This is a genomic window from Mesorhizobium sp. Root695, from assembly GCF_001428185.1.
Classification (GTDB): domain Bacteria; phylum Pseudomonadota; class Alphaproteobacteria; order Rhizobiales; family Rhizobiaceae; genus Mesorhizobium.
The window spans coordinates 278,690-331,192 of record NZ_LMHO01000023.1 but is presented as its reverse complement, the minus strand read 5'-3'; the positions used below and the strand labels follow the sequence as shown (position 1 = coordinate 331,192).

Genomic DNA, 52,503 nt, shown 5'->3' with positions numbered 1-52,503 from the left:
TCCTCATCCACATGGTGCCACTGACGGCGGCCCTTGGGCTCGGCACGGCCGGTCTCTTCGTTTCGACCCTGTTCGGACCGGCGCAGGTTGCCAGCCGGCTGATCAACATGCTGTTTGGTGGGAGGCTTCAGCAAACGCATCTCGCCGTCATTGCAGCTTTGCTGCTCACAGCCGGGCTGTGTGCGCTGCTGCTGACCACGCCCTGGCTGCCCGGCGCCTTCCTGTTCGTGTTCCTGTTCGGCCTCGGTTCCGGCCTCACCAGCATCGTCGGCGGCACCTTGCCGCTCGAACTCTTCGGTCGCGAAGGCTATGGCGCGCGGCTGGGATGGGCGAGCGCTGCCCGCCAGTTCACCTCGGCCTTCGCGCCGTTCGCGCTCGCCTTCATGATGGCGCGGACATCCGTCGCCAATTCGCTGTGGATGCTGGTGGTCGTCGCCGCGAGTGGTGTGATCGCCTTCCTCGCCATCGCGCTGCTGAGGCGACGCGGCGGCCGGGTGGCGTTCGCGATTGGCGGCAATCCGGAAGAGGCGACCTGACCGCCGGGGTCAGTGCCGCAGAATCTTGCTCAGGAAAGCGCGGCTGCGGTCGGTCTTGGGGTGTGAGAAAAATTCGTCGGGTGTGCCGCTTTCGACGATGGCGCCGGCGTCCATGAACACCACGCGCTGGGCGACCTTGCGGGCAAACCCCATCTCATGCGTCACCACCATCATGGTCATGCCTTCCTCGGCGACCGCCACCATGACGTCGAGCACTTCGGAAATCATCTCGGGATCGAGTGCCGAGGTCGGCTCGTCGAACAGCATGATCTTGGGCCGCATGCCGAGGCAACGCGCGATCGCCACGCGCTGCTGCTGGCCGCCGGAGAGCTGCGCGGGATAGGCATTGACCTTGTCGGCAAGCCCGACCTTGGCCAGCAATTCGCGCCCGGCCTTTTCGGCTTCGGCGCGCGGGATCTTGCGGACATGGATGGGGGCCAGCGTGACGTTCTCGAGCGCGGTCTTGTGCGGGTAGAGGTTGAACGCCTGGAAGACGAAGCCGATCTCGGTGCGCAGCTGCGTCATGTTGGTGGCGGGGTCGCCGAGGCGCTGGCCGTCGACGACAAGATCGCCATCCTTGATCGTCTCCAGGCCGTTGACGCAGCGGATCAGCGTGCTCTTGCCCGAGCCGCTCGGGCCGCAGACGACAACCACTTCGCGCGGTTCGACGCTGAGCGTGATGTCCTTCAGCACGTTGAGCGAGCCGAACCATTTGTTGACGCCGCGAAAGTCGATCATGCCGGTTTTGGTGAGGCCCGTTTTGGTCATGTTTTCTGGACCTTTGGGGTTTGATGTCACAACTGCACCTCGCCATGCGCCGCGCCCATGCGGCGTTCGAGCCGGCGGGCCAGCATGATCAGGGGATAGCAGACGATGAAGTAACCGACGCCGACGAGGAAGAAGACCAGGAGGCCGTTGGGCACGCGCTGTACAACCAGCCAGCCGACGCGGGTGAGGTCGGTGAGGCCGATGGCCGAAACGACCGAGGAATCCTTGATCAGCAGCACATATTGCCCGACCAGCGGCGGTAGCACGATACGCATCGCCTGCGGCAGCACCACCTGGCGCATGCGCTGCCAGCGCGACAGGCCGGATGCGAGTGCCGCCTCGACCTGGCCTGTCGGCACCGAGCGGATGCCGGCGACGACGATCTCGCAGATGAAGCAGGCGGCCAGATTGGTCAGCGCGATGATGCCGGCGGTGAAGGCGTCGAGTTCGATGCCGAACTCCGGCAGGATGAAGAAGATCAGGAAGATCTGCACCAGGAACGGCGTACCGCGGATCAGATCGACCCAGGCCCCGATCAAGCCCGAGATCAGCCGGTTGCCGCCGGTGCGCAGGATGCCGAGGCCAAAGCCGAGCAGGGTGCCGAGCACCAGGCTGATCAGCGACAGCACCACAGTCATGCCGAGGCCGCGCAGGGCCAGCGGATAGGAGCCGGCGAGGCTTTGCAGCTGTTGCCAGATCATGTCCGCGCCCCCGCTGTGCCGAGCCAACGGCTGGAGAGGCCAGCCAAGCCTTTGAGGCAGTAATAGAGCAGCAGGTAGAAAGCGGCGATGGTGAGGAAACCTTCCGCCGGCATGAAGCGGTCGGAGGCGAGCAGTTGGCCGGCGCGCGTCAGTTCGGAAACCGAGATCAGTGACAGAAGGGCTGAATCCTTGACCAGCACGATCGCCTGGCCGAGCAGCGGAGGGATCGTCACCTTGAAGGCCTGCGGCAGGACGACCAGGCGCATGCGCTGGACATAGGTCATGCCCGAGGCGACGCTGGCTTCGACCTGGCCACGCGGGATCGACAGGATGCCGGCGCGAATGATTTCAGCGACATAGGCGCCGCTGTTGAGCGACAGCGCGAGGATGCCGACGACCAGCTCGGGCAGGACGAAGCCGAGCCGGGGCAGGCCGAAATAGAGGAAATAGAGCTGCGCCAGCAGGGGCGTGGCGCGCACGGCATCGATATAGGCCTTGGCCGGGGCGCGAAACAGCCAGCCGCGCTGCAGGTTCATGGCGCACAGCACGATGCCGACGATGAGCGCGCCGACAAAGGACAGCGCCGATAGCCAGACGGTCGTGATCAGGCCTTGCCCGAACAGCGGCAGGTATTCGACGATGGTGCGGAAGCTGAAATTTTCGAGCATCGTTGGGTGAAATCCCCAGAGTGCAGGAAACGACGGATGAAGCGAAATTCCGGGCGGTATCGCGGCGCTTGAGACGCGCGCGAAACCGCCCGGGTTCTATCGCTGCTTAGTGGTCCTTCTTCCAGGCGTCGGAATTGACCCAGTAGTCGAGGTTCTTCTGCAGGCGGCCGTCGATGCTGACCTGGTTGAGGAACAGGTTCATCCAGATCAACAGGTCCGGCTCGTCATAGCGGGTGGCGAAGGCAAGCGGCTCCTTCGACAAGAGGTCCGGCATGATAGTGAAGGTGCCGGCCGGATAGGCGGTCGACTGGCCCTTGACCGCCGAGACGTCGTTGACGCCGCAATCGGCCTGGCCGTTGTTGACGGCGTCGAGCAGCAGCGGACCGCCGCCCTTGTAGCTCTTGATGTCGGCATCCGGGAAGGCGGTCTTGGCTTCCTTTTCGCCGGTGGCGCCCAGCAGCACGGCAATCTTCGTGCCCTTGGCCTTGCAGTCCTCGGTGGTCTTGAACTTGCTGTCGGCCTTGGTGAAGACGGTGCTGCCCGTGTACATGTAAGGCGTGGTGAACGCGACCTTCATGCCGCGCGCCAGCGTCGGTGTCATGTCGGCAACCAAAAGGTCGGCCTTGCCTGACAGCAGCGCCGGGATCAGGCCATCCCAGTCGAAGTCGAGGAAGGTGACCTTGACGCCCATTTCCTTGGCCATCAGTTCGGCGAGTTCCACCGAACTGCCGGTGCGTTCGCCATTGGCGCCAACCAGCGAGAAGGGCGGTCCTTGAGTCTGCACGGCGACGCGCAGTTCTCCGCGCTTGGTGATGTCGTCGAGCGTTCCGGCGCTGGCAGCGGCGGTGAGGCCGGCAAGCGCAAGTCCGGCGATGAAAAGTCTGGCAATCTTCATTTCGGTATTCCTCCCTGTGGTCGTTGATATCTGCCCGCGGTTCTCCTTGGGCTCTTTTTGAGCGGCAGCGCCGTTGCCGGCGGCGTCCACCGTTCGAAAATCCTGTCTCCTTAGTCCCGTGCCACCGTCTCGGAAACCGTGATGCCACGTCTGGCCAGTTCGTCGAAGAACCTGATGTCGGGCACATGCAGCAGCGGGTTAAGCAGGCCGGGTTTGGTGATCTCGCCGCGTGCCAGCATCTGCGCCACGATGCTGGCGGGGTAGCCGACACCTAGGCTCATGCCGAACAGGCCGGAAGCCAGGTCGCGTTCGATGATCAGGTCCGACGTCACCGTCTTGGCGCGGCCGCCTTCAAGACCTGAAAAGACATTGCGCATCACGCACAGGTCCTTTTCGCCGGGGCCATATTGCAATTGGGGCCCGAGCAGCCGGCCGAGGAATTCGCGCGGGCTGTTGGAGGTGCCGGGCACCTTGTCTTCGGAGAGGAAGCCGAGCTCCTTCAACGGCGCCCAGAAGGCCGACCATCCCGGCCAGCGCAGTGTGTAGCGGCCGGAGCGGCGCAGCCCCTTGGCGACGTCCAGCATCTCGACATAGTGCAGCGCGTCGCCATTGGGGAAGGCTTCCAGTTTGCCGAGGCCCGCGACCTCTATCTCATGGATGAACCGATTGTCGTGCTGCTGGCCGGCCGGCACCGCGACGCGTTTTCCGTCCTCGATCATCACGCTGTCGCGGTTCTGGCTGACCAGGACCATGTCGAAATTCCAGCTCACCTTGTAGCAAAGCGGCTTGGCCATCGCCTTCGGCTCGGGGATGCCGCCGCAATAGGAATCGATCGAAGAAATCGAAGAGAACTGCCTGGCGGCGCGCGCGTAGAGCACGAGGTCTATGCCGGGGTCGAGCCCGCATTCGGTCATGATCGAAACGCCCGCCTGTTCGGCGGCCGGCGCCAGATCGGCGATCGACTTGGCGTAATTGGTGGTGACCAGCGGCGTGCGGGTGGCGATCGAGGCCTGCACCGCCTCGCGCATCAATGGCTGCGGCAGCAGGTCGATGACGGCGTCGACATCGTTAAGCACGGTGGCCAGCGCCGGGCCGATCGCGCCCTCGGGCACCACGAAGCGCACGCGGGCAAGGTCGGTTAGGCCGGCAAGCCGGGCAGGGCCGTCCGGCGCGGTATCGACGCAGACCACTTGCTCGACGCCGTCGCTGGCGACGAGATCGGCGATTGCTGCCCGGCCTTGCAGGCCGAGGCCGCCCAGTACCGCGATCTTCATGCCGGCTCCTTGCGGTCGTCCGACCAGCAGCCTTCCGGCAGGCTGACCCATTTGTTGCAGGACGCCATGACGACGAAGGTCTCGCTGCGCACGACTTCGCCCGGCTCGCCTGCGCCGGGGATCAGTTCGCTGGTGACGCGGTAGAGATCGGCGACGTCACCGGCCACCGTCACGTCGACGATGATGTCGAAGCGCCCGGTGACCACCGAAGCCGAGTTGACGAAGGGCAGTTCGGAAATGCGTTGCGCCAGTTCGCGAGCCCGGCCGCGCCCCTGGGCATTGATGCCGACAATGGCCGAGATCAGCTCGGGCCTCTCGGTCAGGTTCAGCAGGCCGACGATCTTGAGCAGGTTGCGGTCGAGCAGGTTGCGCAGGCGCGTGCGCACCGTCGGCACCGAAATCGCCAATATCTCGGCGATGCGATTGATGCCCGGCTGTGCATCCTGCGACAGCTGTTTGACCAGCCGCCGATCGGTCAGATCGAGATGTTCCCGCAAAGCCCCTGTCTTTCACAAAAGGAAAAAACGTCGGCAATTTTTTTGCCAATGTGCAAACAAGCTACGTCACGGATATTTGAAAAGCAAGGCCATGATTCTGCGCTGATGGGGATACCGGCGCTGGCCGGCTCGGCCTTGCGGTCGCTGGTCCGGCTTCAGACGAGTGCTGACGCCAGCAGTTTTGCCTGCGGCGTCAAATCGTCGAAGCGGCGGGCGCAGAGGTTGAGCTGGCGCGTCGCCCAGTCGTTGGTCAGCCGCAGTGTGCGCAGCGTCCGCGCCGAGCGGCGGGCGGCACTTTCCGGCACGATGGCGATGCCGGCGCCCTGCGCGACAAGCCGGCAGACATTGTCGAGGCCAGGCACGCGGATGCGAAAATGCAGATGGCCGCCAAGGCGGGCTGCCTGGCGGGTGACGTGCTCCTGCAGGGCATGGCCGGTGCTGAGGCCAACGAAGGGGTCACCGAGGATGTCGGTCAGGCTGGCGGTTCGACCTTCGAGGCCCGGCCAATTGCGCGGGGCGATCACCACCAGCCGGTCGATGAAGAACGGTTTCTGCTCGAGATGCGACAGGCCGGCCCAGGTCGCGGCGATGCCGAGATCGGCCGCACCGCTGGCCACGGCCTCGACGATCTCATGGCTGGGCCGCTCGTCGAGATCGATGTCGATCCGGGGATGCGCGACCAGGAAAGCCGGCAGGATCTTGGGCAGCATCTCGCTGGTGGCGGCGGTGTTGGCCATGAGCCGCACGCGGGCGCGCAGGCCCGTGGCATAGGCGGCGAGATCGCCGGCCATCGCCTCGATCTGGTTCTGCACGGCGCGCGCATGATGCAGCAGCGCCTGTCCGGCGGCCGTCGGCACCACGCCACGGCGGCGGCGCTCCAGCAGCGGCGCGCCGAGCCGCTCCTCCATGCCCTTGATGCGGGCACTGGCCGAGGCCAGGGCCAGCCCGGCAAGCTCGGCGCCATGGGTGATGCTGCCGCGCTCGGCCACCAGCAGGAACAGGCGGAGGTCGACCAGATCGAAGCGCATTCTTTGCTCCTGTGAACATGCGGCGCCTGGGGAGGCGGTCTGCTCTCCTGCCTTCGTCGTGGCCGAAGGCTGGCAGCGCAACTTCCACATTGTGACCGGGTTCCATCTGCGTCAAACAGTTTCGAAGGAGATTGTGATGAGCGAACGAGTATCAGGCCGGCTCGGCATCCTCGAAAGCACAGCGATCGTGTTGGCCATTGCCGTGGCTGGCCTTGCCATGACGCGAGCGGGGCCAGGCCCGCGGGGATGCGCGGCAACGGTCGCATCCGCCAGCCGCGACGCGGCGCCGGCAAAACCCACACCCGAGGCCGCCAGCCCGGATGCCGATGCAACCGACATGCTGCTGCATGACTGATCCCGCCCTGGAGATGCGATCATGCTGAGCGCAGGGGTCCTCGCCTGGATAGGCGCCGTCTTCCTCGCCGCCGGCTTCGTCAAGGGCGTCGTCGGCATGGGGCTGCCGACCGTGGCGATGGGCCTGCTGGCGGTGATGATGCCGCCGGCGCAAGCTGCCGCTTTGCTGTTGATTCCGTCGCTGGTCACCAATCTCTGGCAATTGCTGACCGGGCCATCCTTCGGCGGCCTATGCAAGCGACTGTGGACGATGATGGCCGCAATCGTGCTCGGCACCGTAACCGGTGCCGGCCTGCTGACCAGTGCACATACGGGCGCGGCGTCGGCGGGGCTGGGCCTGGCGCTGGTGCTTTATGCCATCCTCGGCCTCGCCAAGGCCGGCTTCACCACGCCGGCGCGCCACGAGGCCTTGATGTCACCGCTGGTCGGCGTGGCGACAGGGCTGGTCACCGGCGCCGCCGGCGTCTTCGTCATCCCGGCGGTGCCCTATCTGCAATCGTTGCGGCTCGACAAGGAAGACCTGATCCAGGCGCTCGGCCTGTCCTTCACCGTGTCGACGGCAGCGCTCGCCATCGGGCTGTTCAGGACCGGCGCCCTGGCATCGCCGACGGAGCAACTGGCGGGGTCGGTCGTCGCCCTTGCGCCGGCACTGGCCGGCATGTTCGCCGGCCAGGCGCTGCGCCAGAAGATGAGCGTCGAGACCTTCCGCACAGTGTTCTTCGCCGGGCTGCTGGCGCTGGGGGGCTATCTCGCGGTAGAAGTGGTTCTCCAGCCGTGCTTTGCGGCAGACTTAACGCACCACCAGAACCGGAATCTCGGTGTAGGACAGGACTTCCGCCGTCTGGCTTCCCAAAAGCAGCTTACCCAGTCCGCGACGACCATGCGAGGCCATGACGATCAGGTCGCAGCCTCCCGTCCGCGACAGCTCCAGGATCGCCTCGGCGGGCCTTTTGTCCTCGATATGCACGACCTGAGCGGAGACGCCGGCGACATCCGCCGATGCCTTGCACTTGTCGAGAACCTCCTTGGCGTATTTGCGCGCTTCTTCCTGATACGCGGCGAACTCATCGCCGGCGGCATAGCCAGCCATGGCGCCGCTCCAGGCGAAGATCGGGAATTGTTCGGAGACTGTGATGAAAGTAACGGAGGCGCAGAGGTCCTTGGCCAGCGTCAGGCCGTGGGCAACGCCCTTGTCGGCCAGTTCCGATCCGTCCGTGGCAATAAGCAAATGTTTGTACATGATGACATGACCTGTTGTGCAAGGGCCAATGCCCTTGAGGGCGGGGAGCCTTGTGGAGGCTGACCTTGATATAGTCGCGGCATCGGGCTGATCACAGGGCCAGCCTGATGCGGATCAGGGCCAGGCGGCCACGCAGTTTCGTACTAGGCGGATTCCCCTTTGCCGCATCGTCGCTTAAGGTGCCGGCGACATTGAAAGGCATTCCATGAGCAGCGCCTATCCCCAAATCCATCTGGTCCGGCATGGCGAGACGGCGTGGAGTCTTTCGGGGCAGCACACCGGCCGCACCGACATGCCGTTGACGCCGGCCGGCGAGGCCGCCGCGCAGGGTGTCGCGGATCGCCTGAAAGGCCTGTCTTTTTCGGCCGTATGGTCGAGCCCTTCGCAGCGCGCCTACAACACCGGCGTGCTGGCTGGCTTCGGCTCGCAAAGCGTCAAGAAGGACGATCTGCAGGAGTGGGATTACGGCGCCTATGAGGGGCTGACGACGAAGCAGATCCTGGCCGAACGACCCGGCTGGAACGTGTTTCGCGATGGTTGCCCGAAGGGCGAGATGGCGGCCGATGTCGGCGCGCGGGCGGATGCGATTATCGGACAGGTTCGTGACGCTGGCGGCTCGATCCTGGTGTTTTCCAGCGCACATTTTCTGCGCGTGCTGGCGGCTCGCTGGATCGGGCTACCGCCCGAAGGCGGCGCGCTGTTCGTGCTCGATACGGCCAGCATCAGCATGCTCGGCTACGAGCACGACCTGAGCGAGCCTGTCATTCGGAAATGGAACCAGAGATAGGGCGGCTGCGGCCAGCAGCGCCGCTTCCACTCTATTTATCGAACTTCCTGATCGCCTCGGCGGTCACCGGCGTGAAGAAATTCACCAGATTGCCGTCGGGGTCGCGAAACAGCAGCGAGCGATTGCCCCAGGGCATGGTGGTCGGCTTCTGCACCGTAACATCCCTGAGGAGGTCCGAGAGCCTGGCGAATTCCGCATCGACGTCGCCGACGCGGAATTCGATGATGGCCGTGTGGTTGTCGGCGGGGCGGGCGACGTCGCCGCCGAACAGCATCAAGGTGCGCGTGCTGCCGATCGCCAGCGTGCAGGCCGGCGTCGCCAGTTCAGCGAAGTCTTCCGTGTACACCGTCACGGGCATGCCGGTGATCTCGCCATAGAAGCGCACGAGGCGCTGGACGTCTGACGTGATGATGCGGACAGAGACGAAATTCATCGCGTTGGCTCCTTGGATTGCTGGAGCCGCTGCCGGCCCATGACCGACCTATAGGCCAGGCCTCCTGACAGCTTCCTGTCAGGAGATGATGCGATGATCATTTGTTCGGTTTGGGCCAGACAGGCGGCAGGCCGAAGTCGGCGAACAGCTCGGCCCCGAGCGGGCCGACATAGACGATCCCATGCATCACCTCACTTTTCCGACCTGGAGGGTTCCAGCGCCTGTAGGTGAAGACGGTGGGGCTGGGTGGCGGGACGGATTTTTCTGCGGCGTTCTCAAGAACCCACCGACGAGTTCCGTGGCGCCTTTGAGCTCTCACTCACCCCGCCAGCAGCGCCAGTTCCTCCGGCGTCAAATGCCGTGCCGTGCCCTTGGCGAGGTCGCCGAGCGCCAGGTGGCCGATGGCGATGCGGATGAGGCGTTTGACCTCGATGCCGTGCGCGGCGAGCAGGCGGCGGATGTGGCGGTTGCGGCCTTCGCCGAGCACGATCTCCAGCCAGGCGGTGCGGCCGCCGCTGCGCAACAGTTCGACCGAGCTGGCGGTCAGGGTCTCGCCGTCGACGGTCACGCCTGCGCGGAACTTGTCCAGCATCGTCTCATCCGGGACGGTGCCGATCTGCACGTGGTAGGTCTTGGGCAAATGCGAGGCCGGGTCCATCAGCCGGTTGGCAAAGCGGGTGTCGTTGGTCATCAGCAGCAGGCCCTCGCTCGCCTTGTCGAGGCGGCCGACAGGCGAGACGAAGGGCAGGTCGAGCCCTTCCAGGCAGGCATAGACGGTGTCGCGCTGTTGCGGGTCATCGCGGGTGGTGACCAGCCCGCGCGGCTTGTTGAGGATGAGATAGACCTTGCGCTCGGCAACCACCGGTCTGTCGTCGACGACGATGCGGTCGCGATCGAGGTCGACGCGCAGGGCGGTATTGCGCACCACCTTGCCGCCGACACGGACGCGCCCTTCCGCGATCAGCACCTCGGCCTGCGTGCGCGAGCACAGGCCAAGCTTCGACAGCGCCCGGTTCAGGCTGACGCCCAATGGCTTGCTGGTGGCTCGTGGCTGGCGTGGTGTCATGTCCTGTGCTTTGTCATTCCGGACGATGGTCCGGCTGGGGTACGCGCCGGCGGGCCTGCCGCCGACACGGTCGTTTGGTGCGTGGTCGAGCTTGCCGCCGCGCCTTGGCTATCACGCGCATCCGGTCTTGCTCAAGCCGCTGGCAGAGCCGACTATCTGGTCGCAGCGGCGACGAGCATTTTCGCACGGCCCCTCGAACTGTCCGTCATGCTCGAACTGGCCAAGCGCGGTCTCGATCTCCGCCCAGGCGTCGTCCTGCTCGCTGGGCGACAGGCCGGCCAGCATCTGGTGCAGGGCGCCGAAAGACTCCTGCTCGAACCGGAGGCATTCGAGCGCCGATTGCAGCCGCACCGGCGCGCTGACCTTTTCGATGCGCACGTCATGGAAACCGGCACCGGTTAGGCGCCTGGCAAGCACCGCCGGGTCGCCCAGGCTGAACGGTCCGGGCTGGCCGGGTAGAGGCGCGGGCAGGGCGGCGCGGCGGCGGATGATGCCGACCGGGATCGAGAAGAACAGGTTCTTGTCGGCGGTGGAATAGACGATGGCGCCAACCTTGCCGCCCGGCTTGAGATGATCGCGCATCCGCCCAGCGCCCGGTTCTGGTCGGGAAAATAGATCAGGCCAACGCGCGAGATCACAGCGTCGAACGGTTGGGCTGATATGGCATCCAGCATTTCGCCGTCGGCAACGACGGTGTCGACATTGGCATGGCCGGCCAGCTTGGCGTTGCTGGCGGCAAAGTCGAGAATGCCCGGCGAGATGTCGGTGGCCAGCACATAGCCTGTCGGCCCCACACGCCGCGCGGCGGTCAGCGTCTCTTCTCCGGCACCGGCGGCGACATCGAGGACCCGGCTGCCCTTGCCGATATCGGTCATATCGAGCATCAGTTCGGTGGCAGGCCCCAGCCAGCGGGTCAAAAGCGGACCCCAGCGGTTCCAGGCTTCGGCGGCGCTGTCCCATTGCTTGCGGGTGGTGTCCTTGAACTTGACCGGATCGAAAATCGGTTGCTGCATGGTCATGGCTTGCTCCTAAAAGGCACTATTGCCTTGCCGGAAACCGTATTGATCGCGTAGTTCTGGTACCATTCTCGAAATCTTGACGCCCATTTTGCAAAATTGCACGGATCGGGGTCCAGAATGCATTGGGACGACTTGCGGATCTTCCTGGCCGTCGCGCGCGACGGCTCGATCAGCGGCGCCGCAAAACGCATGAACATCCAGCACTCCACCGTGTCGCGCCGCATCCGGCTGCTGGAGACGCAGCTTGGCACACGGCTGATCGAGCGCAAGAAATCAGGCTATGAGCTAACGCCCGCCGGCGACGAGTTGAGGATGGCGGCCGGCAAGATGGAGCTGGAAGTGCTCGAGGTCGAGGGCGCGCTCGGCGGTCAGGAAGACCGTGTCGCCGGGGAACTAACGGTATCGGCGATCAAAAACATGGCCTCATCCGTGCTGATGCCGATCTTCGCTGGCTTCAGCGAGGCATATCCGGATATCCGGCTGCATGTTCAGGTCTCCAACACATATGTCAGCCTAGCCGAACGTCATGCCGACATCGCCATCCGGCTGACCAATACGCCGCTGGACACATTGGTCGGCACGCGGCTCGCCAATGTGGCGTCGGCCGTTTACGGAGAAAGGCGCTACCTGGAGGGCCTGCGCGCCAGCGGTGCCACGCCGCTCTGGATCGGCGTGGAATGTTGCGCCTTCCATCGATCCTGGACCCATGCGGCATGCCCGGATCACCGGCACAGTTTCTTCGTCGATGACACGCTGCTGACGCTCGCCGCCTTGAAGCAGGGGCTCGGCCTGGCCTATCTGCCATGCTTCATGGGCGACAGCGTCGAGGAGCTGGGGCGCTTTCGCCAGCCGGACCCGATCCACGATCTTGGGCTCTGGCTGCCCTACCATCCAGACCTGCGGCGAACCAAGCGCGTCAGGGTGTTTCCGCGAACACATGTTGGCGTGCATTCGCGAGCAGAGTGCGTTGTTCGAGGGCCGCCTGCCGCGCCAGATCGGCGTTAGCCGCATGAATGCGCAGCATGAGTGAGTCTCCCGCGCCGATCACCAAGACTGTCGTCATCGGTGCCGAGCCGGCCAAGGTCTGGCGGATACTGACGACGCCAGAAATGATCCCGCAATGGATGTCCGACGAGGAGTTGACCGTCAACCTGCAGGGGCATGCCGGCGGCGCGATCGTGATGCGCGGACTGCTGCACGGAATGCCGTTCGAGAACCATGGTACCATCCGCGCTCTTGAGCCGAAAAAGAGCTTCGCGTACAGCTACTGGAGCACGCTGTCGGCCTCGCGGCTGGCGGACGTGCCCGAAAACCACACCGTGGTCAGCTTCGATCTGGCGCCGGCGGATGGGGGAACGCTGCTGACGCTGACGCTCAGCGACTTCGCCGAACCGGCGATCCGTCCGCATGCCAATCTCTATTGGGGTCCGACCTTGCAGATACTCAAGGCGGTCTGCGAGCGCGCTTGAGGGCGTCATCGCAGCGGATGGGTCGTCCTGCCCTTACTCTTTGGGGTGTCGGGCGAGGGCCAGCGCGCGGATGCGGTCGGCGACAGCGCTGTCGACCGGGTTGTAGACGGTCAGGCTCAAATCCGGCCGGCCGTCGACCGCGAACCCCGAATATTCCAGATCGATATCGCCGAGTTCCGGGTGTTTCAGGCGCTTTGTCCCTTCGCCGTGGCTGAGCACATCGTTTTCCCGCCACAGGGCGGCAAATTCGGGGCTGACGCTGCAAAGTTCGTCGACAAGCTGGGCGACCTCGGAGACCGCGCCGGCGCGGGCCGCATCGGCGCGGAATGCGCCCACCACGAAACGGGCAAGGTTTTCCCAGTCGTGCTGCTTGGCGCGGATATGGGGACTGCGGAACATGAAGCGCAGGATGTTGCGCTGGCCGGCGGGCAGGGCGCTGTAGTCGGTCAGCACGACCTGCGCGGCGCGGTTCCAGGCAACGACGTCCCAGGTGGCGGTCTTGACCAAAGCCGGGCTGGCATCGAGCGTGTCGATGAGGCGTTGCAGCCGGGGGCTGACGCCCTCCACGCCCCTGTAGCGGACCTCGGGCGGGCGCCCCAGCCCGAGCATGAAAAGATGTTCGCGTTCCGCCTCGGTCAGCAGCAGCCCCTTGGCGATGCGGTTGAGGACATCGGCCGAAGGCGCGCCGCCCCGGCCCTGTTCCAGCCATGTGTACCAGGTCGGGCTTATGTTGGCGCGCTGGGCGACCTCTTCGCGGCGCAGTCCCGGCGTGCGTCGGCGCCCCGAGAAGCCGAAGGACGCCGGATCGAGCCGCGTGCGCCGGTCTTTCAGGAACGCTGCCAGTGAGCCGGCGGAATTGGAGGGCATCCTGTTAGCCATTATACCATGATAAGATCACTACTTTAATAGAATAATAGACCAGCAATATTACGCAGGCAACTGTGCAGGAGATTTTGCATGCGTATCTTTCTCACCGGCGCGACCGGTTTCATCGGTTCGGCGCTGGTTCCCGAACTCATCAAGGCGGGCCACCAGGTGGTCGGCGTGACTCGCTCCGACGCCGGCGCCGAGGCGCTGGCCGCCGCGGGTGCCGAGGTGCACCGGGGGACCCTCGAAGATCCCGAGGGGCTGCGAGACGGCGCGGCGAAGGCGGAGGCCGTGATCCACACGGCATTCGACCACGACTTTTCGCGGTTTGCCGAGAATTGCGAAAAAGACAAGCGCGTCATCTCCGCCCTCGGCGCCGCACTGGCCGGCTCCGACCGGCCGCTGGTGATCACCTCCGGCGTCGGCATGGGCAGCCCCGGGCATGGCCAGTTGGCGATCGAGGACGTCTTCAACACCGGCCATCCCAATCCCCGCATTGCCTCCGAACTGGCCGGCAATGCCTTGCTGGAGGCCGGCGTCAACGTGTCGGTGGTGCGCCTGCCCCAGGTCCACAACCCGGTCAAGCAGGGCCTCATCTCGCCGCTCATCGAGATCGCACGTGAAAAAGGCGTCTCGGCCTATGTCGGCGAAGGCCGCAATCGCTTCTCCGCCGGCCATCTGCTCGACGCGGCGCGGGTTTACCGGCTTGCGGTGGAAAAGCGGCAGCCGGGCGCTCGCTATCACGCGGTCGGCGAGGAAGGTGTCGACGTGCGTGCCATCGCCGAGGCGCTTGGCCGGGGTCTGAAATTGCCAGTCGTTTCCATCGCGCCGGAAAAGGCGGCGGAGCATTTCGGCTGGATGGCGATGTTCGCGCCGATGGACCTGCCGGCCTCCAGCGCGCTGACACAGGCACGGCTGGGCTGGCATCCGACCGGCCCGACGCTGATCGCCGATCTCGACGCCATGCAATATGCCGTTTGACGGGCTGAAGCCTCGGCGCTGACGCGGACGACATAGGGCCTGTAATCTCAGTCAGATTACCGGCCCTTTTTGTACGAGCGCATCATTCAGGGGTAACGGCGTAGCGCAAGTGGACGAGCCCATGCGCCAGCGCCTCGCAGCTCTTCAGGGACAACTGCATCTTGCCCGCCAGGCCGCTCTCGCCGAACTCGACGAAGGCCTGGTTCCCGGCGCGTCCATCGATCGCGGGTGCAACGAGAAGACTCAACTCATCGACAAGGCCGGCTGCGAAGAAGGAGCCGTTGATGCCGGCGCCGCCCTCAAGCAGCAGCCGGCGGATGCCGAGTTCACGTCCGAGAATCTCGACCATCGCGGCGAGATCGATCTCGGCGGCTTCCGCGACGATATAGGACACGCCGTCGGCGGCGAGCTCGGCCAGGTGGCTGTCGGCAACGTCACGCCCAAGCAGCACCACGACATGATCGCCGCCGATGTCCGGTTTGGAAAAGTGAAGCTTGCCCGAGGCATCGAGCGCCACGGCATAACTGCCCGCACCCATTTGCGCGAAATGATAGGGCCGGTCGACCTTGCCGGCTTTGGCCGGCGGGTGCGCGCCGGCCTTGCTCATCTCGGCCATGGTGACGCGGCCGACGATCCAGGCATCGCCCGCGAGATCCCCGTGGATCTGCTCATAGAGACTTGACCACTCGGCCCGGGTGCCGTCGGGGCTCTTGGTATAGCGGCTCGGGTGGAGGCTGCCATCAAGGGATGCCAGCATATGGCAGATGATTTGCGGCTTCATGCGGTTTCTCCAGGGATGGGCTCAGGCGCGGTTCAAACTAGTGCCGCTGCCGGAGAATGGAAGCCGGACACCGCGGCTCCGCCACAAATCCGACAATTCAGATAATTTGCACGGCAACGCTGTTATATCGATGTTGCACAAATGGTTGACCCTGGGTTAGCATCGCCGCGCAGGCGTCGATGGGAGGCTCTTTTTACAGCGGCGGCCAGCTGGAGCGGCATGCGTTTTCGGGCGCAGGGAGGATGCTCCAACACTTTGAACCGACGCATGATCCTTCCTGAAACCGATCCCGGTTTTCGGGATCGTGCGTTCTTGTGGAGGAGGATCCCATGAACAGACGCGAATTCCTGCTGTCGTCCGCGGCCTTTGGCGCCATGATGCTTGCCGCACCTTCGGTGTTTGCGCAGGACAAGCTCACCATTCTCGGCTCGGTGCCCAATCTCGGCTTTCCGTTCTTCGTGCATATGCTGAACGAGATCAAGGCGGAAGCCGCCGCGCAAGGCGTCAATTTGACCGAGAGCGACGGCCAGAACTCGGCCACCAAGCAGACCGCCGACATCGAGGCGGCCCTGGTGCAGAAGGTCAACGCCATCGTCATCTCGCCGCTCGACGTCAACGCGCTGGCGCCGGCCATCGAGGAGGCGGTCAAGGCCGGCGTTCCCGTGGTGACGATCGACCGCCGCGTCGACGGTGTCGAGGGCATTTTGGCCCATGTCGGCGCCGACAACGTTAAGGGCGGCGAAGCGGAAGCCAAAGCCATGGTGGCGGCGTTCCCCAACGGCGCCAAGATCTTCCATCTGCAGGGCCAGCCCGGCGCCGGTCCGGCGATCGACCGCAACAAGGGCGTGCACAATGTGCTCGATCCCCTGAAGGACAAGTACCAGATCGTCTTCGAGCAGACCGCCAACTTCGCCCGCGCCGAGGCGCTGTCGGTGACCGAGGCCGGGCTTGCCGCCAACGGCAAGCCGGACGCCATCGTCTGCGCCAATGACGACATGGCGCTTGGCGCCATGGAGGCCTGCGCGGCGCGTAACTTCACCGACGTCAAGATCTACGGCTTCGACGCGCTGCCGGAAGCGCTGGTCGCGGTGCGCGACGGCAAGCTCGCCGGCACCGTCGAGCAGTTCCCCGGCGAGCAGTCGCGCACGGCGGTGCGCATCGCGGTGGCCTTTGCCAAGGACAAGACCGAGCCGAAGGAGAAGCTGGTGCTGCTGACGCCGATCGTCATCGGCAAGGACAATCTCGACAAGGCGGAGCGGATTGGCGAGACGAAGTAGGGGGTGGGGACCGGTCGATTGGAGAGGCCGGCCGGACAGCACCCCCCTCTGTCCGGCAGGACAGAGGGGGGTGCTCCAGCGGTAACGAGCGGCATGAACTGCAATCCGGGAGCCACCCTTGCCAGCTGAAGCCGCATCGCCCGAACCCATCCTGCTTGCCGTCGAAGGCATCACCAAGCATTTCTCCGGCGTGACGGCGCTCAGCGACGTTTCGCTCGACATCCGACCCGGCGAGATTCTCGGCCTGCTTGGCGAGAACGGCGCCGGCAAATCGACGCTGCTGAAAATCCTGTCGGGCGTCATGCCGCCGTCGAGCGGGCATATCATTTTCGACGGCGCCGACTATCAGCCGGCGAGCCCGCAAGATGCCAAGCGGCTCGGCATCGTCACCATCTACCAGGAGCTCAGCCTGATCCCGACGCTGACGGTGGCGGAGAACATCTTTATCGGCCGCGCGCCGACCGGTCCGCTCGGGCTGGTGAGCTGGAGACGCATGGAGCAAGAGTCCCGCGCGATCATCGCCCGCGTCGGCCTCTCCATCGATCCGATGACGCCGGTGTCGGCGCTATCGGTGGCCGAGCAGCAGCTGGTCGAGATCGCTCGTGCGCTGTCGCTGAAAAGCCGGCTGATCATCATGGATGAGCCGACCTCGGCGCTGACCGAGACCGAAGTGCAGCGGCTGCTGTCGATCATGGACCGACTGCGCAAGGACAAGGTCGCCATCATGTTCGTCACCCACCGGCTGGAGGAGGCGTCCGCCATCTGCGACCGCATGACGGTGCTGCGCGACGGACGGCTGGCCGGGCATCTTGACCGCGAGGGCGGACCGATCGCGCTGCCGAAAATCATCGAGAAGATGGTCGGCCGCGCGGCGTCGGAACTCTATGCACGGCCGGCGCAGCGCGCGGTGGCCGGCGATGTCGTTCTGTCGGTGCGTGGATTGCGCACCGTGCGCGACCCCGAGGCGCCGCACGCCATCGTGCTCGACGGCGTCGACATCGATCTCAAGGCCGGCGAGATCCTTGGCGTTGCCGGGCTCGTCGGCTCGGGCCGAACCGAACTGGCGCGCGCTATTTTCGGAGCCGACCGCATCGCGGCCGGCACCATCACGCTCGACGGCAAGCAAATCGCGCCGGCATCGCCGGCGGATGCCATCGCGCTCGGCATCGGCCTTGTGCCGGAGGACCGCAAGCACCAGGCGATCTTTGCTGCACTCGGCATCCTGGCGAATTTCTCCGTCGCCTCGCTGGGCAGCTTCAGCAACGGCTTCGGCTTCATGGCCGAGCGGCGCGAGCGCGATGCGCTCGCCGGTTTCAGGAAAATGCTGTCGATCCGCATGGCCTCGGCCGAGCAGGCGATCGAGGGCCTGTCGGGCGGCAACCAGCAGAAGGTGATCCTGGCGCGCTGGCTGGCGCGCGATCCCAAGGTGCTGATCGTGGATGAGCCGACTCGCGGCGTCGATGTCGGGGCCAAGACCGAGGTGCACCAGATCCTGGTGCAGCTTGCGGCGCGCGGCATTGCGGTAATGATGATCTCGTCGGAACTGCCGGAGGTGCTGGCGGTGTCGGACCGCATCGTCACCATGCGCCGCGGACGCATCACCGGGCAGATGCCGGGCGTCGAGGCAAACGAGGAGAAGCTGATGGAACTGATGGCACTCGACCGCAAGGAGACACAATGAGCGTGGCCGGGGAACAGGACCAGCGCGGCGGCATCAATTTCGCGCGGCTGCTGATGAGTTTCGGGCCGCTGCTGTTCCTGGTGGCGCTGATCGTCGTCTTCACGGTGCTGAAGCCGAGCTTCATGGACCCGATCAACCTGTTCAACATCACGCGGCAGATCTCGATCACCGGGCTGATCGCGCTCGGCATGACCTTCGTCATCCTCACCGCCGGCATCGACCTGTCGGTCGGTTCGCTGCTCGCTTTCTGCGGCATGGTCGCCGCCGTGGTCGCCAAGGGCGGCACGGCCAACACGCTGTCGCTGTCGACGAGCGGCACGCAAGGTTATGGCTGGTTCGCCGCACTGCTGGCCGCCGTCGTGGTGGGTGCTGCCGCAGGCGGTGTGCAGGGGCTTGTCATCACCCGGCTGAAAGTGCCTCCCTTCGTCGTCACGCTGGGCGGGCTGACGGTGTTTCGCGGGCTGACGCTAACCATCTCCAATGGCGGCCCGATCTCGGGCTTCGACGCCTCGATGCGCTGGTTCGGCACCGGGCTGATCGGCCCCGTGCCGGTGCCGGCGCTGATCTTCGCGGCGGCCGCCGTCGTGTGCCACATCGTGCTGCGCTACACGCGCTATGGCCGCGCCGTCTATGCCGTCGGCGGCAATGCCGAGGCGGCACGGCTGTCGGGTCTGCGCGTCGACCGCATCCTGGTCTCGGTCTATGTCATCGTCGGCTTCTTCGCCGGGCTCGCCGCCTTCGTGCTGTCGGCGCGGCTCAACTCTTCGGAAGCGGTGGCCGGCATCGGCTACGAGCTGACGGTCATTTCGGCCGTCGTCATCGGCGGCACCTCGCTGTTCGGCGGCATCGGCTCGGTCGGCGGCACAGTGGTCGGGGCAGCGCTCATCGGCGTGCTGCAGAACGGGCTGCAGTTCAACAACGTGTCCTCCTACACGCAAAGCATCGTCATCGGGCTCATCCTGATCCTGGCGGTGGCGTTCGACCGGTGGCTGAAGTCGCGGGTGCGGCGGTGAGGGCTGGGAGGTGGGGCTTCGAAACGAGGCGGACTATTCGGATCCTCTCCAAGAGGGGCAGGAAATTATGAGGACCTTCACCGAGAGGCTGATTGGAAAGTCGATAAAGAGCATTCACAATGACGAGCCGGGATACGGCATCAGCATAAGCTTGTCAGACGGCGCAGGGTTCTCTGTAAATACAGAAGTGACGGCACTTCTGACCGAAAGGTATGCCAAACTGGTCGAACATGTAACGATTACGAAGGAGCAGGTTACCTTGCATCTTACCGGCAATGGTTTTGTAGCCATTTCCGTAGGTCTCGAACGCTTCTTCGACGAAGTTGAGTTGTTCGTCTATCACGACAACGAGGGTATGGTCGTCGAAAACTGATCTGCGCTACTGCGATCAGCGTTCGCGCGCAATGCTGGGCCGTCAGGCCGCTTCCCTTGCCCAGAGCCGGTGGCCGTACCGGCGGAAGAAGCGCGCCACGAGGCGTTGCTGCCTGGCCCTGGCAAGGTCGGCCAGGCACCGCTCCTGGCGCCAGCGCGGCATGTTGCGCCAGCAGGCGATGAAGCGGTTGGTGTCCTCAACAGCTTCTTCCGCCGACAGCGCCGGGCCGATCGAGGCCAGGAACAGCGCTTCTGACTGTTTCAACTCGTCGATGACGGCCTTGCGGCCCATGTGATCGTGGCGGGCACGCTCGATACCGTTGCGGCGGATGGCTTCGAAGGCGTCTAGGAGGGCAGGGCTGTCGCCGGTGTAACCGCAGGCGCGGGCGAAATCGGCGGCGTCCATGGTCACTCCCGGGCTTGATGTGGCGGTGGGCTCGGATACCGACTCACATTTACGAGTTAATATAAGCACAACTCAAATATGAGTAGAAGAAAAACTTTTGGGACTGTTTGAAAACTGCGACTCGACTCCCCGTGCAAAACGCAGGAATATACGAACAAATCAGGAACAAAAGGCGAGGGAGGGGCGATGGCATTGCCGGGCAGGGAACCAGTGATCGCGCATGTCGCCTCGATCTCGGTTGAGTGCGCCGATTGCGGCCGCAACCGTTGGTGGCGGCCCGATCAGCTGAAGCGGTTCGGGGTGACGGGCAATACGCCGCTGGCCGCCCTGTCGGGCCGCATCGTCTGCTCGGCCTGCCGCGCCGACGGGCTGCCGGGCGCGACCGTTACGATCCAGGCGGCGTTCATCGACGAACGCCAGCGCGTGCGCAGCGAAGCGCAGATGCTGAATGGGCGCGAGGTGCAGCTGGAGGGGTCGAGGCGGGCGTGAGGGGAGATAACTGAGCGAGGCAGCCCGTATCCGTGTCGGACGAACCAACATGGCTGGTTCTGCTTGGCCGTGCCCTTCACCTCGGTCGCGGTATGGATCCTAGGGTCTCCACGACGCCGCGCCGCGGCTGCTTCGCCCTAGGATGACGACGGGAGAGGGGCTTTTGGCTATGTTCCAAAGTCCGCGCTTGACGTCTGCTCCAGTTCAGCACTGTGAGCTATCCTATGCGGTGGTCTCAGGTCTTTGCGATTGGCTTCCAAGTCTCCATGATTTCGTCTTCCTAGGGCGGAGCAGGAGCGAAGCGACGTCGCGGAGACCCTGGGATCCATGCCGTGACCTTGGGGAGATGCGAGGACGCAAAACGATCCGCCCTGCCATGCAAAGCGCGCCGTCGCTGGCGATTCCTTTCCGTAAGGAAGGTCTGCCGACCCGCTAATACCCCAGCAGTTCCTTCAACGGAATCACCCGCCAGACATGCTTTATCGCGTAGCGGTTGAAGGTCAGGGTCTTCGGCGGATTGTATTGCTCGACCACCAGCTCGGCCGCCGTTCGCTTGACCAGCTTCTTGATGAAGGCCTTGCCGTTGCGCTCGTTTTCTTCCGGGAAGGTCTCAATCACCACATGGTCGCCGGGCACCGCGTCGCGGCCGCCGCAATAGATCAGGTCGCCGGGCTCGTAGCGCGGCACCATGGAATCGCTCAGTACGTGCAGCGCGAAGACCTTTGACAGGTTGCGCACCCCCGGCGGGCGCTGGACGTAACCGGCCGGCTCGCCGTTGAAGGTGAAATCGCCATCGTCGCCGCCGACGGCCGCGCCCAGCACCTCGATATCCATCGACCCGGCGGGTAGCGGACCGGCATCGGTGACGATCTCGGCGTCGGCGACCGGGCCGGCATCGTCGAGGAAGACGACCTCGCCTTTGCCGAGCGCCACCGGATCGACGCGCAGGAAGGCAGCGGTCTTCAGCAGGTTCTCGGTCTTGGGCAGGTTGCGGCCGGTTTCCCAGTTGCCGACGGCGGCGACATCGGTGTCGTTGTGCTCGGCAATGTGGCGCATGACCAGGCCGCGCTGCTTGCGCGCCTTGCGGATCGCCGCCCCGACCTTGATCGACAGTTCCGTTTTTGCCATGGCGCCCATGTGAGCGATGAAAGCGGCTCTCGTCTATGAAAGAATGGCTTGCATATATTTTTGAGTTATGCTTATATCTGGTCATGCAAATCCTGTCCAGCTTTGATGGCGCAAGGGCGCCGGCCTCACGCGAGGCGCATCCGGCGGCAAAGGCCGCGACCCATTCCCCTCCGTTCCGGCCGTCCTCCTCCCCGGCCGGGGCGAAGCTCGAGGCTCAGTGCTTGGCTGCCTCGGGTCCGGTCCGCCCGTCACCGGCGACCGGAACGGCCGGAGCCGCCGCTCCCAGCGGCTCCGGCCCCCAATTCGATCGGCATGGCACTGGCTTGCCCGCCAGGTCGTGTATCCGCACCGAAGACGGCACCGTCATCCTGTTCGACAGGCAGACGGGCAGGGCGGTTTCCGCCCCCGACAGAAAGACGGCCGAGGCGCGGCTTTCGCGCCTCGCCCAAACCGCCGGGCTGCAAAGCCGGTCCGGCTGAGCCGGTGCCAGCCGGCCCTCGAACCACACAATCCTAACTGCGCCCCGGCCAGCTGGCCCCGACGCTTGCCTGACGGCGCGCGGCCGAAGGCAGAATCTTGGATGGAGCCTGGACATGGCAAGCTATACCGACGCGGAATTGCAGGAGATCGCCCGCTGGCTGAAGGAGGGGCTTTCCGCCTCCAGCATTGCCGCCGCTTTCAGTGCGATGCGCGGCAGCCCGGTGTCGCGCAATGCCATCATCGGCATCGTGCACCGCAACGCCATGCTGGACGCGATCGGCTTTGCCAAGGGGCCGCCGGTCGGGGCCAAGCGGGCTGCACGCAAGCGCACGGCGAGCAAGTGGGCACACGACGTGCCGGCGCGGGGCAAAGTGAGTGCCAGGCCGGTGGCCGGCACGACCGACGCCGAGTTCGCTGTCGCTGGCATGCGCAAGGCGGTCGCCAAGCGCGAGCCGCCGCCGGCCTGGCTGCCGCCGCGCCTGTTCGTGCGCGAGGTGGGCATGCTGATCGTCGACGGCGAAGCCTATCGTTTCAAAGTCCCGGTGCCGCCGCGCACGCCCGTCGGTCGTCAGCCTCATGGTGTGGCGATGCGCTTCATCGACTGTCTGTTTTCCCGCTGCCGCGCGCCGCTGGACCTGACGCTGGAAGAGGATCCGGAAAACGATGCGCCAGGCGGCCGGCCGGGCGCCGACATGCTGTGCTGCGGCATGCGCACCAAGGCACTGAGAAGCTATTGCACCTACCACCAGGCGCGCTTCCAGCGCCACGTTTTCGAGGGTGAGCCGAGGTCCGCGCAGGGGACGAAAAGCCAATTGCTTGGCTTTTCGAACGGCGAACGCCCGAAGCGATAGCGAAGGGCAGGGTGCCGACAGGCGGATGGGCAGCACTGGTAGGAAAACGGCCGCGAGGATCTGAATTGAACCAAGCCCGAAACAAAACCGCCACAACCCTATTTCGGCACCTGCCGGCCCTGTTTGGGCATGCGGCTTTGAACGGTCCTGGCCTCCACCGGCATCGCCGGCCCGCCTTCGGCCACCAGTATGTCGGCCACACGGGCAAAGCCGGTGAACACTTTCATGGCGTCGGCTTCGGAAATCTGCGCGGCGATTGCCGCGCTGCAGGCGTTGAGCGCGCTGCGGTAGACATGGCCGCGCCGCTCGAGCGGCCAGCGCTGCAGGAAGTCGGCGGCTTCGCTGACGCTGTCGATCTCTTCGATCTGCTCGTCCATCCGCACCTTGAGCGGCACTCCGGTCTTCATCGTACCCACGGCGTTCACCTTCGCTCTGCGCGCGGCTTTACCTACCGCCTTCATAAACGCGCCGCTCCGCCGCGCGGTTGCATCAATTTTTCGACCGGCGCGCGCCTCTCATGGGCTGGCCACGGCGTCCAGCCAGTCATGGGCGCGGCTTTTCGACTTGGCCACCACTATGTTCTGTTGCCTGGCGGCCTTCGTGAGAGCCTCGAAGGCAATGCGCTGGCAGCAGGTGCCGTCGACGGCGAGCGGCACCAACCGGGCCGCCTCTACATAGGCCGGCGAGGTCTTGTCGGGCCATTGCTGCCCCAGCGCCCTGGCGGCTTCGGCCACCGAGGCGACCAGCATGGTTGTGTTGTCGCAAAAGCGCAGGGTAACCGGCAAGAAGGCTGTCATCGGCATCTCTCCCGTGGACGCCGCATAACGTCGAAAATTCGCGCTGGTTCCATCGGCCTGGATGCAGGCATGGCGGGCGGGTGCGGCCATGTACGCGAGTTGCTGGCGAGGCGGGCGACGAGCATGCTGGCGCGGGCGGTGAAGCGGTGATGATCTTCGATCGCAAGGTCGGCGGGACAGCGCCCCCCCTCTGGCCTGCTGGCCATCTCCCCCACGCGCGGGGGGAGATGGCAGCTTCGCCGCAGCGCCTTTCCTGCAACGCCGGCGATTGGCGAAAACCGCGACGACATCGATCTCCCTCCGCGTGGGGGAGATGCCCGGTAGGGCAGAGGGGGGCGCGAAAGATCGCCACCTTGCCAGCCTCCCACCCCATCACCAACACCCCAACCGAGGACCCCACCCCCATGCCCAGGAAAACCAAACCCGCAAAACCGCAGGCGCCGAAACTGCCGAAGGGCGAGGCCGAGCAGGTGCGTATCCGGCGCGAGATCGGCCATGATTTCGCGCTCAGGGATGACGCCTTCGGCCGCAAGCGGCTGGCCGCCGGCACTTCTGAGGCAAGGCGCGTCTACGAGGTGTCGAATGACGGCTTCACATCCACCGGCGGCATCGTGCGCGTACGCACCATCGACCCGCTGCTGGGCATCACCTCACTGTCGCGCCAGCAGCGCGAGGCCGGCCTGCGCTACCGCGAGGATTTCCGCTGCAGCCAGCAGGCCAGCGTCAAGCCGATGCGCTGGACCGAGCGCGTCGACGGCGGCCGCCACGGCGGCGGCATCGCCGACAGCGTGCTGGACGCCGGTCGCGCGCACGCCGCCGCCACCAGGGCGCTAGGCCATTGGGAGGTCGCCGCCGTGGTGCGACAAGTCTGCTGCGCGGAAGGGTCGATCAAGAGCGTGGCGGAGCAGACGGGCGAGGGCCGCGATGTGGTGACGAAGCTGCTGAAGGTCGGGCTGGATCTGCTGGCGGTACATTATGGGATGATGATGGGGAGGTGAGGGGGCGTATGGTATCTGTAATTCGTACCGGCGAGTTCGACGTGCCGCTCTCTACCCCTTTGAAATAGCGATTACTTCCGCTTGGGGATAATCGCGCTCCTCTTTGTAGAGAATGATGTAACCGGGGAGCGCCGTCGCCTGCCATCCAAGGGGCAGGGCCGCGACGACATGGCGGATCGCCGAGCGTGGAGTGACAGGCCCGCTCAGGAGCGAAACTACGGCTCTGTCGAAATCGTCATGGGGTTTCCTATTGCGTCCGCCATTGCCCTGATAACGGAATGTGTAGGGCAAGGCGTCCTTGAGGCGCGCGAGAGCGCTTGCAACTGTCTCGCCGTTGTCGATGGCGAAAGCCAGCTCCCGATCAATGTCGATCGGAAACCGAGCATCATAGTTCTTGGGATCTACTTTGGTGGTGTCGCGCTCTCGGCCTGGATCATTGGAACCGAAGCCGCTTCCGTTCCAATCGATCGCCTTTACCCCGCCGTAGTGCCGGATCAGATCGGACTCCAAATCCACTGCGGTGAATACGAAGATGCGCACCGCCTTAAAGCTTACACGTGTTGGATCGAGCCCGACACGATGCATGATTTTGCGCGAATGGCGAGCTAGGCGCTTGTGAAGCCCGGCGTCGGCATCGGTCTTGCCGACATAGACGACACGATCGTCGAGCAGAAGTTGATAGACACCCTGCTCCTCGGGAACTTCAAGCAGGTTCGTATTGTTGAGTGGTGCGGTTTCGAGTTCATCAAGCACCTTGATCAGGCGTGCCAGCAAGGCGCCCGGAAGGTCAAACTCGAACTCGACATAAGCCTTCATTTCAGAAAGTCCGATCCCCCAAAAGCAAGATGGCGTTTCACGCTACGCGCTACGATGTTCGCCAACTCCACAGGTACAGCATTACCCAACTGGCGCATGGTTTCGGACCATGCGCCGTGAAAACGGAAATTGTCCGGGAACGTCTGCAAGCGGGCGCTTTCGCGAACGGTGAAGTAGCGCACACTGCCGTCTGGTCGTAGCAGCATGTTTTCTCCGCCAGGCACGCCATGGACGCCGGCCTTCAAGGTCTTGGCCGGTTCGTCGAGTGGGCTTCCTGTATGGCCCGGATATGATCTCGCGCCAGGCTGGAACCGATGGTTGTTGTGGTTCGCGGCTTTGCGCCATTCATGTTCGGGATCAGGCAGATCGCCAATCGCGTCTCGCGTAGTTCGCCATGGTGCCGTGGTTGGTTTGCCGTCGAGACGCGCCGCGCGTTCAAGATGGCGATCACCAATCCTGCGTTCGACCCTAGGTGCTTTGTGCCGATCCCAATAATCGCCCATGGCCTGTTCCCAGAGCAAGGCGTCCAAGGAATGCGTTTCCAACGGAAAAGCCCACTTAATGTCGAGGTCGGCGCGGAAACCTACAAAAACCACACGCTCTCGGCGCTGCGGGATTCCATAGTTGGCCGCGTTCAACACACGATGGACGATCCGATATTCCAAGCCAGCCGGACCGCGACGGCCGGTGTGATGCTTCTCCAGTCGACGAAGGTGGCTTTCCCAACCCTCGTCACGTTCGGCGGCGAGTTCCGGGTAGGTCATTTGCAGGACGATGTGCGAAAAATATGTGGCGAAGGTTTCGCGGGTTAGGCCTTTCACATTCTCGAAGATGAAGGCTCGTGGCTTTGTTTCCCGCAGTGCCCGGACCGCTTCTGGCCACATGTCACGGGAATCCGCATGGGCGCGGTGTTTGCCACCCAGCGAGAATGGCTGGCAAGGCGGACCGCCCGTCACCAGATCGATCTTGCCCTCATGCTCTCGAAAATCCACGTCGCGGACATCGCCCTCGGTCGGCTCGGGCCAATCCCCAACCAGACCGAGGCCATCCGCCCGGTTTTCGCGGATGGTGTCGCAGCACCACCGATCCCACTCGATAACAGCCTGTGGCGCGAAGCCGGCACGGCTAACACCCATGCCAAGCCCGCCAGCGCCCGCGAAGAGCTCGATCGATTTCATGCTATTCCCCCACGAATTGGCGCAGCTTGTTCTCTAATTGTTCACTCTGCCGCAATTCGCATTCCCAGACAACCAGTACGTTCCAGCCAAGTCGCTTCAATGCTTCTTGGTTCAGGGTATCGCGCTTCGCATTGGCGGATAGTTTCGGCTCCCAGAACTCAAGTCTGGACTTTGGAAGGCGAGCCAGGCGACACGTCGGATCGTCGTGACGATGCCAAAAGCACCCATGAATGAAAATCGCCTTCTTGCGTTTTCCAAAAGCAATGTCCGGTTTCCCGGGCAAATCGCCGCGATGAAGTCGATAGCGATAGCCCATCCCGTGGAGAAGCCGACGCACGACCATCTCAGGCTTCGTATCCCTGCCATGAATACGCGCCATCCGCTCGCTGCGTTCGATGGTCGAAAGGGTATCCACTTTTCCATCGTCTCATTGATTCGCAAAGATGGTGTTGCGTTTTGCTTCGAAAGGGAAGGCCTACCGCACCCTCTAAAACAGCGCCCTCTCCAACGGCCCTTCCAGCGTCTCCGCAAACGCCGTCGCCAAATGATGCCGATCACGAAACGCGAGCTTGCCGCCGATGACGACGTGGCAGGCGGCTGGGCCGCAGAAGTGGTCGGTGAGGTCGACATAGAGCGTGTCGGGCACGCTTTTCACGACTGCGCGCTCAGTGGCGGCGGTGCTGTCGTTGGCGGCGTCGGCCCTTGGCGTGTCGCAAAGGGATGGCGCGGCGCGCCACCAGAGCGCGCGCGCCACGCAGGAGTCGACGAAGCTGGTGTTGATCGGCGTGTCGCGAATGACAGCCGTCTCGATGCCGGCCTGGCTGAACGCCTGCAAGGTCGAGCGCAGGCCGGCCTGCCAGCGCGCGATCTCGGCCGCGCGGCTTGCGGCGGGCATATCGCGCGTCAAATTGCCGATCGAGAATTCCGAGATCACCACCAGGCGCGGCTTGCGGCGAATGATGTCGGCGATTGCCAACTCGCGCCAAGCGTCGCATTCGGTGTAGTCGCGCTTCAGCACCGCGTTGAAGGTGGAGAGCCGCGAGGCGCGGCACGATGATTTGAGATAGGTGACCACTTTTGTGTCGTTGCGTCTGGCCGCTTCGATCAGCGGCGTCGACCAGTGATCGGCATGCGAATCGCCGAACAGCACGATGGTGTGGGCGGCGTCGGTCGCGCCGAACACGCAGGGTTTTGGCGTCACCGTGCGGGAATCGAGCAGGCAGGTCTTGTCGACGGCGCGCGCGATGGAGGGTTGTTCGGCCGCCTGCTGGATGCCGCGCTGCTCTGGACCGATGTTGCGCGTGGCCAGATGCGCATTGGCATAGCCCACCGCCACGCCGGCGCCCGTCAGCACCAGTGCGGGAACCAGAACAAGGCCGGGAAAAGCGCGAACCGGTCTTGCGCCTGGAATTGAGTCGGGAAAGGCGCGGGCGCCCGCCGTCAGCCAGGCGCCACGCCGGGCCGGGTTCTCGATCAGATGATAGGTGAACGCCGACAGCGCCAGCGTCAGCACGACGCAGCCGAGACGTTGCGGCACGGTGAGATTCGGCGCCAGCATCTGCGCATAGACGATGATCGGCCAGTGCCAGAGATAGAGCGAATAGGAGAGCGTGCCGATCCATTGCAAAGGCCACAGCGACAAAGCGGCGGCCGGGCCAAGGGCCTGCCAGTTGGTCTGCTTGCCGGTGTACTCCGCACCGGCGCCGCTCAGCAGCACCAGCACCGTGCCGGCAACCGGCAGCAGCGCATACCAGCCGGGGAAGGGCAGGTCTTCGCTCAACAGCAGATAGGCCGCCGCGATCAGCGCCAGGCCGAGCCAGCCAAATGCGGGCCGCAGCCATGCGCGGTGCCGCGGCAAAGTCACGGGAGCCAGCGTCGCCAGGCCGCCGCCGGCGAATTCCCAGGCGCGCAGCGGCGAGAAATAGAAGGCCCAGGCCGGTGCCGCGCTGGTCAGCCACAGGCAGGCGGCGAAGGAGGCGAGGCCGGCCACGCCGATCACCGCCACGGCCATTCGCCGGCCGGGCCGCAGCCAGGCGGCCAGCAGAAGCAGCGCCGGCCAGGCCAGGTAGAACTGCTCCTCCACCGACAGCGACCAGAAGTGGATGAAGGGATTGCTGGTGGCGTCAGCGGCGAAATAGTCGAACGACCAGCGCAGCAGCCACAGATTGATGGCATAGGCGGAGGCGAACATGGCACCGCGCGAATAGAGCGCCTGCTCCTGCGGCGCCAGGATGAAGTAGCCGGCGGCAAGCGTGACCAGGATGACGAACAAAGCTGCCGGCAAAAGGCGCTGGGCGCGCCTGGCGTAGAAGCGCCAGAGGTCGAGCCGGCCGGTCTCGCCGATCTCCTGCATGAGGTGGGTGGTGATCAGCCAGCCGGAGATGACGAAGAAGATGTCGACGCCGGCAAAGCCGCCGGGGAGCGCGGTGAGGCCGAAATGATAGGCGACGACGCCGCCGACGGCGAGCGCGCGCAATCCTTGTATGTCCGGCCGGAACGATGCTGCCACGGAGACTCCTTCGTGTAAGCCCGACCCGTCGCCACTGTCGGCGGGGCAGGCCGATATCGCAACGCAACAAATCTTTCGCAGTGCAACATGACAAAAATGGGACGAAAGCCGACAGGCTGCGGGCTTGCCCGTTTAGACGCCGAGCGCAAAACAGCCCCGCGAAGGGGCTGTTTTCTCGTCGGTCCGGTGGGCGCTTACTTGCTGCCGCCGTTCGCTTTCACGCTGCTGCAGAATTCCGGATGGGCGTTGGCCGCAGTGGCGTCCTTTGACTCGTCCTCGCAGGCTTTCATCATCGCGGTCTGGTCGTCCGGCGTCAGGGCCTTCCAGGCCTTCACGAAGTCGCCGTTGCTGACCATCGTCTTCATGCCGGTATCGGTGTAGAAGGGCTGCACCTTGGCCGGATCGTCGAGCGCCGATGTACCGGTGCTGCCTGCGGCAAGCGCCGAGCCGGCAACCATCGAAAGCGTCATCGCGCCGAAAAATATCGTCTTGACGTTCATGGTATAATTCTCCTGTTGCTTTGATATCGTCGAGCAACGATCAGCTTGAAGAACGACAGGTCTGGATGAAAGTTCCGGGAATCAGGTCAATCCCTGGTAAAATATAGTCGGAAAAAGCTTGAAAGTTTTTCCAATTTTGCTCGTTTCGTCCGAAGGCGGGATTCCATGACAGGAATCATTTGCCGCACGATCAAGGTTGCGCGGTGACTTGCTGCGGCGTGCCCATAGTGTATTTGCCGCTCTGGTCGGTCGCAGCCAACCGACCCGGCACGTCAGGCGGGAAACAGGAACGCCGCCGTCGGATCGAAAAAGACCTGCCGGCTGCAGGGCGCTAGATCCTGCGATTGCATGGCGGCGGAGGTCGGCCTGATGTCGACCCCCTCGCCGCCGGAGGTGCGCGCGACGATGCGCCGGCGCTCGCCGTAGAAGGCGACATCGACGATCTCGACGTTGAGCTCCGCGCTCGCCGGGCTCCGTTCCATGCCAAACGCTTCCGGGCGGATCATCAGCTTGGCCTTCTGGCCTTTGCCGAACGTGCCGTTGGCCCTGACGCCGGAGACGACCGAACCGTCGGCCAGCCGGATCGTTGCCGTGCCATCCTTGGTGTCGAGATGTTCGGCGGCGAGGAAGTTCGAATTGCCGATGAAGCCGGCGACGAAATCGGTGGCTGGCCGCAGATAGAGATCCTCGCCGCTGCCGGTCTGCTCGACGCGGCCGTCCCGGAACAGAGCGATCCGGTCCGACAGATGCAGCGCCTCCTCCTGGTCGTGGGTCACGTAGAGGATGGTGACGCCGGTCTCGCGATGGATGCGGCGGATCTCGCCCTGGATCTCCTCGCGCAATTTCTTGTCGAGCGCCGACAGCGGCTCGTCCATCAAAAGGATCGGCGGATCGTAGGCCAGCGCCCGGGCCAGTGCGACGCGCTGCTGCTGGCCGCCAGACAGGGCGCCGGGCAAGCGCGCGGCGAAGCTTTCCAGCCGCACCAGGGCCAGCATGTCGGCGACCTTCTTCTTCACCTCGGCCTCCGGCCGGCGGCGAACCCGCAGCGGAAAGGCGACGTTCTCGGCTACCGTCAGATGCGGAAATAGCGTGTAGCGCTGGAACACCATGCCGATGTTGCGCTGGTGCGAAGGCACGGCAAGCAGCGATTTTCCCTCCAGCTCGACATCGCCGGAACTCGGATCCTGGAAGCCGGCGATGGCGTAGAGCGTCGTCGACTTTCCCGAACCTGAAGGCCCGAGGAAGGTCAGGAACTCGCCCTTGGGTATTTCGAGGGTGACGTCGTGCACGGCGGTGATCGAGCCGAACGCCTTGCGCAGGTTGCGGATGGAGAGGAAGGGCTGGGTCATGTCCTGACCTTTCGCTGCAGCAGCGCCGTCACCACCATCAGGGCAAGCGTCAGCCCGACCAACAGGCTGGAGGCGGCGGCGATGACCGGGCTCAGATCCGAGCGCAAGCTGCCCCAGATCTTGACGGGCAAGGTTTGCAAGGAGGGGCTCGCCATGAAGATCGCCACCACGACTTCGTCCCAGGAGGCGAGGAAGGAAAAGATCGCGGCGGAGAAGATGCCGATGCGGATCGACGGCAAGGTGATCCTGAGCCTGGCCTCGAGCGGGCTTGCGCCGCAGACGATGGCCGCGTCCTCGATCGACTTATCGAAGCCTTCCAGTGCGGTGGCGATCGGGATGATCGCGAAGGGCAGGGCCAGCACGGTGTGGGCGATGACGAAGCCGATTGTGGTGCCGCCAAGGCCAAGGCGCAGGAAGAAGGCGTAGATGGCGATGGCGAAGACGACGACGGGCAGCACCATCGGCGTCAGCAGCACGCCGCGCAGGATCTCACGCCCGGCAAACCGTCCGCGAACCAAAGCGAAGGAAGCGAGCAGGCCGATCACCACGGACAGGATCGCCGTCATGGTGGCGATCCTGGCGCTGGTCAGCGCGGCGTCGAGCCAGGCCGGGTCGGCAAACAGCTCCTGGTACCATTTCAGCGTCCAGCCGGGCGGCGGAAAGGCCAGCCAGTGCGACGAGCCGAAGGAGAGCAGGACGATGAAGACGACAGGCAACAGGAGAAAGCCGGCGACCAGAGCGGTGAAGCCGAGAAGGGCAATTTTCAGCCAGCCCATGCGGTCATAGTCGAGCAGCATCTCAGGCGCCTCCGCTCATGCGCCTGGCGCCGACAAGGCGCAGCTGCAGCGCGTAGAGCGCCATGGTAACGACCAGCAGGATGAAGGCGGCCGCACTCCCAAGCCCCCAGTTGAGCAGCGACTGGATCATCTGCGCGATCATTTCGGCCAGCATCATGTTCGACGTGCCGCCGAGCAGTGCCGGCGTGACGAAGTAGCCGAGCGACATGACGAAGACCATCAGGCCGCCGGCGGCGATGCCGGGCAGCGACAGCGGCAGCAGGATGCGGCGGAAGGCCTGGAAGGGACTGGCGCCGCACAGTGCGGCCGCACGCAGCGTCATCGGGTCGATCGCCCGCAGCGTGCCGACCAGCGGCAGGATCATGAAGGGCAGCATGATGTAGACCATGCCGATGGTGATGCCGGTCAGGTTGTTGATGAGCGGCAGCGGCTGATCGATGATCCCAGCGGCCATCAGCGTCCGGTTGATGACGCCGGTGCGCTGCAGCAGCACCATCCAGGCATAGGTGCGGGTCAGGAGATTGGTCCACATCGACAGGATGATGACGCCGAAGACGATCGAGGCCAGCGCCGAGGGCATGATCGCCAGCATCCAGGCGACCGGAAAGGCGACGAGGACGGTGACGATAGTGACCACCGACGCGACCAGGAAGGTGTTGAAGAACACGCGCGCATAGGTGCCGTCGCCAAGCAGGGTCGCGTAGTTCTGCAGGCCGGGTTCGGGCTCGGTAACGCTGCGCAAGAGCAGGGCCAGGACCGGAACGACGAAGAACAGCACGATCAGGACCAGGGCCGGCAGCAGGCCATTGAAGCCTGCCGGCATGCGGAATGTTGGTAGGCTCTGGCGTGTTTCGACCGACATGGCAGCGATCCGGCTATGGGACGAAACGGCGCTGGCCGTCTCGTCCCTTGCTGTTCAAGAGGCACGCTTATTTCGCCTGCCAGGCATACCAGCGCGTGGCGATCTCGTCGCGGTGCTCGGCCCAATAGTTCATGTCGAGGTTGATCTGTCCGTCGACATGGGCGTCCGGCAGCGCCTTCACCGCATCCGCCGGCATCTCGGCCTTGGCCTTGGTGTTGATGGGCGCATAGCCGCTGGCTTCGGCAAACTTCGCCTGGCCGGCAGGGCTGCTCGCGGCGGCGAGGAACTTCATCGCGGCGTCCTTGTTCTTGGCGCCCTTCGGCACGACCAGGACGTCGGCTGCCGTCAGGTTCTGGTTCCAGGAGACGCCGACATCGGCGCCGTCCTTCTCCAGCGCGAAGACGCGGCCGTTCCACAGCTGGCTGAAGGTTGCTTCACCGGACGCGATCAACTGCTGCGACTCCGCGCCGCCGCCCCACCAGACGATGTCGGACTTGATGGTGTCGAGCTTCTTGAAGGCGCGCTCGAGATCGAGCGGATAGAGCTTGTCGGCGGGAACGCCATCGGCAAGTAGCGCGATCTCGATGACGCCGGGCGCCGACCATTTGTAGAAGGTCCGCTTGCCCGGGAATTTCTTGGTGTCGAACATGTCGGCCCAGCCGGCCGGTTCGCCCGAAACGGCGCCCTTGTTCCAGGCGAGCACGAAGGAATAGTAGAAGCTGCCGACGGCATGATCGGTGGTGAAGCGCGTATCGAGGTCGGCCTTCGGCACGGCGGTGAAGTCGATCGGCTCGAGCAGGCCATCCTTGGCTGCTTTGATGGCGAAATCCATCTCGACGTCGACGACATCCCAGTTGACGCTGCCGGCGTCGACCATCGCCTTCAGCTTGCCGTAGTCGGTCGGGCCGTCCTGCATGACCTTGATGCCGGATGCGGCCGTGAACGGTTCGGCCCAGGATTTGGTCTGCGCTTCCTGGGTCGTCCCGCCCCAGGAGGTGAACACCATGTCCTCGGCCTTTGCGGCCGTCGTTGCCAGAAGTGTGGTTGCGAGAAGTGTTGTTGCAAGAAGGCGGGCAAGGACGCCGGTGGTGATCAGTTTCATGTCGTTCTCCTCTGTTTGTCTTCGTTGTTTTTGTTTGCGACCGGCGTTTTCGCCTTGATCGCGTTTCCCCGGCCGGCGGCGGCTACCGCATGACAAAAGGATCGGGAATCGGGTCGTCCGAGGTGCGTATCCAGACCGACTTCGAACGCGTGTAGTCGCGGATCGCGTCCATGCCGCCCTCGCGGCCGAGGCCCGACTGGCCGTAACCGCCAAACGGAACCAGCGGCGAGACGGCGCGGTAGGTGTTGACCCAGACCACGCCGGCGTGGATTTCGCGCGTCATGCGGTGGGCTTTGGCGAGATTGGTGGTGAATACGCCGGACGCCAGGCCGAACGGCGTGTCGTTGGCAAGCGCGAGCGCCTCGGCTTCCATATCGAAGGCGATCACGCTGAGCACCGGGCCGAAGAGTTCCTCGCGCACGCAGGGCAGGCCGGTGTTGTCATCGGCATCGATGATCGTCGGTGCGTAATAGAGGCCGCTTTCGTGGCCGGCGGGCCGTTCGCCGCCGGTGACCAGGCGTCCGCCCGCGGCAAGGCTTGCCGCAACGATCTTCTCGATCCAGTCGCGCTGCCGCGCGGTGGCAAGCGGCCCCATTTCGGTTGCGGGATCCTGCGGGTCGCCGATCCGGATCGCTTCTGCCTTGCGCTTGAGCCGGGCGAGGAATTCGTCCTTCACCGAACGTTCGACCAGCAGGCGGGAGCCGGCGACGCAGCTCTGGCCGGTGGCGGCAAAAATGCCGGCGACGACGGCGTTGGCGGCACTGTCGAGATCGGCATCGGCGAACACCACGACCGGGCTTTTGCCGCCCAGTTCGAGCGTCGTGTAGGCGAGATTTTCCGCCGTGTTTTTGACGATCTGGCGGGCGGTTGCCGGACCGCCGGTGAAGGCGACGCGGGCGACGAGCGGATGGCTGGTCAGGCGGTGGCCGCAATCATGGCCGAACCCGGTCAGGATGTTGACGCTGCCCGCGGGAAAGCCGGCCTCATGGACGAGTTTGGCGAAGGCGAGCAGCGGAGCGGGGCCATCTTCCGATGCCTTGAGGACGACGGTGCAGCCGGCGGCAAGCGCCGGCCCGAGCTTGACGGCGGACAGGAAGAGTTGCGAATTCCACGGCACGACGGCGGCGACGACGCCGATCGGCTCGGACCGGATCGTCACTTCCATATCCGCCTTGTCGATGGGGACGAACGCGCCTTCGTGCTTGTCGGCCAGTCCGCCATAGTAGCGATAGTAGTCGCCGACATAGGCGATCTGGGCGCGGGTCTCGCGGATGATCTTGCCGGTGTCGCGCGTCTCGAGTTCCGCCAGCCAGTCGGAATTGGCGACCACCAGGTCGCCTAGCCGGACCAGCAGCTTGCCGCGCGCTGTCGCCGTCATCGCCGCCCATGGGCCGGAGCGCAGCGCAAGGTGGGCGGCTTCGACGGCGCGATCGACGTCATCAGCCGATGCAGCGGGCATTTTTGCCCATGCCGTGCCAGAAGACGGGTCGATGCTGTCGAAGCTCGCGGCCGCATCCTCGAAGCTGCCGTCGATATAGTTTTTGAACTGAGCGGCGCTCATCGCGAACCCGCTTTCGGTTCGGCAAAAGCCGGCATCACCCTGTCGATGAACAGCTGCAGCGATTTCTTCTTGCGCTGGTGGGACAGGCCGCTGTCGATCCAGATCGAATACTGGTCGTAGCCGAGCGCCTCATAGGCCTTCAGCCTGGTGATGACCTCGTCGGCTTCGCCGATGACCAGATTCTCTCGGATTTTGTCCGGCGCATATTGCGGCATGGCCGCGATCTCGTCGTCGCTCAGCGGCTCCAATATGCCCTGGCGCACCGGCTTCTTGTTTTGGAACCAGGCGCCGAACTGGCAGTAGAACTGCGAAAGGTCCTGCGCGAGGCGGTCGGCATCGGCCGCGTCCTCGGCAACGAATGTATGCATGAGCAGCATGATTTCCGGCCGCGCTATGTCGGGGTGAGCAGCACAGGCCGTGTTGAAGCGCTCCATCAGGCTGGTCACCTCGCCATCGCCGGAGGCCAGCGGCGTCACCTGCACATTGCATTTGCTGGCGACCGCGAAGTCGTGCGAGTTCGGATCACGCGCGGCCACCCAGATCGGCGGATAAGGCTTTTGCAGCGGCTTGGGCGACGAGGTGGTCGACGGGAACGACCAGAACTCGCCGGAGAGTTCGAAATCGCCATCCCACAGGCCGCGGATCGCCGGCACCATCTCGCGCATGCGCTGGCCGGCGCCCCATGCTTCCAGACCGGGGAACAGCCGCTGGTATTCGTAAGCGTAGGCGCCGCGCGCAATGCCGATGTCGAGGCGGCCGCCAGTGATGACGTCGGCCATCGCCGCTTCGCCGGCAAGCTTGATCGGGTGCCAGAACGGCGCCACGATCGTCCCGGTGCCCAGCCGGATGCGCCTGGTCTTGGCGGCGAGCCAGGCGATGTTGATGAACGGGTTCGGCGAGATGGTGAATTCCATGCCGTGATGCTCGCCGATCCAGGCGGTCTCGAAGCCTGCCTCTTCGGCCTGTACAACCAGATCTTCCAACTCACCGACAAGCTCGGAATGCGGCTTTGCCAGATCCGAGCGCTCCATGTGGACGAAAAGCGAAAATTTCATCGGCGTCACCTGCGACCAGTAAGAGCTTGGGAAGATGCAGCCCTGGCGAGCGGCCGCACTTCGCCTTCGACCGCGTTGCCGACATAGACGCCGAAGGCATCTTCCGTGCGTTCGCGGACATAGCGGGCAAGCATGGAACGCACCGCCGGATCGGCGATCCTGAGATCGACGATATGGTCTATGTCGACAAGCCGGGTCTGGCGATCGCCGGGACTGGGGGCAGTGACCGATCCCCGGTAGTAGACGTGTGAACGCGACGGATCGGCGGCGTCGTCCCACACCGCAAACAGGAATCCGAGCTGCGCGTCGACAGCCTTGGCGGCAAGGCATCCTTTGAGGCTGCCGGCATCCTTTGGCGAGCCCAGCCCGCGACCTGCCGGCAATTCATGGAAACCGTCCGGTGTTTCGAAAAACAGCACGCGGCCTTCATTTTCGAGAATGGCACCGACTTCGGTCCCATGAGGTGCAGCCGCCAGCGCTTCCTGGCTGAGGCCGGGCGTGACGTAGGTGCCCCGGCAATAGCCGAGAGGCTGCGCGCCGTTGTGGCTGAAATCGCGGACGCGGCCGATCAGGATCGAATGATCGCCGGCGTCGACCAACTTGTGCATGGCGCAATCGAACACCGCGACGGAACCGTCGATCAGGGGATTGCCGGACTGGCCGGGTTGCCAGGTCACGGTCGCGAACTTGTCGGCGGCCTTGGAAGCAAAGATGCCGGACTGCGCCTTTTGGCTCTCCGACAGGATGTTGATGGCGAAGCCTTTCGATGTCGAGAAGGCGCTGTGTCCCAGCGCCTTCTTGGCGATGCAGACAAGCACCAGCGGCGGTTCGAGCGAGACCGAGGCGAAGGAGTTGGCGGTGAAGCCGCGCGGTTCGCCTTCCGCACTGACCGTGGTGACGATGGTGACGCCAGTCAGGAAGGAGCCGAGCGCGCGCCGGAATTCGCCGCTGTCGAAGGCGGGATCGTCCTGCGGTGTCGCGGCTTCGCCAGCGTTGAGAAAGGCGCTGATGTGATGAGTCACTTTTTCGGGTGAAGCCATTGCCATCATGTGCCTTTCTCCGCTGAGCACCAGGCATTGGCCGTGCGGCGCGAGCCTCGCCATCGCCGCCGACATGGCCGGGGTCGAGTTGCTGTCGTCAGACCCGGTCATGAACAGGGCTGGCCCGGCCAGCCCGGCCAGGGTTTCAGCATGCTCGGCATCGGCATGGGCAAAAAGGCGATAGGTGCGGGCGTAGCCTTCCGGGTCGACGCCTTCAAGAGCGGTACGCGCCGTTGCCGCCGCACCCGCGAGGTTCTCCGGCAGCGGGTCGCCGAACCAGCGGGCAAGCGTTGCCGCGATGGCGGAAGGATCGCCATGCGTGCCGAGGGCCGCCGCTCGCTCGCGCACGGCCCGCGCCAGGGTCTCGGGGCGGCGGAACACAGCATTGAGGCAGACGATGGAACGGATGCGCGACGGCGCGCGAAGGGCGATTTCCAGGGCGACCAGTGCGCCCATAGAATGGCCGACGATCGACACCGAGGCGAGACCGAGATGGTCGAGCAGACGCAGCGCCTGCTCGGCGAAATCCGACAGAGCGGCATTTTCCGGCGGCAAAGGTGAGGTGCCGTGGCCGAGCATGTCGATGGCGATCAGGTCGTGGCGATCCTCCATCGACGCGATCTGATCCTGCCAGATCGCCGCGTTCATGCCGACGCCGTGAATGAGCAGAACCGGCGCGCCGGAGCCGGCGCGGATGAAGCCGGTGCCGTCCGGCGCCGTGTTGCGAACCCATGCAGGGGCGGCGACATCAGCCATGCAGGTCTCCCACCTCCTTGAGGTCCTGATAGCGGTCGCCGATACGGTGATGCGGGCGGCCGCCGATCGAAGCGCCAAGCGCCACCACCAGTTCGTCGGGGGCGGGGGCGTCACCAATCTGGAAATGCACGGTCAGATAGTGTGAGCGGCGGCCCTCGTCGTTCTTGTCCATCAGCGGGATCATGATCGGCGTGTTCGGCCCGCCGCGCAGATTGGTGAAGGCGAGATAGGTCTTGGCGCCGACCGCGCGACGGTAGTGATTGCCGAAATGCAGCGTATGGATCAGCGCCGATGCATGCTCGATCTCGCCCGCCGTGCCGCAGATGGCGGCCTTGCCGTAGCCTTCGATCGCTTCGCCCGAACCGGCGACGGCGATGATCTCGCGCGTCAGCAGTTCGCCGAGGACGGGAGCGATGGTGCGGATCTCAGGCGACAGGTCTTCGGTGAAACCGCGGCCCGCCCATGGGTTCGTCAGCACTGCGGCGACGCCGATCAGGCGCAACGGCTTCGGCGCTTCCTTGCCGCCCTCGATCAGGGTGTTCTCGATGTAGGTAACGGTCTTTCGAATGGCCGGTTTCATGAAATCCTCGGTCGCGATGGCGCTATCCGGCGCCGTCATCTCTATATCGTCTTATGGTATACCATGCTATGGAGCGCCAAGAACCTTGTCAATCGGCTATGGAATCTGTTTTGTGGCGGCGCGAGGAGGCAGAGAGAAAATGTCAGACGATACGCTGCGGATCGACCGCTCCGCCAAGACGTTGCGGACGCTGGCGCTGGAACGCATGCGCGATGCGATCATGGGCTTCCACTTCCAGCCTGGTGAAAGGCTGGTCGAGCGGCCGCTTTGCGATCAGCTCGGGGTGAGCCGTTCCGTGGTGCGCGAGGTCCTGCGGCAGTTGGAAGCGGAAGGCCTGGTGCAGATGATACCCGGCCATGGACCGGCCGTCGCCAAGCCGGACCTCGGCCGCACCGATGAGATCTATGAATTGCGGGCGCTGCTGGAAGGGATCGCGGCGCGGACTTGCGCCCTGTCGGCCACCGACGCCCAGATTGCCTTGCTCGATGCGGCCTTGACGAACCTGCTCGACGCCTGGGCGTCAGGCGCGCCGGTCGAGGTGATGCGGGCGACGACCAAGTTCTACGAAACGCTGTTCGGGGCGGCCGACAAGCAGATTGCCTGGGAAATCGTGACGGGGCTGAATGTCCGCATCAACCAGCTTCGCTCGATGACCATCGCGTCGGAAAACCGCCGCGAGCCAGCGATCGCCGAAATGACCGAAATCATGGATGCCATCCGCTCGCGCAAGCCGGACGAGGCGGAGGCGGCGGCGCGGCGGCATGTCGAATCCGCCTGGCAGATCGCACGCAACACGCTTCGCCTTGGCTGACTGCTAACGCGCCGCCGCTGGTGTATCAGGCCTCACGCGCGAAACTGGCCACCAACTGATCCACGTTGGGCTCGTCGAGCCTGACGATATGCGCCATCTGCAGCGCCCGCCTCATGCTGATCCTGGTGACGTCCTGCCGCATGATGACAGACACGCACGCTGGCCCCGATCCGGTCAGGACGAAGGCGCTGCCGACCAGAACCGGCTCCGAGATGGGGGCCCATTGCACGGCCATGATCGACGCCTCGCCGGTCTGGCGGCGGTTGACGCCGTTGAAATAGATCCAGTTCAGGCGCGAGATCGCCACGCCGTAATGGTTGCCGGGTATTTTAGCTCCGCCTTGTCTATCGCCTGGCGCCCACCGCGTCACCCGCCTGAACGTGACGAGTTCGGCCTCGCGCCGCACGAAGGTAACCGAGCGCATCAGATAGTCGGGGCGGCCAGGGACCGAAAAATAGGTGAAATAGGTGCCGCCTGCGATGGCGGGCGCGGGGGGCCGCACCATGTTCTCATACAGTGTCTGGCGCAGCGATGCGTGGCCGTCATCCCTGGCTGCCGCGCGCGCGCTCGCGATACAACACATTCTCGTCGATCTTGAAGTAATCGCAGATCAGCCTGGCGGTGGCCTTGTTGGGCATGGCCTGGCCTTGCAGGTAGCGCTCGAACTGGGTGCGGTTGATGCCAAGCTCACGACACACCGCGCTCACGGAAGCGTGGCGCTGGATCAGTCGCCTGAGATTGCTGGCGAGATTCTCGCGAATTGGCACGACATCGCCCTCGCGACGGACGTACAGATCATTTATTCAAGCTATAACTTATATAATCGCAATCTCGCATATGGCGATGGTTTCGCGAATGGGACCTTTGGCCAACACCGCAGCCGACGACGCGAAGACTGTACGTTTTTTACAGTTTGGCTATGCAAGCCATGAAAATGGGCTTATTTTGGTGGCAAGAGCGACCTCAGATCGGCCACTTGACCTCATGTGATGGAGGGCGGTTTGGATCATACCGACCTGGTCGAGCTTCTGGACTATACGCAGGCGCAATTGAGCAAGATACGTCAGGCGGTCGCGGAGAGCGACCACGGCGGCGCCATGTTCGCCATCGATTGCCTTGTCGGAGCGGCGGCCGAACAGACGAAATGCAAGCTCGCAAGCCTGGAGCATGCTGGGTTGCCGATTGGCCGGGATGCAATTGAAGGCGGTGCGGCACCGCCCGGTAAAGTGACGCCATCGGACCAGCCGGCCGCGGGGAGGCGACCGCCCCCGATCAGGCCGCGCTGATCTCGCCGATCAGCCTGACATATTCGGCCTCGGCTTCGCCGTAGCCGCCATTGGCGAGTTCCAGCAGGCCGGCGCGGTCGCGAATGACGATCTCGCCCCGGCGCGCCCGGATCAGCGCGCGGCCTTCGAGCAGTTGGAGGGCAACGGTGACGCCTGGACGCCGCACACCAAGCATCACGGCCAGGAATTCGTGGGTGATGGCCAGGCGTTCGCCGGACACCCGGTCGTCGCACATGAGCAGCCAGCGCGCCAGCCGCTCCTCGAGCTTCAGCCGTGCATTGACGAGGGCGGTGCAGCCGGTCTGAGTCTGCAGCGCATTGACGAAGCGCAGCAGGAACATGCGCAAGGTAGCACTTGCCGCGAGTGCGGCATTGAAAGCGCCCGCTTCGATGCGGATGGCTTCGCCTTCGAGTTGCACGAAGCACTCATGCACTGCACGGTCGTCGCCCATGACCAGCGACGATCCGGTCATTCCTTCGAAGCCGATGAAGCCGACTTCGGCCTCGTGGCCGCTCGTCGTCCTGGCGACCACCGAACCAATGCCCAGTTCGATGAAATAGACGGCCTCGATCGGGACGCCGGGGGTCACCAGCATCATGCGCAACGGCAATTCGCACCGCTGCATATGCGGCTCGAGCAATGCCAGATCATCCGCGGACATGCGCCGCAGCAATTGATTTCGATATTGAAGGTTTTTGTCGGGACTAGTCATGGCGATGCCCAATACAGGGCAAGAGCCATACGATCTCCCAGCCGTCCGCGCCCGTATCAACGTGCCGACGATCACCTGTATATAGGGTCTTTGAATGAATAGACCTAGGAATACGGTATGAAATGCGATGCACGGCGTCCCCCAATACCGTTCGCATACGAAAAGATCGATCTGAGCGTTAGTGTCGGAAACGTACCAAGCGGCGCTTGGTACGAAACCGACATATCTGTTGAGGCACCGCGTTCCCGTGACCCCCGACCATCTCAGCCGGCTGACGAAGGTACTTGCGCGCGGGCTTGGCCTGCGGACGGTCTGAAGCGTGTTCGGCCAGCCGCGTCATTGCTGCTCGAAAATGACTCGCGGCATCTCCTCGACAGGCAAGCGCCCCGTTCAGGGATGGCGAGCCTGTGCATGATCCCGGCGATACTGGCGAGCCTTGGGAGATCGCGGACATCGTTGCGCTTAGCGAATGCAGCCGGGAAGCCAACGGTTAGCGAGCTTCCAAAAAGCTCGTCGACTAACCGTTTCTCGCCATATGATTGGGGTTCCAGTCCTTCGCAACGCCGTCCAGAGCCATCTTGATATGGTCTGGGCTGTCAATACCGCCGCCGAATAGGGCGATCAGGCGGCGCGCCAAATGCTCCCGCGCCGGGTGGGCGCCTTCAATCCCGGCTTGCTCGCAATAGTCATCCAAAATCCTGGTGAGTGTAGCCAGCTGTATCTCGTCTGCTGTGCCGCGTAAGGTCATCGCGCGTATTCCCTATTGGGCGAAAGCGTGATCGACTCTTTCAAGCGCCCGTTGCCGTTAAAGACCGAGCGACAAAGGAATTGTACGCTTCCGACAATCGGTTAGCGAGTCATTCCTACGGAACCCCGCAACAGTAAGTCGCGTTACGGTGGCCAAGAGGATTGTTCTGATGACTGACGAACAAATAAGGCCACCGACTGCGACGGACGGTCTTGTTCGACGTTTGGTCAATGAAACCGGCATCACCGATGCGCAAGCCCGCGAGCTTATAGGCTTTCTTGGGCCGCAAAGTTGGTCATCGCTCGTGCGGGAGGCGCGCATTCTGGCCGGGAAACACTGACATATTAATTTCAAAACCACCCACTATCCACCGAGTTGACTCGCTATTTCGGTACGAAAGCGTACAGTTCTCAAGTCGTCCGCCATCCCGGCATACGGACGCTTGGAAGCCGACTCAGGTGCTCCCGCCCCTGCGCGGGAGACCGACATGGCAGACGACCATTCAGCAGGCGAAATATCGGCTTTCGAGTGCCACATTCTTCGCAGCGCCTTCCGCAAATCGGTGGTCGAAAGACGCATCGCTCAACGGGAATGGCGCATGCACGCAACGCTTCTGGCGCGCGAGTTGACCGAGCTTGATGAGATCGACCCGGATATTGTCGACTGGATCGTGCGCACATAGCCCTTTGCCGGCTTCGCATACGGCCAGTTGTTCAGCCTCAGTTGACGCCGATGGTTTTTTGCGACGCTTTTCGGGCAAGGGATTTACGCTTTGACGCGGTGGTCTCGGTTGGAGCCGATGCTTTGGCCGAAAGCCGCAGTTCTCGCAGCCGGGCCGTCTTTGCCTCACGCGCCTGACGTTCGATGGCGATGATGGATTGAGCCTCGCGGGTGGCACGTTCAATCCGCTCTTTGTCCTGAGGCAGTCTGGTCAAGGAAGGCTCTCCTGTCTTTCAATGGCACTCAAAATGCTGGCCGGGAGAAAACGTTCCGACCCGCAGCGCCTCGGTACGGAAAAAACATCATCCCGCTCCGATCTCATTTGCCATTGAGCGCGTGCACAAAGCCGCTATGTGCGAGCGGTCACCGGTCACGAAATGGGCGCTGGTGCTTGAGAGTGTGATGTACTCCCGCCCCGCCGGGAGACTTCATATGGAAGACGACCAAGGCCCAGGCGGCATGATATCCGCTCTCGATACCCACATGTTGAGGAATGCCTTCAAGGCGTCGATCGCCGAGTTGCAGCTGCCCGAGGCGAAATGGGCGGAGCACGCGACGGCGATGATGCGCGAACTCACGGGCGATGTTCAGGTCGATGCCGGCGTCATCGGGTGGATCATTCGCAAATGAAGCCGCCGGTCGCTACTGAACAAACGAACGACAACAGCACGCCGGAAGATCACCTGGCAGCGGTGACGTTGAGCTTGCACGCGACCCTCATGGGCCTTGCGGCTCCCGTCGAATTGCTGGTCGAGGTTTTAGCCTTCGACGTTCCTGTGGATGAATCAAGCCATAGGCAAGGGTAGCTCGCGCCGTACACCACTAGGTCAACTCTTCGCCTTGCGGGCAAGCTTGTCGTCCTCGCCCTTCAGAAGGCCGAAGTCGGCGGACCGTGCCCGCTGCTGGCATGCAGGAAGCCGTCAGAGGCCCGTCCGCGACGAAGCAGTTCACGCACGGCAGCCGCACGGCTGGTCGGCCGACACAGCGATCTCTCACTGGCTCACGCCGAACGACTGGTGCTCGGTTTCGCCGAATTCTATTCCGCACCCATCGAGTTCGACCGGTCGGGGTGGGATTGGTCAATGAGGGAGCCTGTCGATCGAGACAATGAGAGCCTGCTTCTCGACATCGTTGAAAACGAGTTTGGCCGCCCCGCGTGAGCAGGTCGTTCACCTGGCGGCGCGCCATTGGGCATATCGCAAACGCCATGGCTGGAAGCGCTATCCCGTTTTTTCTGGAGGTGTGTGGCGACGAATTAGCGGAGTAATCGGCTGGCCGCCGGCCTGCGCCTTAATGGTTGCGTGGGAACGCCAGGCCTTGTTGAGCACAAAAGACTACCCCCCAGTTTATCGCTGTTCGTCTGGAACAAAGCCGCCGGGCGCAGATTAGGTCCACAGCACATGTGTGCATAAACAAGGACCGCCTCCATGAAAACTCGCCTACTCTTGGCCTCGCTGGCCACAGCCACAGCTATCGCTTTCGTCCTGCCCGCCCTTGCCGCAGACAGCGCACAAGACTTTGTCGACAAGGCCGCGGCAGGCGGGATGTTCGAAGTGAATTCAAGCAAGATCGCCGAAACCAAAGCCCAGGATCGGAGCGTGAAGGATTTCGCGCACAAGATGATCGACGATCATGGCGCGGCCAATGCCAAGCTCGAGACAATTGCCGGCGAGCAAAAGCTGACGGTCCCGAAGGAACTGGACGCCAAGTACAAGGATGATGTCGACGCGCTGCAGAATGCCAAGGATCCCGTCGACGGGCCCTATGTCCAGATGCAGCGCGATGCCCATTCCGATGCGGTCGAGCTGTTCGAAAGCTATGCGAAGGACGGCGACAACGCGCAGCTGAAGACGTTCGCGCAGGAGACCGTGCCGACGCTCAAGATGCACCAGGAGATGATCGAAAAGATCGCTTCCCGGATGGATGACAAGTCGGCGACAACGACCTCGACTACACCCGCGGTGACCACGACCGACACCGCGAATCCATCCGCGCCCGTACCCGGTGCCAACAGCTTCACCGAGGACCAAGCTAAGGGCCGCATCCAGGACGCTGGCTTCTCGGATGTCTCCAAGCTGACCAAGGACGACCAGGGCATCTGGCGTGGTCAGGCGATCAAGGACGGCAAGGCCACCACCGTGGCGCTGGACTATCAGGGCAACATTGTTGCCGGCACGAACTAATCCCACGATCAAGGAGAACCAAGAGATGAAAACCGTAACCGGGCTATTCGACAATTATGACGATGCTTCCGATGCCGTTGGCGAATTGGAAGCAAAGGGCATTCCGCATTCCGACATCAGCATCGTCGCCAACAACGCGGACAATTGGCATGACGCTGACACCTCCAAGGCAGCGGACGATGCCGCTGGCGGCGCTGGCCTCGGTGCCGTGGTCGGCGGGGCTGGTGGATTGCTGACCGGACTTGGCCTCATGGCTATTCCCGGCGTCGGTCCGGTGGTTGCCGCGGGCTGGCTGGCCGCCACCGCGGTCGGTGCGGTGGGTGGAGCCGTGGTCGGCGGCGCAGCAGGCGGTATCGTCGGCGCGCTGACGGATTCCGGCGTTTCCGAAGACGATGCCCATGTCTACGCCGAGGGGGTGCGTCGCGGCGGGACATTGGTCACGGCCAAGGTCGACGATCGGCTCGCTCCCGATGCCGAAAGGCTTCTGGGCCAAACCAACTCGGTCAATCTGGAAGAACGCCGCGGTGAATATCAGGCCGGCGGCTGGACCGGCTTTGATGCAGACGCCGAGAACTACAGCTCGAATGAAATCGGGCGCGACGGCAATCGCATGTGATTCGTCAGCCTCGCCGCCAAAGGGCGGCGAGGCTGTTTCCAGCAAGGCGCGGCACGGGGCATTGGAGGGCTCGTTCCGGCGACCCGGTATTCAATACCGGGGCCGTCTGTCGGACACCACAACCAGCCTCCCTCCAACATTTGGCACCGTTTGCATACGAGCTTCGATGCTAGCCGCCTTTCGGTGATGAAATCGTAGTGGGTGCCGTAAATCTCGATCAGGCCATCTAGATCCAGTGAACGCAAATGACCGCAGCGTCCATTGCCGCAATATACGCTGAGGCCCATGCCTTGTTCACGAAGCTCAGCGAGCTTGGTGGGCAGCACGGCTGGAACCAGGATGTCTTCGGGCATCGCAAGGCTTGCCTCCACGAGAATGGGTTTTCGAAACTCGGCCCGGTCGATGTCGCCGATCGCGTGGACTGCCTTTTCTTCCGCGACGCCTATGAGGGAATCGATCTCTTCCATCGCTTCGATATGGCCGCGAACAAACAAAGCCCTTCGCAGCACATGCAACGCGTCTCTCGTTTCGCAAAGTGTCGTCCGTAAGGTGGGAGGCATTTCACGCTCACTTCTTCTTCATGTAGCTGTCGGGGAGGCAATCGGCTTCAACCGCCGCCGCAATGAAGGCTCGATGGACGTCCCTTGTGCTGCAACATCCCACCCTTTCCCCACCAGGGCAGCCAGCGCAGCCAGAAACATTGGCCCATCGGATGGCCAGCCGTCGCCAAAGCGTCGGCCATTTGAGGAAGTGTGCAAAGGACGGAGATGGTCCCGTCACTTCTTTCGATGGGAATGCCGGAAAACATATTTGGCTGGTTGACTGTCATCGCATAGCTCCCACTGGGGCGGGAGAACGGTAATCTCTCTCAAGCACCAGCGCCCATGCCATAGCTGATGACAGATTTACTTAACGACCTAAACAAGGCGCGTCTATTAACTATGACGCATTGGGTGAGTAATATAAAATTATTATCATTTTAAAATTTACTTATCGATAACAGTACGATTCCGACATTTCTTGATCGAGTATTGGTACAAAGTCGACAATGTCGAGTCCGCCGGAGGCAGCAGGCTCTGTGCCCGGTCATCAATCCCCCGAATCGGTCTCTCCCAAAAGCCTGCCATATTCAGCTTCTGGCTCCCCATACCCGCCATTGGCCAGCGCAATCAGTCCGGGGCGGTCCAGTATGATGACCTCACCCCGGCGCGACCTGATCAGAGCAAGGCCTTCCAATTCTTGAAGGGCGATGGTGACGCCAGGCCGTCTCACGCCCAGCATAGTGGCGAGGAATTCGTGGGTAATAGAAAACCGCGCGCCCACCACTCGGTCGTCGCACATCAGCAACCACCGAGCCAGACGGTTCGCCACCCGCAGTCGCGCGTTGACAAGCGCGGTACATCCGGTCTGGATCTGCAGAGAATTGACGAAGCGCAACAGGAACAACCGCAAAGTGGAACTGGTCGTCAAAGCTACATTAAAGCTGCCTGCGTCCATGCGCATCGCTTCGCCTTCGAGTTGCACGAAGCAGGCTTGCGGTGCGCGGTCGTCGCCCATCACCAGCGAATATCCAGCCATCCCCTCAGAGCCAATGAAGCCGATCTCCGCCTCGTGTCCACTGGACGTGCGCGCGACGACCGACGCAATTCCGCGCTCGATGAAATAAACGTATTCGATCGGCACGCCGGGCGTCACGAGGGGCATTCTCAGCGGCAGGGCTACTCTGTGCAAACCCGGTTCGAGCAGCGCAAGGTCGTCGGCGGTCATCTTCCGCAACAGTTCATTTCGGAACTGGTTGTCGACAGCCAGTGCCTGGCCGGTGACAGTCGATTTTGGGATTTCGTAGTTCAATGTGCAGCTCCCGCAGGGGCGGGAGCACGATCGACACTCTCAAGCGCCAGCGCCCGTTGAAGTGGCCAGCGACAGACGAACTGTACGCTTTCGACAATCCGATAGCGAGTCATTCCGGGCCGGGTTGCTTATTCTGAATCTTTTCCCTGGAGGGGGCGTGGCGACGAATTGGCGGAGTGCTCCACCGCATTCGCTTGAGGGAAGCGCGATGCTCCGCCGCCACCTGAACCAACTGTCTCGGCAGGGCTTGGTTCCGCGTGGGCGGCCTCGACCGCCCACAGGGCGGGCTTTTGTGAAGACGAGGACGGCAGATCGACCTCACCAAGCCAATCGTCGTAGCTGGAGTTCAGGGCTGCAAGCAAGTCCTCGACCTTGTCCATGCCGCCCTGGAACAGTTCCATGAGACGGCGTCCAAGACGTTGCCTGGCCGGGTGGCCCGCATCTATGCCGGCCTGACGGCAATAGTCATCGAGCACCTTCGCCAAGCTCGAAAGCTGATCCGAATCCGCTGAGCCGTTGAAGATCATCGCGCTTCTCCCATCGTCGGGGCGAAAGCGCGATCGGCTCTTTCAAGCGCCAGCGCCCATTCAACGGCCAGCGACGAACGGACTGTACGCTTCCGACAATTGGTTAGCGAGTCCCATGAACTGTCCGAAAGCGTACCAAGTAACTCGCGTAATTGTTCGGCCGACGGCAACTCGCTAGCTTCGCAACGCGGCGGACCTAGAGCGTTTCCCACTTTGAGGGAATCGTAGGATTCCCATCGAGGCTTGTTTGTGATTCAAGATGCTGGCTGGATTGGAGGCCAGCATCTGATGACGCGNTAGAGCGTTTCCCACTTTGAGGGAATCGTAGGATTCCCATCGAGGCTTGTTTGTGATTCAAGATGCTGGCTGGATTGGAGGCCAGCATCTGATGACGCGAGCGCTTTCAAATGATCTTCGTGAGCGTGCAGTAGCGGCAGTTCTTGGCGGGGAGACCTGCCGTGCGGTTGCCTCGCGCTTTGGCGTTGCGGTTTCCTCAGTGGTGAAGTGGTCGCAGCGTTATCGTACCACCGGCTCGGTGGCGCCGGGCAAGATGGGCGGCCACCGCAAGCGGGTTCTGGAGCCCCATCGGGCTTTCATCGTGGAGCGGATCAATCAGACCTCTGAACTGACGCTGCATCGGCTGAAGGAGGAGTTGGATGCGCGAGGGATCAAGGTCTCGCACAACACGGTGTGGCTGTTCTTGAGGCGCGAGGGGCTGAGCTTCAAAAAAAACGCTGTTCGCCCTTGAGCAGGCCCGCGCCGATATTGCCCGCAGGCGCCAGCGATGGCGATCCTGGCAGGCCGGCCTCGATCCGCAGTGCCTGGTCTTCATCGATGAGACCTGGATCAAGACCAACATGGCTCCGCTGCGGGGTTGGGGGCCAAAGGGCAAGCGGCTGCGCGGCTTGGCTCCGCACGGCCACTGGCGCACGCTGACCTTCCTCGGCGCGCTGCGCTGGGATCGGCTCGCAGCGCCTTGCGTCTTCGACGGTCCGATCAACGGCCAATGCTTCCGCGCCTATGTCGAGCAGCAGCTCATCACGGTGCTGAAGCCCGGCGATATCGTCGTCATGGATAATCTGGGAAGTCATAAGTCGGCGGCCATCAGGCAGATGATCAAGGCTGCCGGCGCCAGGCTTTGGTACCTGCCGCCTTACTCGCCGGACCTCAATCCGATTGAGCAGGCCTTCGCCAAGATCAAACACTGGATGCGCCAGGCTCAGAAACGCACTGTCGAGGACACCTGGCGCCACATCGGCCACCTCGTCGAAACCATCGAGGCAGCCGAATGCAAGAACTACTTCCAAAACGCAGGCTATGCTTCCGTCAAAACGTGAAAGGCTCTAGAGCGGCGCGGTCAGTTCGTGGATGAAGGAGAAATCGATCACACGGTCGATCTTGCGCAACAGGTGATCGGCGGGAACCAGCTGATCGAGCGTTACCATCTCGAGCGCGGTCTGTTCAGGGGCGGGTCGCTTCAACATGACCCAGTGAATCAAAAACGCCACATCGGCCACCTCGTCGAAACCATCGAGGCAGCCGAATGCAAGAACTACTTCCAAAACGCAGGCTATGCTTCCGTCAAAACGTGAAAGGCTCTAGGGTCCAATCGACTCTCATTAAGCTGTGAGCTGGCTCTGTCAGAGCCATCCGAGAAACAAACGGGCAATCGCGCACTGGGTGCCGCGTCACGGTATCGTGACGCGCCCCTTGTGTAACCGATAAAAATGACGTTGACAGGTTTCGACAAATTCGACACCATTAAAACGTATAATTAACGGTTACAAGGTTCGCAACATGTTCCAGACGTCATCTCTCCCGGGCAGTTCCCCCCTTTCCCGCTCCTGGCGCAGCGGTTTGATCGGCGCGCTACTCGCTGCTGGGGCTTCGATTCCATCCGTCTTTGCGGGCCAAGCGGCCAACGTCGAGACACTTTCGAAGACGGTGAAGGTGGATGGGCTCGACATCTTCTATCGCGAGGCCGGGCCAAAGGACGCGCCAGTCGTCTTGCTGCTGCACGGTTTTCCCTCTTCCTCGCACATGTATCGCAACCTGATCCCCAGGCTCGCGGCACACTACCGGGTCATCGCGCCGGACTATCCAGGTTTTGGCTATAGTTCAGCGCCAACACTTGACCATTTCGCCTATACGTTTGGTGCGGTGACCGACATCGTCGACCACTTTACCCAGACTGTCGGAGCGAAGAATTATGTGCTCTTCATGCAGGACTATGGTGGCCCCGTCGGCTTCCGACTGGCGGTCAAGCATCCGGAGCGTCTGCGTGGCCTGATCATACAGAACGCGGTCGCAAACGTCGAAGGCTGGAACCCTGACGTGGTGAAGCAGCTTTCGCCTTTCTGGGTGAAACGCAACGCAGAGACGGAAAAGCCAATCCGCGACATTCTCACGCCTGACGCCACGAAATTCGAATACACGCACGGCACCACGCGACCGGACAAACTGTCGCCAGATGCTTGGACCGTCGATCAGGCGGGCCTCGACCGGCCGGGCAATGTCGACATCCAACTCCAGTATTTCCACGACTACCAGACAAACGTCGCTCTCTATCCTGCGTGGGGTGCGTTTCTGAAATCGGCACAGCCGCCACTCCTCATCGTCTGGGGCAGGAACGACCCATATTTCACGCTGAAGGGCGTGGACTATCTCAAGGAGTTGGTTCCGGGTGCAGAGGTGCATCTCTACGACGCCGGTCATTTCGCGCTCGAAACATATGGTGACGAGATCGCCGCAACCTCGCTCGAGTTCCTATCGCGATTGCCGAAGATCAATTGATCGACTTGAGGCGGCGTTCCGATGCATTTGTCGGAGCGCCGCGCCCCATGTTCCTCCACCAAAAGCGGAGCCGCGGATCTCCCGGCCAGCCGGTCCCAGGATGGTTTGACGCAAGAGCGGGACGTGCTGGCCCCGAGGGCCACAGCCTGAATACGGCGCTCTGTCCCGATCAACTGCACGAGGCTTCATTCACATCGATTTCAAGACATAGGTTTCGTCGAAGTCGGCAAGCTTCGGATACGCGATTGTCGGGGCACACAGGAGCCCGAGGACGCGTTCGCGGTAAAGAACGAGGCACTGCAGGCGCTCGCTGTCGCTGATGCGCGCTGGCGCATGCACGAGGAATGGCTCGATCACGGTGAAGCCCACAAAGTAGAGCATCCCGTGGTTGATTGGGAACAGGATCTCGGCGATTGGGCCGTTTAGTCCGCGGTTGGAATATATCAGCGGAGGCCCGCCGATTGTGACGGAACACATCGCGCGCTTTCCTCCCAAGACGCCGCGATCATACCATTTGCCGCCGCCATAGATGCGGCCACCCGACGCGAACACTCGGTCAACCCAGCCCTTGAGGATCGCCGGCAGCCCGAACCACCAGAGCGGAAACTGCAGGATCAAGGCGTCGCACCAGAAAAGCTTGTCCATCTCGGCCTGGATGTCTGGAGCGAATCCTCCTCAGACTGCTGGTGGTAGTAGTTCGCGTCTCGAATGGTCGTGAAGTTGCGCCGGTCTGATACCGTATTGAAGCCCATGGCATAGAGATCGGAGATAACGACCTCGTGCCCCGCCGCAGACAGTGCATCCTGCGCCGCGCGGGTTAGGGCGCCGTTGAAGCTGTTGTGCTCCGGGTGGGCATGAACGATGAAAATGCGCACCGTGCTTCCCTGCTGGTCGAGATGTTCATTTTCCAGACGCTGAAAAGGTCCGCTCGGCGACATAGTCGAGCGAGAAGGCGCCGGCGCCCCGGGTCAGCACGAGCAGCAGCAGCGAGGCCCACAGCAGATGCTCGGCCCAGTTCTCCGGGAAAACGAAGATCTGGATTACCGATACGACACCGAGCAGCAGCAGTGCGCCGAGGCGAGAGAATAGTCCCAGGAAAAGCAGCACCGCCCCGGTGATCTCTGCCGTTGTCGCCAGCGGCGCCGCGATCGACGGATCGATGAGCGGTAGATTGTATTCGCTGGCGAACAGCTGCAGCGTCACCGGCCAAGACGCCAGCTTCGATTGTGCAGACTGCCAGAAGACATGCGCAATCGCCACGCGAGCTGCGAGCTGGACCAGCGAAAATGGGATAC

General features: G+C 63.4%; 65 protein-coding genes and 3 pseudogenes (2 of these 68 only partly in view). 25 read left to right on the top strand and 43 right to left on the bottom strand.

The window, feature by feature from the left end:
* Nucleotides 1–536, top strand: the 3' end of a protein-coding gene (arsK, locus tag ASD99_RS20685; protein WP_057144722.1) for an arsenite efflux MFS transporter ArsK. Its footprint begins 706 nt before the window's first position; only the last 536 of its 1,242 coding nucleotides appear in the window; its start codon lies beyond the left edge, outside the window; its stop codon occupies nt 534–536.
* A gap of 9 nt (nt 537–545) precedes the next feature.
* On the opposite strand, the gene ASD99_RS20680 is transcribed toward arsK, so the two are convergent.
* The 7 genes from ASD99_RS20680 to ASD99_RS20650 all read right to left on the bottom strand — a co-directional run bounded on the left by ASD99_RS20680 (nt 546) and on the right by ASD99_RS20650 (nt 6,367).
* Nucleotides 546–1,274 (bottom strand): amino acid ABC transporter ATP-binding protein, encoded by a 729-nt coding sequence (locus ASD99_RS20680; protein ID WP_056592165.1) that lies wholly within the window; start codon nt 1,272–1,274, stop codon nt 546–548.
* Between the two features lie 56 nt (nt 1,275–1,330).
* Complete coding sequence (locus ASD99_RS20675) at nt 1,331–2,005, bottom strand: amino acid ABC transporter permease (RefSeq protein WP_056591389.1); 675 nt, start codon at nt 2,003–2,005, stop codon at nt 1,331–1,333.
* Nucleotides 2,002–2,673 (bottom strand): amino acid ABC transporter permease, encoded by a 672-nt coding sequence (locus ASD99_RS20670; protein ID WP_056591392.1) that lies wholly within the window; start codon nt 2,671–2,673, stop codon nt 2,002–2,004. Before ASD99_RS20670 ends, ASD99_RS20675 begins: the two co-directional genes overlap by 4 nt.
* A gap of 106 nt (nt 2,674–2,779) precedes the next feature.
* Nucleotides 2,780–3,568: an ABC transporter substrate-binding protein gene (locus ASD99_RS20665; protein WP_056591395.1), complete on the bottom strand. Its 789-nt coding sequence runs from the start codon at nt 3,566–3,568 to the stop codon at nt 2,780–2,782.
* Nucleotides 3,569–3,678: 110 nt separating this feature from the next.
* Nucleotides 3,679–4,842: a saccharopine dehydrogenase family protein gene (locus ASD99_RS20660; RefSeq protein ID WP_056591400.1), complete on the bottom strand. Its 1,164-nt coding sequence runs from the start codon at nt 4,840–4,842 to the stop codon at nt 3,679–3,681.
* Nucleotides 4,839–5,339 carry an Lrp/AsnC family transcriptional regulator gene (locus ASD99_RS20655; RefSeq protein ID WP_027035297.1) on the bottom strand — a complete coding sequence of 167 codons (501 nt, stop codon included), beginning with the start codon at nt 5,337–5,339 and terminating at the stop codon, nt 4,839–4,841. The genes ASD99_RS20660 and ASD99_RS20655 overlap by 4 nt, the downstream gene beginning before the upstream one ends.
* Nucleotides 5,340–5,494: 155 nt before the next feature.
* Nucleotides 5,495–6,367 (bottom strand): LysR substrate-binding domain-containing protein, encoded by an 873-nt coding sequence (locus tag ASD99_RS20650; RefSeq protein WP_056591402.1) that lies wholly within the window; start codon nt 6,365–6,367, stop codon nt 5,495–5,497.
* 136 nt (nt 6,368–6,503) lie between these two features.
* On the opposite strand from ASD99_RS20650, the gene ASD99_RS20645 reads away from it, so the two are divergent.
* A complete protein-coding gene (locus ASD99_RS20645; protein WP_156389039.1) occupies nt 6,504–6,722 on the top strand; it encodes a hypothetical protein in 219 nt (72 codons plus the stop codon).
* Between the two features lie 21 nt (nt 6,723–6,743).
* Nucleotides 6,744–7,487 (top strand): annotated as a pseudogene (locus tag ASD99_RS20640) (sulfite exporter TauE/SafE family protein); the annotation flags it as partial.
* Nucleotides 7,488–7,511: 24 nt separating this feature from the next.
* Here ASD99_RS20640 and ASD99_RS32565 read toward each other — a convergent pair.
* The gene (locus ASD99_RS32565) at nt 7,512–7,961 is read right to left on the bottom strand and encodes a universal stress protein (RefSeq protein WP_082525641.1); all 450 of its coding nucleotides are present in this window, start codon (nt 7,959–7,961) and stop codon (nt 7,512–7,514) included.
* 205 nt (nt 7,962–8,166) lie between these two features.
* On the opposite strand from ASD99_RS32565, the gene ASD99_RS20635 reads away from it, so the two are divergent.
* Nucleotides 8,167–8,748 (top strand): histidine phosphatase family protein, encoded by a 582-nt coding sequence (locus tag ASD99_RS20635; RefSeq protein WP_056591408.1) that lies wholly within the window; start codon nt 8,167–8,169, stop codon nt 8,746–8,748.
* Nucleotides 8,749–8,779: 31 nt separating this feature from the next.
* On the opposite strand, the gene ASD99_RS20630 is transcribed toward ASD99_RS20635, so the two are convergent.
* The 4 genes from ASD99_RS20630 to ASD99_RS20620 form a co-directional block, all read right to left on the bottom strand.
* Nucleotides 8,780–9,181: a VOC family protein gene (locus tag ASD99_RS20630; RefSeq protein WP_056591412.1), complete on the bottom strand. Its 402-nt coding sequence runs from the start codon at nt 9,179–9,181 to the stop codon at nt 8,780–8,782.
* A 319-nt stretch (nt 9,182–9,500) separates the two neighbouring features.
* Nucleotides 9,501–10,247 carry a pseudouridine synthase gene (locus tag ASD99_RS20625; protein ID WP_057144721.1) on the bottom strand — a complete coding sequence of 249 codons (747 nt, stop codon included), beginning with the start codon at nt 10,245–10,247 and terminating at the stop codon, nt 9,501–9,503.
* 111 nt (nt 10,248–10,358) lie between these two features.
* Nucleotides 10,359–10,625 (bottom strand): hypothetical protein, encoded by a 267-nt coding sequence (locus ASD99_RS34355; RefSeq protein WP_200951023.1) that lies wholly within the window; start codon nt 10,623–10,625, stop codon nt 10,359–10,361.
* A gap of 20 nt (nt 10,626–10,645) precedes the next feature.
* Nucleotides 10,646–11,266 carry a class I SAM-dependent methyltransferase gene (locus ASD99_RS20620; RefSeq protein WP_200951022.1) on the bottom strand — a complete coding sequence of 207 codons (621 nt, stop codon included), beginning with the start codon at nt 11,264–11,266 and terminating at the stop codon, nt 10,646–10,648.
* A gap of 117 nt (nt 11,267–11,383) precedes the next feature.
* Here ASD99_RS20620 and ASD99_RS20615 point away from each other — a divergent pair, with 117 nt between their 5' ends.
* Complete coding sequence (locus tag ASD99_RS20615; protein ID WP_200951021.1) at nt 11,384–12,271, top strand: LysR family transcriptional regulator; 888 nt, start codon at nt 11,384–11,386, stop codon at nt 12,269–12,271.
* Nucleotides 12,272–12,288: 17 nt separating this feature from the next.
* On the top strand, nt 12,289–12,735 hold the full coding sequence (locus tag ASD99_RS20610) for an SRPBCC family protein (protein WP_057144914.1): 447 nt from the start codon (nt 12,289–12,291) through the stop codon (nt 12,733–12,735).
* A 33-nt stretch (nt 12,736–12,768) separates the two neighbouring features.
* Here ASD99_RS20610 and ASD99_RS20605 read toward each other — a convergent pair whose 3' ends face one another.
* A complete protein-coding gene (locus ASD99_RS20605; RefSeq protein WP_057144720.1) occupies nt 12,769–13,602 on the bottom strand; it encodes a helix-turn-helix transcriptional regulator in 834 nt (277 codons plus the stop codon).
* A gap of 90 nt (nt 13,603–13,692) precedes the next feature.
* Between ASD99_RS20605 and ASD99_RS20600 the strand changes: the two genes are divergently transcribed.
* Nucleotides 13,693–14,583: an SDR family oxidoreductase gene (locus ASD99_RS20600; protein WP_057144719.1), complete on the top strand. Its 891-nt coding sequence runs from the start codon at nt 13,693–13,695 to the stop codon at nt 14,581–14,583.
* An 82-nt stretch (nt 14,584–14,665) separates the two neighbouring features.
* Here ASD99_RS20600 and ASD99_RS20595 read toward each other — a convergent pair whose 3' ends face one another.
* Nucleotides 14,666–15,364 (bottom strand): RibD family protein, encoded by a 699-nt coding sequence (locus ASD99_RS20595; protein ID WP_057144718.1) that lies wholly within the window; start codon nt 15,362–15,364, stop codon nt 14,666–14,668.
* A 329-nt stretch (nt 15,365–15,693) separates the two neighbouring features.
* Between ASD99_RS20595 and ASD99_RS20590 the strand changes: the two genes are divergently transcribed.
* The 4 genes from ASD99_RS20590 to ASD99_RS20575 all read left to right on the top strand — a co-directional run bounded on the left by ASD99_RS20590 (nt 15,694) and on the right by ASD99_RS20575 (nt 19,708).
* The gene (locus ASD99_RS20590; protein WP_056591429.1) at nt 15,694–16,641 is read left to right on the top strand and encodes a substrate-binding domain-containing protein; all 948 of its coding nucleotides are present in this window, start codon (nt 15,694–15,696) and stop codon (nt 16,639–16,641) included.
* A gap of 118 nt (nt 16,642–16,759) precedes the next feature.
* Nucleotides 16,760–18,322, top strand: coding sequence for a sugar ABC transporter ATP-binding protein (locus tag ASD99_RS20585; RefSeq protein WP_057144717.1), 1,563 nt, complete (start codon nt 16,760–16,762; stop codon nt 18,320–18,322).
* Nucleotides 18,319–19,335: an ABC transporter permease gene (locus ASD99_RS20580; RefSeq protein ID WP_057144716.1), complete on the top strand. Its 1,017-nt coding sequence runs from the start codon at nt 18,319–18,321 to the stop codon at nt 19,333–19,335. The genes ASD99_RS20585 and ASD99_RS20580 overlap by 4 nt, the downstream gene beginning before the upstream one ends.
* A 67-nt stretch (nt 19,336–19,402) precedes the next feature.
* Nucleotides 19,403–19,708, top strand: a complete 306-nt coding sequence (locus ASD99_RS20575) for a hypothetical protein (RefSeq protein ID WP_057144715.1) — start codon at nt 19,403–19,405, stop codon at nt 19,706–19,708.
* A 42-nt stretch (nt 19,709–19,750) separates the two neighbouring features.
* Here the strand turns inward: ASD99_RS20575 and ASD99_RS20570 are convergent, their stop codons facing one another.
* Complete coding sequence (locus ASD99_RS20570) at nt 19,751–20,113, bottom strand: hypothetical protein (protein WP_082583363.1); 363 nt, start codon at nt 20,111–20,113, stop codon at nt 19,751–19,753.
* Between the two features lie 186 nt (nt 20,114–20,299).
* Here ASD99_RS20570 and ASD99_RS20565 point away from each other — a divergent pair, with 186 nt between their 5' ends.
* The gene (locus ASD99_RS20565; RefSeq protein WP_057144713.1) at nt 20,300–20,602 is read left to right on the top strand and encodes a hypothetical protein; all 303 of its coding nucleotides are present in this window, start codon (nt 20,300–20,302) and stop codon (nt 20,600–20,602) included.
* Nucleotides 20,603–21,034: 432 nt separating this feature from the next.
* Here the strand turns inward: ASD99_RS20565 and ASD99_RS20560 are convergent, their stop codons facing one another.
* A complete protein-coding gene (locus tag ASD99_RS20560; protein WP_056591443.1) occupies nt 21,035–21,739 on the bottom strand; it encodes an XRE family transcriptional regulator in 705 nt (234 codons plus the stop codon).
* A gap of 314 nt (nt 21,740–22,053) precedes the next feature.
* Here ASD99_RS20560 and ASD99_RS34870 point away from each other — a divergent pair, with 314 nt between their 5' ends.
* Together ASD99_RS34870 and ASD99_RS20550 are read left to right on the top strand one after the other, a co-directional pair.
* A complete protein-coding gene (locus ASD99_RS34870) occupies nt 22,054–22,209 on the top strand; it encodes a hypothetical protein (RefSeq protein ID WP_244482946.1) in 156 nt (51 codons plus the stop codon).
* A 114-nt stretch (nt 22,210–22,323) separates the two neighbouring features.
* Nucleotides 22,324–23,061, top strand: coding sequence for a GcrA family cell cycle regulator (locus ASD99_RS20550; protein WP_156389038.1), 738 nt, complete (start codon nt 22,324–22,326; stop codon nt 23,059–23,061).
* Between the two features lie 98 nt (nt 23,062–23,159).
* Here the strand turns inward: ASD99_RS20550 and ASD99_RS20545 are convergent, their stop codons facing one another.
* Both ASD99_RS20545 and ASD99_RS20540 read right to left on the bottom strand, forming a co-directional pair.
* Nucleotides 23,160–23,522 (bottom strand): DUF982 domain-containing protein, encoded by a 363-nt coding sequence (locus ASD99_RS20545; protein WP_056591448.1) that lies wholly within the window; start codon nt 23,520–23,522, stop codon nt 23,160–23,162.
* 54 nt (nt 23,523–23,576) lie between these two features.
* The gene (locus ASD99_RS20540; protein WP_056591451.1) at nt 23,577–23,858 is read right to left on the bottom strand and encodes a DUF982 domain-containing protein; all 282 of its coding nucleotides are present in this window, start codon (nt 23,856–23,858) and stop codon (nt 23,577–23,579) included.
* A 404-nt stretch (nt 23,859–24,262) separates the two neighbouring features.
* On the opposite strand from ASD99_RS20540, the gene ASD99_RS20535 reads away from it, so the two are divergent.
* The gene (locus ASD99_RS20535) at nt 24,263–24,856 is read left to right on the top strand and encodes a DUF6456 domain-containing protein (protein ID WP_057144712.1); all 594 of its coding nucleotides are present in this window, start codon (nt 24,263–24,265) and stop codon (nt 24,854–24,856) included.
* Nucleotides 24,857–24,907: 51 nt separating this feature from the next.
* Here the strand turns inward: ASD99_RS20535 and ASD99_RS20530 are convergent, their stop codons facing one another.
* The 13 genes from ASD99_RS20530 to ASD99_RS20470 form a co-directional block, all read right to left on the bottom strand.
* Nucleotides 24,908–25,672, bottom strand: a complete 765-nt coding sequence (locus ASD99_RS20530; RefSeq protein WP_056591457.1) for a GIY-YIG nuclease family protein — start codon at nt 25,670–25,672, stop codon at nt 24,908–24,910.
* Nucleotides 25,669–26,850 carry a DNA cytosine methyltransferase gene (locus tag ASD99_RS20525; protein WP_057144711.1) on the bottom strand — a complete coding sequence of 394 codons (1,182 nt, stop codon included), beginning with the start codon at nt 26,848–26,850 and terminating at the stop codon, nt 25,669–25,671. Before ASD99_RS20525 ends, ASD99_RS20530 begins: the two co-directional genes overlap by 4 nt.
* A gap of 1 nt (nt 26,851) precedes the next feature.
* Nucleotides 26,852–27,265, bottom strand: a complete 414-nt coding sequence (locus tag ASD99_RS20520; RefSeq protein ID WP_056591463.1) for a very short patch repair endonuclease — start codon at nt 27,263–27,265, stop codon at nt 26,852–26,854.
* A gap of 72 nt (nt 27,266–27,337) precedes the next feature.
* Nucleotides 27,338–29,359 (bottom strand): acyltransferase family protein, encoded by a 2,022-nt coding sequence (locus ASD99_RS20515; protein WP_057144709.1) that lies wholly within the window; start codon nt 29,357–29,359, stop codon nt 27,338–27,340.
* A 194-nt stretch (nt 29,360–29,553) separates the two neighbouring features.
* Nucleotides 29,554–29,859, bottom strand: coding sequence for a hypothetical protein (locus ASD99_RS20510; protein ID WP_056591470.1), 306 nt, complete (start codon nt 29,857–29,859; stop codon nt 29,554–29,556).
* Nucleotides 29,860–30,131: 272 nt separating this feature from the next.
* Nucleotides 30,132–31,208, bottom strand: coding sequence for an ABC transporter ATP-binding protein (locus tag ASD99_RS20505; RefSeq protein WP_056591474.1), 1,077 nt, complete (start codon nt 31,206–31,208; stop codon nt 30,132–30,134).
* Complete coding sequence (locus tag ASD99_RS20500) at nt 31,205–32,005, bottom strand: ABC transporter permease (protein WP_056591478.1); 801 nt, start codon at nt 32,003–32,005, stop codon at nt 31,205–31,207. Before ASD99_RS20500 ends, ASD99_RS20505 begins: the two co-directional genes overlap by 4 nt.
* A 1-nt stretch (nt 32,006) precedes the next feature.
* On the bottom strand, nt 32,007–32,867 hold the full coding sequence (locus ASD99_RS20495) for an ABC transporter permease (RefSeq protein WP_057144708.1): 861 nt from the start codon (nt 32,865–32,867) through the stop codon (nt 32,007–32,009).
* Nucleotides 32,868–32,934: 67 nt separating this feature from the next.
* The gene (locus tag ASD99_RS20490) at nt 32,935–33,969 is read right to left on the bottom strand and encodes an ABC transporter substrate-binding protein (RefSeq protein WP_057144707.1); all 1,035 of its coding nucleotides are present in this window, start codon (nt 33,967–33,969) and stop codon (nt 32,935–32,937) included.
* An 82-nt stretch (nt 33,970–34,051) separates the two neighbouring features.
* Entirely contained in the window at nt 34,052–35,530 is a 1,479-nt protein-coding gene (locus ASD99_RS20485) for an aldehyde dehydrogenase (RefSeq protein WP_057144706.1), read from the bottom strand.
* Nucleotides 35,527–36,585 carry an LLM class flavin-dependent oxidoreductase gene (locus ASD99_RS20480; RefSeq protein WP_057144705.1) on the bottom strand — a complete coding sequence of 353 codons (1,059 nt, stop codon included), beginning with the start codon at nt 36,583–36,585 and terminating at the stop codon, nt 35,527–35,529. The genes ASD99_RS20485 and ASD99_RS20480 overlap by 4 nt, the downstream gene beginning before the upstream one ends.
* Before the next feature lie 5 nt (nt 36,586–36,590).
* Nucleotides 36,591–38,381 carry an alpha/beta fold hydrolase gene (locus ASD99_RS20475; protein ID WP_057144704.1) on the bottom strand — a complete coding sequence of 597 codons (1,791 nt, stop codon included), beginning with the start codon at nt 38,379–38,381 and terminating at the stop codon, nt 36,591–36,593.
* Complete coding sequence (locus ASD99_RS20470; RefSeq protein ID WP_057144913.1) at nt 38,374–38,961, bottom strand: amino acid synthesis family protein; 588 nt, start codon at nt 38,959–38,961, stop codon at nt 38,374–38,376. Before ASD99_RS20470 ends, ASD99_RS20475 begins: the two co-directional genes overlap by 8 nt.
* Nucleotides 38,962–39,100: 139 nt before the next feature.
* On the opposite strand from ASD99_RS20470, the gene ASD99_RS20465 reads away from it, so the two are divergent.
* Nucleotides 39,101–39,772, top strand: a complete 672-nt coding sequence (locus ASD99_RS20465; protein WP_056591492.1) for a GntR family transcriptional regulator — start codon at nt 39,101–39,103, stop codon at nt 39,770–39,772.
* 25 nt (nt 39,773–39,797) lie between these two features.
* Here ASD99_RS20465 and ASD99_RS20460 read toward each other — a convergent pair.
* A pseudogene (locus ASD99_RS20460) lies at nt 39,798–40,539 on the bottom strand (XRE family transcriptional regulator).
* A 234-nt stretch (nt 40,540–40,773) separates the two neighbouring features.
* Here ASD99_RS20460 and ASD99_RS20455 point away from each other — a divergent pair.
* Nucleotides 40,774–41,058 (top strand): hypothetical protein, encoded by a 285-nt coding sequence (locus ASD99_RS20455; protein WP_082525643.1) that lies wholly within the window; start codon nt 40,774–40,776, stop codon nt 41,056–41,058.
* On the opposite strand, the gene ASD99_RS20450 is transcribed toward ASD99_RS20455, so the two are convergent.
* On the bottom strand, nt 41,045–41,770 hold the full coding sequence (locus tag ASD99_RS20450) for a Crp/Fnr family transcriptional regulator (RefSeq protein WP_056592172.1): 726 nt from the start codon (nt 41,768–41,770) through the stop codon (nt 41,045–41,047). The two genes, ASD99_RS20455 and ASD99_RS20450, sit on opposite strands and share 14 nt — an antisense overlap.
* A 517-nt stretch (nt 41,771–42,287) precedes the next feature.
* Nucleotides 42,288–42,518, bottom strand: coding sequence for a hypothetical protein (locus tag ASD99_RS20445; protein WP_056591497.1), 231 nt, complete (start codon nt 42,516–42,518; stop codon nt 42,288–42,290).
* Between the two features lie 169 nt (nt 42,519–42,687).
* Between ASD99_RS20445 and ASD99_RS33555 the strand changes: the two genes are divergently transcribed.
* Nucleotides 42,688–42,858 (top strand): hypothetical protein, encoded by a 171-nt coding sequence (locus ASD99_RS33555; protein WP_156389037.1) that lies wholly within the window; start codon nt 42,688–42,690, stop codon nt 42,856–42,858.
* A gap of 147 nt (nt 42,859–43,005) precedes the next feature.
* Nucleotides 43,006–43,200 (top strand): hypothetical protein, encoded by a 195-nt coding sequence (locus ASD99_RS20440; RefSeq protein ID WP_056591500.1) that lies wholly within the window; start codon nt 43,006–43,008, stop codon nt 43,198–43,200.
* Between the two features lie 37 nt (nt 43,201–43,237).
* On the opposite strand, the gene ASD99_RS20435 is transcribed toward ASD99_RS20440, so the two are convergent.
* Entirely contained in the window at nt 43,238–43,453 is a 216-nt protein-coding gene (locus ASD99_RS20435) for a hypothetical protein (protein WP_056591501.1), read from the bottom strand.
* A gap of 217 nt (nt 43,454–43,670) precedes the next feature.
* Between ASD99_RS20435 and ASD99_RS20430 the strand changes: the two genes are divergently transcribed.
* The 4 genes from ASD99_RS20430 to ASD99_RS20410 all read left to right on the top strand — a co-directional run bounded on the left by ASD99_RS20430 (nt 43,671) and on the right by ASD99_RS20410 (nt 46,037).
* Nucleotides 43,671–43,868 (top strand): hypothetical protein, encoded by a 198-nt coding sequence (locus tag ASD99_RS20430; RefSeq protein ID WP_056591503.1) that lies wholly within the window; start codon nt 43,671–43,673, stop codon nt 43,866–43,868.
* Nucleotides 43,865–44,044 carry a hypothetical protein gene (locus tag ASD99_RS20425; RefSeq protein ID WP_056591504.1) on the top strand — a complete coding sequence of 60 codons (180 nt, stop codon included), beginning with the start codon at nt 43,865–43,867 and terminating at the stop codon, nt 44,042–44,044. The genes ASD99_RS20430 and ASD99_RS20425 overlap by 4 nt, the downstream gene beginning before the upstream one ends.
* A 621-nt stretch (nt 44,045–44,665) precedes the next feature.
* Nucleotides 44,666–45,421, top strand: coding sequence for a DUF4142 domain-containing protein (locus tag ASD99_RS20415; protein WP_056591509.1), 756 nt, complete (start codon nt 44,666–44,668; stop codon nt 45,419–45,421).
* Between the two features lie 25 nt (nt 45,422–45,446).
* Entirely contained in the window at nt 45,447–46,037 is a 591-nt protein-coding gene (locus ASD99_RS20410; RefSeq protein ID WP_056591510.1) for a general stress protein, read from the top strand.
* On the opposite strand, the gene ASD99_RS33550 is transcribed toward ASD99_RS20410, so the two are convergent.
* The 4 genes from ASD99_RS33550 to ASD99_RS34350 form a co-directional block, all read right to left on the bottom strand.
* Nucleotides 45,995–46,552 (bottom strand): hypothetical protein, encoded by a 558-nt coding sequence (locus tag ASD99_RS33550; protein WP_156389036.1) that lies wholly within the window; start codon nt 46,550–46,552, stop codon nt 45,995–45,997. The two genes, ASD99_RS20410 and ASD99_RS33550, sit on opposite strands and share 43 nt — an antisense overlap.
* 92 nt (nt 46,553–46,644) lie before the next feature.
* Nucleotides 46,645–46,866 (bottom strand): hypothetical protein, encoded by a 222-nt coding sequence (locus ASD99_RS33545; RefSeq protein WP_156389035.1) that lies wholly within the window; start codon nt 46,864–46,866, stop codon nt 46,645–46,647.
* 260 nt (nt 46,867–47,126) lie between these two features.
* Nucleotides 47,127–47,804 (bottom strand): Crp/Fnr family transcriptional regulator, encoded by a 678-nt coding sequence (locus ASD99_RS20400; RefSeq protein WP_057144912.1) that lies wholly within the window; start codon nt 47,802–47,804, stop codon nt 47,127–47,129.
* 212 nt (nt 47,805–48,016) lie between these two features.
* Nucleotides 48,017–48,415: a hypothetical protein gene (locus ASD99_RS34350; protein ID WP_057144701.1), complete on the bottom strand. Its 399-nt coding sequence runs from the start codon at nt 48,413–48,415 to the stop codon at nt 48,017–48,019.
* 388 nt (nt 48,416–48,803) lie between these two features.
* On the opposite strand from ASD99_RS34350, the gene ASD99_RS32555 reads away from it, so the two are divergent.
* Nucleotides 48,804–49,752 (top strand): IS630 family transposase gene (locus ASD99_RS32555; RefSeq protein WP_156389034.1). Its coding sequence is split into 2 segments (ribosomal slippage): nt 48,804–49,139 and nt 49,141–49,752, totalling 948 coding nucleotides; the frame shifts between segments, so codons are not numbered across the junction.
* 9 nt (nt 49,753–49,761) lie between these two features.
* Here ASD99_RS32555 and ASD99_RS35500 read toward each other — a convergent pair.
* A pseudogene (locus tag ASD99_RS35500) lies at nt 49,762–49,899 on the bottom strand (IS5/IS1182 family transposase); the annotation flags it as partial.
* Between the two features lie 373 nt (nt 49,900–50,272).
* Between ASD99_RS35500 and ASD99_RS20375 the strand changes: the two are divergent.
* On the top strand, nt 50,273–51,208 hold the full coding sequence (locus ASD99_RS20375) for an alpha/beta fold hydrolase (protein ID WP_244497832.1): 936 nt from the start codon (nt 50,273–50,275) through the stop codon (nt 51,206–51,208).
* 189 nt (nt 51,209–51,397) lie between these two features.
* Here ASD99_RS20375 and ASD99_RS35210 read toward each other — a convergent pair whose 3' ends face one another.
* The 3 genes in view from ASD99_RS35210 to ASD99_RS20365 are tightly spaced (at most 25 nt apart) and all read right to left on the bottom strand, a layout consistent with a single transcriptional unit that may run on beyond the window.
* On the bottom strand, nt 51,398–51,853 hold the full coding sequence (locus ASD99_RS35210; RefSeq protein ID WP_200951020.1) for an NAD(P)H-dependent oxidoreductase: 456 nt from the start codon (nt 51,851–51,853) through the stop codon (nt 51,398–51,400).
* Complete coding sequence (locus tag ASD99_RS35205) at nt 51,823–52,083, bottom strand: NAD(P)H-dependent oxidoreductase (protein WP_200951019.1); 261 nt, start codon at nt 52,081–52,083, stop codon at nt 51,823–51,825. The genes ASD99_RS35210 and ASD99_RS35205 overlap by 31 nt, the downstream gene beginning before the upstream one ends.
* Before the next feature lie 25 nt (nt 52,084–52,108).
* Nucleotides 52,109–52,503, bottom strand: partial view of a DoxX family protein gene (locus ASD99_RS20365; protein ID WP_057144700.1) — the 3' portion only. Its footprint extends 82 nt past the window's final position; 395 of the gene's 477 nt are visible here — the last part of the coding sequence; its start codon lies off the right edge, out of view — the gene reads right to left on this strand; the stop codon is at nt 52,109–52,111.

What these genes read in the sequence shown, in the direction of transcription:
- ASD99_RS20470 (WP_057144913.1), bottom strand. Translation starts at nt 38,961, where the DNA reads ATGAAACCGGCCATTCGAAAGACCGTTACCTACATCGAGAACACCCTG.
- ASD99_RS32565 (WP_082525641.1), bottom strand. Translation starts at nt 7,961, where the DNA reads ATGTACAAACATTTGCTTATTGCCACGGACGGATCGGAACTGGCCGAC.
- ASD99_RS20595 (WP_057144718.1), bottom strand. Translation starts at nt 15,364, where the DNA reads ATGAAGCCGCAAATCATCTGCCATATGCTGGCATCCCTTGATGGCAGC.
- ASD99_RS20450 (WP_056592172.1), bottom strand. Translation starts at nt 41,770, where the DNA reads ATGACTAGTCCCGACAAAAACCTTCAATATCGAAATCAATTGCTGCGG.
- ASD99_RS20485 (WP_057144706.1), bottom strand. Translation starts at nt 35,530, where the DNA reads ATGAGCGCCGCTCAGTTCAAAAACTATATCGACGGCAGCTTCGAGGAT.
- ASD99_RS20400 (WP_057144912.1), bottom strand. Translation starts at nt 47,804, where the DNA reads ATGACCGCCGACGACCTTGCGCTGCTCGAACCGGGTTTGCACAGAGTA.
- ASD99_RS20560 (WP_056591443.1), bottom strand. Translation starts at nt 21,739, where the DNA reads ATGGGCGCCATGGCAAAAACGGAACTGTCGATCAAGGTCGGGGCGGCG.
- ASD99_RS20410 (WP_056591510.1), top strand. Translation starts at nt 45,447, where the DNA reads ATGAAAACCGTAACCGGGCTATTCGACAATTATGACGATGCTTCCGAT.
- ASD99_RS20675 (WP_056591389.1), bottom strand. Translation starts at nt 2,005, where the DNA reads ATGATCTGGCAACAGCTGCAAAGCCTCGCCGGCTCCTATCCGCTGGCC.
- ASD99_RS33545 (WP_156389035.1), bottom strand. Translation starts at nt 46,866, where the DNA reads ATGACAGTCAACCAGCCAAATATGTTTTCCGGCATTCCCATCGAAAGA.
- ASD99_RS20575 (WP_057144715.1), top strand. Translation starts at nt 19,403, where the DNA reads ATGAGGACCTTCACCGAGAGGCTGATTGGAAAGTCGATAAAGAGCATT.
- ASD99_RS35210 (WP_200951020.1), bottom strand. Translation starts at nt 51,853, where the DNA reads ATGGACAAGCTTTTCTGGTGCGACGCCTTGATCCTGCAGTTTCCGCTC.
- ASD99_RS20590 (WP_056591429.1), top strand. Translation starts at nt 15,694, where the DNA reads ATGAACAGACGCGAATTCCTGCTGTCGTCCGCGGCCTTTGGCGCCATG.
- ASD99_RS20680 (WP_056592165.1), bottom strand. Translation starts at nt 1,274, where the DNA reads ATGATCGACTTTCGCGGCGTCAACAAATGGTTCGGCTCGCTCAACGTG.
- ASD99_RS20525 (WP_057144711.1), bottom strand. Translation starts at nt 26,850, where the DNA reads ATGAAATCGATCGAGCTCTTCGCGGGCGCTGGCGGGCTTGGCATGGGT.
- ASD99_RS20610 (WP_057144914.1), top strand. Translation starts at nt 12,289, where the DNA reads ATGAGTGAGTCTCCCGCGCCGATCACCAAGACTGTCGTCATCGGTGCC.
- ASD99_RS20495 (WP_057144708.1), bottom strand. Translation starts at nt 32,867, where the DNA reads ATGTCGGTCGAAACACGCCAGAGCCTACCAACATTCCGCATGCCGGCA.
- ASD99_RS20505 (WP_056591474.1), bottom strand. Translation starts at nt 31,208, where the DNA reads ATGACCCAGCCCTTCCTCTCCATCCGCAACCTGCGCAAGGCGTTCGGC.
- ASD99_RS20540 (WP_056591451.1), bottom strand. Translation starts at nt 23,858, where the DNA reads ATGACAGCCTTCTTGCCGGTTACCCTGCGCTTTTGCGACAACACAACC.
- ASD99_RS20440 (WP_056591500.1), top strand. Translation starts at nt 43,006, where the DNA reads ATGGCAGACGACCATTCAGCAGGCGAAATATCGGCTTTCGAGTGCCAC.
- ASD99_RS20445 (WP_056591497.1), bottom strand. Translation starts at nt 42,518, where the DNA reads ATGACCTTACGCGGCACAGCAGACGAGATACAGCTGGCTACACTCACC.
- ASD99_RS20550 (WP_156389038.1), top strand. Translation starts at nt 22,324, where the DNA reads ATGGCAAGCTATACCGACGCGGAATTGCAGGAGATCGCCCGCTGGCTG.
- ASD99_RS20605 (WP_057144720.1), bottom strand. Translation starts at nt 13,602, where the DNA reads ATGCCCTCCAATTCCGCCGGCTCACTGGCAGCGTTCCTGAAAGACCGG.
- ASD99_RS20425 (WP_056591504.1), top strand. Translation starts at nt 43,865, where the DNA reads ATGAAGCCGCCGGTCGCTACTGAACAAACGAACGACAACAGCACGCCG.
- ASD99_RS20625 (WP_057144721.1), bottom strand. Translation starts at nt 10,247, where the DNA reads ATGACACCACGCCAGCCACGAGCCACCAGCAAGCCATTGGGCGTCAGC.
- ASD99_RS20475 (WP_057144704.1), bottom strand. Translation starts at nt 38,381, where the DNA reads ATGGCTGATGTCGCCGCCCCTGCATGGGTTCGCAACACGGCGCCGGAC.
- ASD99_RS33555 (WP_156389037.1), top strand. Translation starts at nt 42,688, where the DNA reads ATGACTGACGAACAAATAAGGCCACCGACTGCGACGGACGGTCTTGTT.
- ASD99_RS20650 (WP_056591402.1), bottom strand. Translation starts at nt 6,367, where the DNA reads ATGCGCTTCGATCTGGTCGACCTCCGCCTGTTCCTGCTGGTGGCCGAG.
- ASD99_RS20635 (WP_056591408.1), top strand. Translation starts at nt 8,167, where the DNA reads ATGAGCAGCGCCTATCCCCAAATCCATCTGGTCCGGCATGGCGAGACG.
- ASD99_RS20660 (WP_056591400.1), bottom strand. Translation starts at nt 4,842, where the DNA reads ATGAAGATCGCGGTACTGGGCGGCCTCGGCCTGCAAGGCCGGGCAGCA.
- ASD99_RS20670 (WP_056591392.1), bottom strand. Translation starts at nt 2,673, where the DNA reads ATGCTCGAAAATTTCAGCTTCCGCACCATCGTCGAATACCTGCCGCTG.
- ASD99_RS20565 (WP_057144713.1), top strand. Translation starts at nt 20,300, where the DNA reads ATGGCATTGCCGGGCAGGGAACCAGTGATCGCGCATGTCGCCTCGATC.
- ASD99_RS34350 (WP_057144701.1), bottom strand. Translation starts at nt 48,415, where the DNA reads ATGATCTTCAACGGCTCAGCGGATTCGGATCAGCTTTCGAGCTTGGCG.
- ASD99_RS20530 (WP_056591457.1), bottom strand. Translation starts at nt 25,672, where the DNA reads ATGAAGGCTTATGTCGAGTTCGAGTTTGACCTTCCGGGCGCCTTGCTG.
- ASD99_RS20430 (WP_056591503.1), top strand. Translation starts at nt 43,671, where the DNA reads ATGGAAGACGACCAAGGCCCAGGCGGCATGATATCCGCTCTCGATACC.
- ASD99_RS20620 (WP_200951022.1), bottom strand. Translation starts at nt 11,266, where the DNA reads ATGACCATGCAGCAACCGATTTTCGATCCGGTCAAGTTCAAGGACACC.
- ASD99_RS20645 (WP_156389039.1), top strand. Translation starts at nt 6,504, where the DNA reads ATGAGCGAACGAGTATCAGGCCGGCTCGGCATCCTCGAAAGCACAGCG.
- ASD99_RS20665 (WP_056591395.1), bottom strand. Translation starts at nt 3,568, where the DNA reads ATGAAGATTGCCAGACTTTTCATCGCCGGACTTGCGCTTGCCGGCCTC.
- ASD99_RS20615 (WP_200951021.1), top strand. Translation starts at nt 11,384, where the DNA reads ATGCATTGGGACGACTTGCGGATCTTCCTGGCCGTCGCGCGCGACGGC.
- ASD99_RS20480 (WP_057144705.1), bottom strand. Translation starts at nt 36,585, where the DNA reads ATGAAATTTTCGCTTTTCGTCCACATGGAGCGCTCGGATCTGGCAAAG.
- ASD99_RS20630 (WP_056591412.1), bottom strand. Translation starts at nt 9,181, where the DNA reads ATGAATTTCGTCTCTGTCCGCATCATCACGTCAGACGTCCAGCGCCTC.
- ASD99_RS20465 (WP_056591492.1), top strand. Translation starts at nt 39,101, where the DNA reads ATGTCAGACGATACGCTGCGGATCGACCGCTCCGCCAAGACGTTGCGG.
- ASD99_RS20600 (WP_057144719.1), top strand. Translation starts at nt 13,693, where the DNA reads ATGCGTATCTTTCTCACCGGCGCGACCGGTTTCATCGGTTCGGCGCTG.
- ASD99_RS20510 (WP_056591470.1), bottom strand. Translation starts at nt 29,859, where the DNA reads ATGAACGTCAAGACGATATTTTTCGGCGCGATGACGCTTTCGATGGTT.
- ASD99_RS20490 (WP_057144707.1), bottom strand. Translation starts at nt 33,969, where the DNA reads ATGAAACTGATCACCACCGGCGTCCTTGCCCGCCTTCTTGCAACAACA.
- ASD99_RS20545 (WP_056591448.1), bottom strand. Translation starts at nt 23,522, where the DNA reads ATGAAGGCGGTAGGTAAAGCCGCGCGCAGAGCGAAGGTGAACGCCGTG.
- ASD99_RS20535 (WP_057144712.1), top strand. Translation starts at nt 24,263, where the DNA reads ATGCCCAGGAAAACCAAACCCGCAAAACCGCAGGCGCCGAAACTGCCG.
- ASD99_RS20500 (WP_056591478.1), bottom strand. Translation starts at nt 32,005, where the DNA reads ATGCTGCTCGACTATGACCGCATGGGCTGGCTGAAAATTGCCCTTCTC.
- ASD99_RS20580 (WP_057144716.1), top strand. Translation starts at nt 18,319, where the DNA reads ATGAGCGTGGCCGGGGAACAGGACCAGCGCGGCGGCATCAATTTCGCG.
- ASD99_RS20570 (WP_082583363.1), bottom strand. Translation starts at nt 20,113, where the DNA reads ATGGACGCCGCCGATTTCGCCCGCGCCTGCGGTTACACCGGCGACAGC.
- ASD99_RS20415 (WP_056591509.1), top strand. Translation starts at nt 44,666, where the DNA reads ATGAAAACTCGCCTACTCTTGGCCTCGCTGGCCACAGCCACAGCTATC.